Annotated in this window: 39 protein-coding genes, 2 pseudogenes and 1 riboswitch; of the genes and pseudogenes, 9 read left to right on the plus strand and 32 right to left on the minus strand. The window is 33.6% G+C overall.

The genetic code is table 11. The features are described 5' to 3' along the window. Positions 1-68: 68 nt before the first annotated feature. The 25 genes from Q3907_RS03520 to Q3907_RS03640 all read right to left on the minus strand — a co-directional run bounded on the left by Q3907_RS03520 (position 69) and on the right by Q3907_RS03640 (position 24,273). Positions 69-1,055 carry a PTS sugar transporter subunit IIB gene (locus tag Q3907_RS03520; protein ID WP_301897259.1) on the minus strand — a complete coding sequence of 329 codons (987 nt, stop codon included), beginning with the start codon at positions 1,053-1,055 and terminating at the stop codon, positions 69-71. 94 nt (positions 1,056-1,149) lie between these two features. Further along, complete coding sequence (locus tag Q3907_RS03525; RefSeq protein WP_003866160.1) at positions 1,150-1,536, minus strand: DUF956 family protein; 387 nt, start codon at positions 1,534-1,536, stop codon at positions 1,150-1,152. An 18-nt stretch (positions 1,537-1,554) separates the two neighbouring features. Beyond that, complete coding sequence (locus tag Q3907_RS03530; protein WP_281739990.1) at positions 1,555-2,472, minus strand: PTS system mannose/fructose/sorbose family transporter subunit IID; 918 nt, start codon at positions 2,470-2,472, stop codon at positions 1,555-1,557. Positions 2,473-2,495: 23 nt separating this feature from the next. Beyond that, positions 2,496-3,314 carry a PTS mannose/fructose/sorbose transporter subunit IIC gene (locus Q3907_RS03535; protein ID WP_301897264.1) on the minus strand — a complete coding sequence of 273 codons (819 nt, stop codon included), beginning with the start codon at positions 3,312-3,314 and terminating at the stop codon, positions 2,496-2,498. An 18-nt stretch (positions 3,315-3,332) separates the two neighbouring features. Then, the gene (locus Q3907_RS03540) at positions 3,333-4,313 is read right to left on the minus strand and encodes a PTS sugar transporter subunit IIB (RefSeq protein WP_301897265.1); all 981 of its coding nucleotides are present in this window, start codon (positions 4,311-4,313) and stop codon (positions 3,333-3,335) included. A gap of 200 nt (positions 4,314-4,513) precedes the next feature. Continuing rightward, positions 4,514-5,347 carry a PRD domain-containing protein gene (locus Q3907_RS03545; RefSeq protein WP_301897266.1) on the minus strand — a complete coding sequence of 278 codons (834 nt, stop codon included), beginning with the start codon at positions 5,345-5,347 and terminating at the stop codon, positions 4,514-4,516. Between the two features lie 5 nt (positions 5,348-5,352). Next, a complete protein-coding gene (locus Q3907_RS03550; RefSeq protein ID WP_301897267.1) occupies positions 5,353-7,443 on the minus strand; it encodes a PTS transporter subunit IIABC in 2,091 nt (696 codons plus the stop codon). Between the two features lie 495 nt (positions 7,444-7,938). Continuing rightward, positions 7,939-8,532 (minus strand): class I SAM-dependent methyltransferase, encoded by a 594-nt coding sequence (locus tag Q3907_RS03555; RefSeq protein ID WP_301897268.1) that lies wholly within the window; start codon positions 8,530-8,532, stop codon positions 7,939-7,941. Position 8,533: 1 nt separating this feature from the next. Then, on the minus strand, positions 8,534-9,448 hold the full coding sequence (locus Q3907_RS03560; RefSeq protein WP_295560480.1) for a transketolase family protein: 915 nt from the start codon (positions 9,446-9,448) through the stop codon (positions 8,534-8,536). Beyond that, positions 9,448-10,296 carry a transketolase gene (locus tag Q3907_RS03565; RefSeq protein ID WP_301897269.1) on the minus strand — a complete coding sequence of 283 codons (849 nt, stop codon included), beginning with the start codon at positions 10,294-10,296 and terminating at the stop codon, positions 9,448-9,450. The genes Q3907_RS03560 and Q3907_RS03565 overlap by 1 nt, the downstream gene beginning before the upstream one ends. 49 nt (positions 10,297-10,345) lie before the next feature. Then, the gene (locus Q3907_RS03570) at positions 10,346-10,717 is read right to left on the minus strand and encodes a hypothetical protein (RefSeq protein ID WP_301897271.1); all 372 of its coding nucleotides are present in this window, start codon (positions 10,715-10,717) and stop codon (positions 10,346-10,348) included. A 77-nt stretch (positions 10,718-10,794) separates the two neighbouring features. Further along, positions 10,795-12,621: a 1,4-alpha-glucan branching protein GlgB gene (gene glgB, locus Q3907_RS03575; protein ID WP_301897272.1), complete on the minus strand. Its 1,827-nt coding sequence runs from the start codon at positions 12,619-12,621 to the stop codon at positions 10,795-10,797. A gap of 102 nt (positions 12,622-12,723) precedes the next feature. After that, positions 12,724-13,689 (minus strand): tRNA dihydrouridine synthase DusB, encoded by a 966-nt coding sequence (gene dusB / locus Q3907_RS03580; RefSeq protein WP_295643111.1) that lies wholly within the window; start codon positions 13,687-13,689, stop codon positions 12,724-12,726. After that, positions 13,682-14,566, minus strand: a complete 885-nt coding sequence (gene hslO / locus Q3907_RS03585; protein ID WP_301897273.1) for an Hsp33 family molecular chaperone HslO — start codon at positions 14,564-14,566, stop codon at positions 13,682-13,684. Before hslO ends, dusB begins: the two co-directional genes overlap by 8 nt. A gap of 101 nt (positions 14,567-14,667) precedes the next feature. Beyond that, positions 14,668-16,623: an ATP-dependent zinc metalloprotease FtsH gene (ftsH, locus tag Q3907_RS03590; protein WP_301897274.1), complete on the minus strand. Its 1,956-nt coding sequence runs from the start codon at positions 16,621-16,623 to the stop codon at positions 14,668-14,670. A gap of 10 nt (positions 16,624-16,633) precedes the next feature. Further along, complete coding sequence (gene hpt / locus Q3907_RS03595) at positions 16,634-17,176, minus strand: hypoxanthine phosphoribosyltransferase (protein WP_295643103.1); 543 nt, start codon at positions 17,174-17,176, stop codon at positions 16,634-16,636. A 45-nt stretch (positions 17,177-17,221) separates the two neighbouring features. Beyond that, positions 17,222-18,406 carry a tRNA lysidine(34) synthetase TilS gene (gene tilS / locus Q3907_RS03600; protein ID WP_301897275.1) on the minus strand — a complete coding sequence of 395 codons (1,185 nt, stop codon included), beginning with the start codon at positions 18,404-18,406 and terminating at the stop codon, positions 17,222-17,224. Between the two features lie 7 nt (positions 18,407-18,413). Further along, entirely contained in the window at positions 18,414-18,962 is a 549-nt protein-coding gene (locus tag Q3907_RS03605) for a hypothetical protein (RefSeq protein ID WP_295561081.1), read from the minus strand. Positions 18,963-19,012: 50 nt separating this feature from the next. Then, entirely contained in the window at positions 19,013-20,080 is a 1,068-nt protein-coding gene (locus tag Q3907_RS03610; protein WP_301897276.1) for an MraY family glycosyltransferase, read from the minus strand. Next, positions 20,077-21,015 carry a rod shape-determining protein gene (locus Q3907_RS03615; protein WP_295643092.1) on the minus strand — a complete coding sequence of 313 codons (939 nt, stop codon included), beginning with the start codon at positions 21,013-21,015 and terminating at the stop codon, positions 20,077-20,079. The genes Q3907_RS03610 and Q3907_RS03615 overlap by 4 nt, the downstream gene beginning before the upstream one ends. Continuing rightward, a complete protein-coding gene (locus Q3907_RS03620; RefSeq protein WP_295561076.1) occupies positions 21,002-21,208 on the minus strand; it encodes a DUF1146 domain-containing protein in 207 nt (68 codons plus the stop codon). The genes Q3907_RS03615 and Q3907_RS03620 overlap by 14 nt, the downstream gene beginning before the upstream one ends. 1 nt (position 21,209) lies before the next feature. Beyond that, entirely contained in the window at positions 21,210-22,043 is an 834-nt protein-coding gene (gene ispE / locus Q3907_RS03625) for a 4-(cytidine 5'-diphospho)-2-C-methyl-D-erythritol kinase (RefSeq protein WP_295643089.1), read from the minus strand. Next, a complete protein-coding gene (gene rsmA, locus Q3907_RS03630; protein ID WP_301897277.1) occupies positions 22,015-22,884 on the minus strand; it encodes a 16S rRNA (adenine(1518)-N(6)/adenine(1519)-N(6))-dimethyltransferase RsmA in 870 nt (289 codons plus the stop codon). The genes ispE and rsmA overlap by 29 nt, the downstream gene beginning before the upstream one ends. Further along, positions 22,881-23,405: a ribonuclease M5 gene (gene rnmV, locus Q3907_RS03635; RefSeq protein WP_295643083.1), complete on the minus strand. Its 525-nt coding sequence runs from the start codon at positions 23,403-23,405 to the stop codon at positions 22,881-22,883. Before rnmV ends, rsmA begins: the two co-directional genes overlap by 4 nt. Next, complete coding sequence (locus Q3907_RS03640) at positions 23,389-24,273, minus strand: YitT family protein (protein WP_301897278.1); 885 nt, start codon at positions 24,271-24,273, stop codon at positions 23,389-23,391. The genes rnmV and Q3907_RS03640 overlap by 17 nt, the downstream gene beginning before the upstream one ends. An 83-nt stretch (positions 24,274-24,356) precedes the next feature. Continuing rightward, positions 24,357-24,454: riboswitch (purine riboswitch) on the plus strand. Positions 24,455-24,460: 6 nt separating this feature from the next. Between Q3907_RS03640 and Q3907_RS03645 the strand changes: the two genes are divergently transcribed. Further along, entirely contained in the window at positions 24,461-25,831 is a 1,371-nt protein-coding gene (locus Q3907_RS03645) for an NAD(P)/FAD-dependent oxidoreductase (RefSeq protein WP_301897279.1), read from the plus strand. A 147-nt stretch (positions 25,832-25,978) separates the two neighbouring features. Then, on the plus strand, positions 25,979-27,583 hold the full coding sequence (locus tag Q3907_RS03650) for a transposase (RefSeq protein ID WP_301897280.1): 1,605 nt from the start codon (positions 25,979-25,981) through the stop codon (positions 27,581-27,583). A 38-nt stretch (positions 27,584-27,621) separates the two neighbouring features. On the opposite strand, the gene Q3907_RS03655 is transcribed toward Q3907_RS03650, so the two are convergent. Further along, positions 27,622-28,983, minus strand: a complete 1,362-nt coding sequence (locus Q3907_RS03655; protein ID WP_295758515.1) for an ATP-binding protein — start codon at positions 28,981-28,983, stop codon at positions 27,622-27,624. 102 nt (positions 28,984-29,085) lie between these two features. Here Q3907_RS03655 and Q3907_RS03660 point away from each other — a divergent pair, with 102 nt between their 5' ends. From Q3907_RS03660 to Q3907_RS03670, 3 genes are read left to right on the plus strand one after another with little or no spacing between them, the layout of a single operon-like run. Continuing rightward, the gene (locus Q3907_RS03660) at positions 29,086-31,635 is read left to right on the plus strand and encodes a PD-(D/E)XK nuclease family protein (RefSeq protein WP_301897284.1); all 2,550 of its coding nucleotides are present in this window, start codon (positions 29,086-29,088) and stop codon (positions 31,633-31,635) included. Position 31,636: 1 nt separating this feature from the next. Next, positions 31,637-34,747, plus strand: a complete 3,111-nt coding sequence (locus tag Q3907_RS03665) for an exodeoxyribonuclease V subunit beta (protein WP_301897285.1) — start codon at positions 31,637-31,639, stop codon at positions 34,745-34,747. A gap of 49 nt (positions 34,748-34,796) precedes the next feature. Further along, a complete protein-coding gene (locus tag Q3907_RS03670; protein ID WP_301897293.1) occupies positions 34,797-36,128 on the plus strand; it encodes an NCS2 family permease in 1,332 nt (443 codons plus the stop codon). 26 nt (positions 36,129-36,154) lie between these two features. Here the strand turns inward: Q3907_RS03670 and Q3907_RS03675 are convergent, their stop codons facing one another. After that, entirely contained in the window at positions 36,155-36,817 is a 663-nt protein-coding gene (locus Q3907_RS03675; RefSeq protein WP_295643071.1) for an AAA family ATPase, read from the minus strand. 64 nt (positions 36,818-36,881) lie between these two features. Between Q3907_RS03675 and Q3907_RS03680 the strand changes: the two genes are divergently transcribed. Beyond that, the gene (locus Q3907_RS03680; protein WP_301897286.1) at positions 36,882-37,664 is read left to right on the plus strand and encodes a Cof-type HAD-IIB family hydrolase; all 783 of its coding nucleotides are present in this window, start codon (positions 36,882-36,884) and stop codon (positions 37,662-37,664) included. Positions 37,665-37,686: 22 nt separating this feature from the next. On the opposite strand, the gene Q3907_RS03685 is transcribed toward Q3907_RS03680, so the two are convergent. From Q3907_RS03685 to Q3907_RS03695, 3 genes and pseudogenes are all read right to left on the minus strand, one after another. Next, positions 37,687-37,992, minus strand: coding sequence for a hypothetical protein (locus Q3907_RS03685; protein WP_295561928.1), 306 nt, complete (start codon positions 37,990-37,992; stop codon positions 37,687-37,689). 96 nt (positions 37,993-38,088) lie between these two features. Further along, positions 38,089-38,991 carry an AEC family transporter gene (locus tag Q3907_RS03690; protein WP_301897288.1) on the minus strand — a complete coding sequence of 301 codons (903 nt, stop codon included), beginning with the start codon at positions 38,989-38,991 and terminating at the stop codon, positions 38,089-38,091. A 123-nt stretch (positions 38,992-39,114) separates the two neighbouring features. After that, positions 39,115-41,261 (minus strand): annotated as a pseudogene (locus tag Q3907_RS03695) (Tex family protein). A 175-nt stretch (positions 41,262-41,436) separates the two neighbouring features. On the opposite strand from Q3907_RS03695, the pseudogene Q3907_RS03700 reads away from it, so the two are divergent. The 3 genes and pseudogenes from Q3907_RS03700 to Q3907_RS03710 form a co-directional block, all read left to right on the plus strand. Beyond that, a pseudogene (locus Q3907_RS03700) lies at positions 41,437-41,505 on the plus strand (Txe/YoeB family addiction module toxin); the annotation flags it as partial. Positions 41,506-41,632: 127 nt separating this feature from the next. Then, on the plus strand, positions 41,633-42,067 hold the full coding sequence (locus Q3907_RS03705) for a LytTR family DNA-binding domain-containing protein (protein WP_301897289.1): 435 nt from the start codon (positions 41,633-41,635) through the stop codon (positions 42,065-42,067). Then, positions 42,064-42,771: a hypothetical protein gene (locus Q3907_RS03710; protein ID WP_301897290.1), complete on the plus strand. Its 708-nt coding sequence runs from the start codon at positions 42,064-42,066 to the stop codon at positions 42,769-42,771. The genes Q3907_RS03705 and Q3907_RS03710 overlap by 4 nt, the downstream gene beginning before the upstream one ends. Before the next feature lie 9 nt (positions 42,772-42,780). Here Q3907_RS03710 and Q3907_RS03715 read toward each other — a convergent pair whose 3' ends face one another. Together Q3907_RS03715 and Q3907_RS03720 are read right to left on the minus strand one after the other, a co-directional pair. After that, positions 42,781-43,155, minus strand: coding sequence for a type II toxin-antitoxin system HicB family antitoxin (locus tag Q3907_RS03715; protein ID WP_301897291.1), 375 nt, complete (start codon positions 43,153-43,155; stop codon positions 42,781-42,783). Positions 43,156-43,194: 39 nt separating this feature from the next. Then, positions 43,195-43,392: a type II toxin-antitoxin system HicA family toxin gene (locus Q3907_RS03720; RefSeq protein ID WP_301897292.1), complete on the minus strand. Its 198-nt coding sequence runs from the start codon at positions 43,390-43,392 to the stop codon at positions 43,195-43,197. Positions 43,393-43,517 lie beyond the last annotated feature (125 nt).

A 43,517-nucleotide genomic window follows, 5' to 3' on the forward strand; every position in this document is an offset into this window, starting at 1 on the left:
CATTATAATGACTTTTCAATATACTTTAACCGCTATTTTTATGACTTTTCAATATTTTAAAAGATGGCCTAAACCATCTTTAATTCTGTTTTTGCTTTTTTAAGAATTTCATCGAAGTTTTCAGGTGAATCTGTTGGTACCTTACGAACATCAATCTTAATTCCCATTGCTAATAATTCATCAAATGTTTTTACATCATCACTTCCCATAGAAACGGCCTTTGTACATACAACCTTTCCTTGTGAGTGTGCCATTGAACCTAAGTTCAATTCTTTAATATCCACTCCACCTTTGATAGCTCTTAATGCATCTTGTGGTGTTTCAAACAACAATAACGCTTTTGTGGCTCCAAAACGAGGATCTTTCGCGACTTGGATCATCTTATCAACTGGAACGACATTTGCTTTTACTCCTGGAGGAGCTGCCTGTTCGATCATGCTCTTTCTTAAATCGTCATGAGCTACATTGTCACTAACAACAATGATACGGTTTGGCCCAACTGTCTTTGTCCAAGCTGTTGCTACCTGACCATGAAGCAAACGTGTATCAATACGTGCTAAGCCATATTTGATATGTCCATCTCCTAAAACTGTTCCTTCAGGAATTGCTCCTTGAGGCGTTGCACTTACTTCTTCTTTCTTTTCTTCTTTTGGTTCTAATTCTTTTGGATTGATCTGTACACCCTCTTGTGCAGTCTGCATTACGTGTGCTGCAATTTCATGTGCTTTCTCCATAGAGAATCTAGAAGCATACGTTTCAATCAACATAGGCAAATTCAATCCTGTGACAATTGCCCATTTGTCTTCGTGACCATCTAACAAGGCACTTGCCTGATTGAATGGAGTACCTCCCCATAGGTCAACTAAGAATAATACTTCTTCTTGATTTTCAAAAGAAGCGATCGCATCTTCCATCTTCTTTCGAATGTCTTCAGGTCCTTCACTAGGCATCAAAGTACAAGGCTTTACATTGGCTTGTTCACCAAAAATCATAGCTCCTGACTGGAAGATACCATTCGCAAATTCACCATGACTCGCAATAATTATTCCTACCATATATTATCTTTTCTCCTGTATTCTTTAAAATTAGTGTACACCAATTTTAAAGAAAGAAAACCCAATCAGCATAATACTGATTGGGCTAATATTCTTAGTTATTTGAATGTAATAATTTATTTGGAATATACATTAAACCTCGTTTAAACACATCCCAAAAACTTAGTGATCTTAGCATTCGATCTGCAGGTACATATTCTCTTATAGCACGAAGTGTTTTTTTGTTGTCTTTTGTAGAGAAAGTAAAGTATGTTTTCTCATTTATGAAAATCACAAATCGAGAAATACTTTTGTTAAATAAGACACTCGCTTCTACTCGATCAATTGTATCCCATGGAATTTGAATACAATCTTCAACATTTCTTTCATTGTAGAATTCAAATGCTTTATTTCCAACCATGACATTTCCATTGGAACTCAATCCCGCAAAAGATGTTGCCTTGATTGTTAAATCAACTTTTGAATTTAATGATTGTGCCATATGTACCTCCTTAAGCTATTACATAATTCCGATTACACGACCAATAATACCAACTACGAATAATGCGATGATAATTGTGATTGGAGAAACTTTCTTCTTCAATAATTTACAGCATAATAAAGTTAATAATAAAGCAGCAAGACCAGGAATCAATGAATCTAAGTTTTGTTGTAAAGTTGTAACTTTGATTTGATTTAAACCAGTAGCTCCTAATGAAGAATATTGTTCTAATGCACTCTTAATTCCGTCAGCATTTCCTTTAATTTGTGACCAATCAATGTATGCACCTTCAGATTGAGCAACACTTGATACAACTGGAGTAAATGAAATACTTACCCAACGTTGAACCAATGCACCAATGATAAACATACCTAGAATACTTGCTCCTTGAGTAATTTTACCTAGAAGTCCACCTGACATATCTTTAGCAATTTTAGTACCTACATTGTAACCAAATTCTTGTGTATACCACATGAATGCTAAACGAATTACGTTCCATAATACGAAGAATAAGATAGGTCCTAAAAGGTTTCCACTTAATGCTAAAGAAGCTCCTAAAGCACCTAAAATTGGACGCATTGTAAACCAGAATACTGGGTCACCAACACCAGCTAAAGGACCCATCATACCAACTTTAACACCTTGGATTGCAGTATCATCTACATTTTCACCGTTTGCTTTTTCTTCTTCCAAAGCAAGTGTAACACCCATTACTGGACTTGACACATAAGGGTGAGTGTTATAGAACTCCATGTGACGTTTTAAAGCAGCAATTTGATCTTCCTTGTTAGAATATAATTTTTTGATTGCAGGAATAATTGAATAGCACCATCCACCATTTTGCATACGTTCATAGTTCCAAGAACCCTGAAGGAATTGATGACGCCACCAAACTTTTTTACGATCTTGTTTAGTTAATGTAATTTTTTCAGCCATTTTCATTTACCTCCTTCAAAATCCTAGTAATCATTCAAGATGTCGCCTAATGGATCACCAGAACCAGTATTTGATCCTCCACCACTATTTTTAGCAGCATCTTTCAAACCTAAATAAACGATTGCGATAACAACACCAATTACACCTAAAGCAATTAGTGTAAATTCATTTACACAAGCAAATACGAAACCTAAAGCGAAGAATGGCCAAGTTTCTTTTGTAGCCATCATGTTGATAACCATTGCATAACCAACGGCAGCAACCATTCCTCCACCAACTGTCATACCACCAGATAACCAAGCTGGCATTGCATTTAATACGCCAGTTACAACTGAACTAGGTACGAAACATAATGCAGCAGCAGGAATCGCAATACGAACACCTTGTAAACAAATACCTACAATTTGCCAACGTTCAATTGCTCCAAAATCACCTTTTTCAGCAGCAGCATCCATGAAGTGAACAATTGGAATTGCAATTGTACGGCAAATCATAGTTAAGAATAAACCAGCTACTGATAATGGAATAGCTACGGCAATTGCTGTAGAAATAGCTGCTGTAGTATCTGTTGTTCCACCATTTAAACCTAAAACCATGATAATTGCAGAAGCAACTGAAGCTAATGCAGCATCGGGTGCAACAGCTGCACCAATGTTTGCCCAACCTAAAGCCATCAACTGCAAAGAACCACCTAACATAACACCTTCTTTTAAGTGACCAGTAACCAAACCAATTAATGTACATGCTACTAATGGTTGGTGGAATTCAAATTGGTCAAGAATTCCTTCCATACCGGCTAAGAAGGCAACAATTATAACTAAAATAATGCTAATCGCTGACATAATAATCTCCCTCTAAATTTACTTTAATTCTGTTTTTGCTTTTTTAAGAATTTCATCGAAGTTTTCAGGTGAATCTGTTGGTACCTTACGAACATCAATCTTAATTCCCATTGCTAATAATTCATCAAATGTTTTTACATCATCACTTCCCATAGAAACGGCCTTTGTACATACAACCTTTCCTTGTGAGTGTGCCATTGAACCTAAGTTCAATTCTTTAATATCCACTCCACCTTTGATAGCTCTTAATGCATCTTGTGGTGTTTCAAACAACAATAACGCTTTTGTGGCTCCAAAACGAGGATCTTTCGCGACTTGGATCATCTTATCAACTGGAACGACATTTGCTTTTACTCCTGGAGGAGCTGCCTGTTCGATCATGCTCTTTCTTAAATCGTCATGAGCTACATTGTCACTAACAACAATGATACGGTTTGGCCCAACTGTCTTTGTCCAAGCTGTTGCTACCTGACCATGAAGCAAACGTGTATCAATACGTGCTAAGCCATATTTGATATGTCCATCTCCTAAAACTGTTCCTTCAGGAATTGCTCCTTGAGGCGTTGCACTTACTTCTTCTTTCTTTTCTTCTTTTGGTTCTAATTCTTTTGGATTGATCTGTACACCCTCTTGTGCAGTCTGCATTACGTGTGCTGCAATTTCATGTGCTTTCTCCATAGAGAATCTAGAAGCATACGTTTCAATCAACATAGGCAAATTCAATCCTGTGACAATTGCCCATTTGTCTTCGTGACCATCTAACAAGGCACTTGCCTGATTGAATGGAGTACCTCCCCATAGGTCAACTAAGAATAATACTTCTTCTTGATTTTCAAAAGAAGCGATCGCATCTTCCATCTTCTTTCGAATGTCTTCAGGTCCTTCACTAGGCATCAAAGTACAAGGCTTTACATTGGCTTGTTCACCAAAAATCATAGCTCCTGACTGGAAGATACCATTCGCAAATTCACCATGACTTGCAAGAATAATTCCTACCATATATTTTCATCCTTTCTTTGAAATTCAATACGCAAAAAAAGACAGACATATACATTTAAACTGAAGATATACAATAAACCAATAAAGATTATATCTTCAATCAAAATAGTAAATGCCTGCCTAACCAGTTACACGCTATTGAATATTCACTTTTTACACCAAAAATGTACCACCATCTGAAAGCGTTGTCAACAATAAAATCAAGAAGTTATCGTACTCGATAAGATTCTCTCCAAGTGCAAAGCTAAATAACCTAACTCCGAATCCGGCAATTCTTTATGCAAAACATGACTCAATTGTTCACATAAAACACGAGCCTGTTCATAAGCGAATGGAAACTTTTCTTTTGTGAATTCCGTAATGTCCATTTGTAATTCCTCATTATTATTTAGTCTCAACAACAAAAACTTAATATGATTCATTAAACGAATATATGACAATGAATTCGCATCAATACGAATATTTAAATCAGCCTGTAATTTTTTGAAGAATTCACGAATCACACGCATAACTTCCATAGACTGCCCTACTTTATTTACCGATATAGCCGAGTGAATATGTAAGGTGATAAACGCAATTTCATCTGCATTTATTTCCTCATGCGTATATTTTTCAATAATATCCTTTGCCTTTAATGCCACTGAATACTCATCCGGAAACATAAGTTGAATATCCATATTAAATGGATTTGATGGAAAATCCTTCTCTTTAATTCTTTTTACCGCAAAATAAATATGATCCGCTAAAGATAATAAAATATCATGTTCTACTTTACCAAATCTTTTTTTTGTTAAAGTAATAATTTCAGATGAAATTTCAATATACATTGGATCAATGTAATCAAAAATATTATTCGACTTCTGTTTCGCCTGATATGACTTTTGCATCTTATATTGCTTCGCATTACGAGGAACATCCACATTTTCCCCTTGTTTTTTACCAAAACCAATTCCTTTAGACATCACAATTATTTCTTCATTTTCTTTTAAAACCAAGATTGTATTATGATTCAAAACCTTTAAAATTTCATACATATCCATTATCCCTTTACCCTTAACATCATATCATGACATTGCATTTTTCCATATTTCTTTTCTAACTCAGCACCATCTTTTATTTTTGTGAATACAACTATGATATTTTCATCCAACGCATTTTCTTTGATATACTTTAGATCTGCATTCCATAAAATATCTCCAGCATTAACTTTCTGATTTGGTTTTACCAACAATTCAAATCCCTTGCCATTAAGTTTTGCCGAATCCGTACCAAAATGAATTAAAATCTGCGTATTATCATCAATTGTGATACCAATCGCATGTTTTGTAGGATAAATCATTGAAATAATACCATCACAAGGTGAAACAACCACACCATCACTTGGACGAATCATAATTCCATCACCCATTAGTTTATGGGCAAACATAGAATCCGATGCTTCCTCTATAGGCATTACCTCACCATTTACAGGACATTCAAGTTCAAATTGTGTTTTAGTTTCTAAAACAACTTCTTTTTCCTCAAAATCATAACTTTCTGGCACATTCAACATATACTCATCCAGTTTTGTTTTTATATTTGAAGCTTGCGGACCATAAATAATTTGAATCGCATTTGGCTGACACATAATAGCAGCAGCCCCTGATTTTTTTAATAATCCCTCATTAATTAAAGAATCATCGTGAATTGTAGCCCTTAATCTTGTGATACAACAATCTAAATCGGTAAAGTTACTTCGCCCTCCTAAGCCTTGAATAATCATTTGACTTCTTGGATCAATCAAAGATTTATCAAAACTAAAATCATATTTTTTCTTATCAAACACCTTAATACTTTCGTCGCGTCCAGGAGTTTTTAAATCGAATTTCACAATCAAGAATTTAAATACACCATAATACACAAAGAAATATACAAAACCAAGTAAAACCACAATGATCCAATTTGTCTTCGCATTTCCTTGTAATATTCCAAACAACGTAAAATCTAGCAATCCGGCTGAAAAAGTAAAGCCAATCGCAACCTTTAAAGCTTGTGCAACCACAAAACATGTGGCAGCTAAAAATACATGAACAACATATAATAATGGCGCCACAAACAAGAAAGAAAACTCAATCGGTTCTGTAATTCCCGTTAACGCACTTGTCAAAGCGGCCGAAAGCAATAAACTCGCCGTCTTTTTTTTAGCATCTGGATTTGCGCACTGACACATGGCTAAGGCTGCTCCAGGCAAACCAAAAATCATAAATATAAATTCTCCCGAGAAAAATTTAGTTGCACTCACACTAAAATGAGTCACACTTGGATTGGATAATTGCGCAAAGAAAATATTTTGCGCTCCAGATACCATTGAACCATTCACCATTTGTACACCACCTAAAGCACTCTGATAAAATGGCATATACCAAACGTGATGCAAGCCAAAAGGAACTAAACTACGCTTAATAACTCCATAAATAAAAGTTCCAAAATAGCCAGAATCCGATATCAATCGGCCTAAATTATAAACGCCATGTTGTAATGGTGGCCAAACAAAATACATAAGCACACCTACAAATACATATGTAACAGCACAAACAATCGGAACAAAGCGTTCTCCTTCATAAAAAGAAATCACATTTGGTAGTTGAATCTGATAAAACCGATTATGCAAATAACTAACACCAAGTCCAACGACAATTCCGCCAAATACACCCATTTCAAGTGACAACATACCGCATACCGAAGTAATGGATCCATCTAAAGCCTGGCCTGAAACTACACCATTCACTATACTTCCATCTAAACAAAGTAATGCATTAATTGTGGCATGCATCACAAAAAAAGCAATAATAGCTGCAAGTGCCGCGACTTCCTTTCTTCGCTTAGACATTCCTAAGGCAATAGAAACCGCAAAAATTAATGGTAGATTATCAAATAAAATTTTGCCCACTTGTTTTAATAAAATTAAAACACTATATAAAAAAGTCCCATTCCCTAACGCAGACTCTAAATGCAATGATGCGATTGTTGTTTCATTGGTCAAAGAACTTCCTACACCCAAAAAAATACCTGCTACAGGAAGTACTGCAATAGGTAACATAAAGGATTTTCCCATTCTTTGCAAAAAGCTAAATACATGATGTTGTTTCATTTATTAACACCTCTACTGTATTTATGATGATAAATGACATTTGTCAAAAAGTCCATAAGAAAAGGTTATGAAGAAGAAATACCTTGATGGTTGATCGATGAATTATTTACAAATGAACCTGAAGAAAACTATATGATGCACTGTCCTGAATGTAATCATAAAATGATTGTAAAAAAATAATTCAACAACTAAAGACAAATACAAAATGTTGGCTATTACGATCGTCCTTTTTGTCGTTGTGGATAACCCACAAATTATGACAATTTGATAGTTTTTCACATACTGCATTTCCCTATTTCCAAACCAAAATCTTAATATACAAGAAAAACGTCTTTACTTATGCAAAGACGCTATATCCTATCATACAAATTTAACAGAAATCTGTATATTATATGGTTTTAAAGACTATACAAGTTTTAAGTGCCTTTAAAAAAGAATTTGGTAGTCGCCAAAGGAATTTAAGGAATTATCTGTAAAAGCACAAGAAAAGCAAGATTAATTTCTTGCTTTTGATATTTTCATGACCCAATAGCCTTTATCACGAGCCATTTTTTCTACTTCATAGCCTTTTTCTTGTAAATAATGAATTGCACTTTGAGCACCATGCTGCTTGCGCATTACGATCCAGAAATGACCATCTGTAGCTAAATGTTCCATACATTGATCAAACAATGAATAAATCATAGCCTTTCCCGTCCGTATAGGTGGATTTAAAAGAATGCAAGCATACTGGCCTTCATTTATACCAGACTGACATACTATTTTTGCCTTACGACGATATTTTTTCATGTTTGAATCAGCAAGTTGACAAGCTCTTTGATTCACATCAATCATTGTCATTTCGGTATGCTTCCAATATTCCATTAAAATCAATGCGATTGGGCCAATTCCACAACCTAGATCTAATGTGCTTTCCGGTTCAGATTCGTTGTCGAGTACTGTTTCTAAAAGAATACGCGTACCTTCATCCAATTTATCTTTACTGAAAACTCCCGCATTGGAATTTAACTTATATGTGAAATCACGAAAATGTATCGTTATTTCTTCTGGTGCATCTTTTACAACATCATTTGTGAAATAGTGTGCCATACTACTTTGTAGCAGCTTCTACAATTGCATCCGCATCAATCTTGTATTTTGCGAATAAAGCAGCTGGTTTTCCACTTTCCCCAAATACGTCTTGAACACCGACACGAACAAGCTTGCATGCTGTTCCAGCTTCAGCCAATACTTCTGCCACAGCACTTCCTAAGCCACCGATAATTGAGTGTTCTTCGCAAGTTACGATTTTATCGTGAGTTTTTGCAAGTTCAACAATCAATTCTTTATCGATTGGTTTAATTGTATGAATATTTACTACAGTTGGAGCTGTTTCCATTTTCTTAGCAGCCTCTAATGCTTCTTGAACCATTAATCCAGTCGCTACTAAAGCAACTTTTTCACCTTTTTGAAGGACAACACCTTTTCCTAGTTCAAATTTATAGTCATCTCCATTTACGCTTTCAACGCCACTACGACCTAAGCGAACGTAGCAAGGACCATCAATTTCAGCTACAGCCTTGCATGCTTGTTTAGCTTCATTGTAGTCACATGGAACGATAACTTTCATACCTGGAATACCACGCATCAAGCTAATATCTTCAATACATTGGTGACTTGCACCATCTTCTCCAACACTAATACCAGCGTGAGAAGCACATACTTTTACATTTAAGTGTGGATAGCCAATACTGTTACGGATTTGTTCAAATCCACGTCCAGTCGCAAACATTGCAAAAGTTGACGCATATGCAATTTTTCCACTAGCTGCAAGACCTGCCGCAACACTCATCATATTTCCTTCAGCAATTCCCATGTCAAAGTGACGAGAAGGATCTACTTTTTTAGCTTCTCCACTCTTTGTACTACCAGCTAAGTCAGCATCTAATACAACGACATTTTCGTTTTCAACCATTAATTCTTTTAAAGCATCACCATAAGCGACACGTGTAGCTACTTTTGCCATTATTCTGCCTCCAATTCTTTCATTGCAGCATGGTATTGTTCTTCATTTGGTGCTACTCCATGCCATCCTTGTTGATCTTCCATAAATGAAACACCTTTACCCTTAATTGTTTTGGCAACAATTACAGTTGGCATTCCTTTCGTTTCGCGAGCCTCTTTTAGTGCAGCACGCAATTGATCAAAATCATGACCATCTACATTGATTACGTGACAGTTGAAAGCTTCGAATTTTTTATCCAAAGGATAAACACTCATAACTTCATCTACATGACCATCAATTTGAAGGTTGTTGTTGTCAACAATAATACATAAGTTATCTAACTTATAGTGAGCTGCTGACATTGTCGCTTCCCATACTTGTCCTTCTTGGCATTCACCATCTCCAAGTATAGTATAAATACGGTGATTATTTTTATCCAATTTATTTGCCAACGCCATACCTACAGCACAAGAAATACCTTGTCCTAAAGAACCTGTAGACATATCTACGCCTTCTACATAATTCATATTAGGATGTCCTTGTAAACGTGAATTGATAGCTCTAAAAGTTGTCAATTCCTCTTCTGGAAGGAATCCTTTTTCAGCAAGTACTGCATATAAAGCTGGACTTGCATGTCCCTTACTCAATACAAAACGATCACGATTTAATGTATTTAAGTTTTCCTCATTAATATCCATTTCTTCAAAGTATAACTCTGTCAAAATGTCAGTTGCACCTAAACTTCCACCCGGGTGTCCACTTTGGGCACTATACACTTCTTTCACAATATTTCTACGAATATTTTTTGCGTGCAATGCAAGTTCCTTGTTTTCCATAATATTTACGCTATCTCCTTTTTGCGCATACATTATAACAAACTTTTTCCCACAATACACCCCCTACAAAAAGTCAATTATTTCACAAATGCATATCTTGCCAAACATAAGCAGCATCATTGATCAATTCCACGTCTTTTTGAGAAATTCCAATCAATTCTAATACTTCAAAAATGTCTAACCCTTTACCAAATAACTTTTTAAAACAATCCCTTCTCGCATTTGCCTTCTCTTGTTTGATTACTCTTTCTAACACTTCTTGAATCACATCTGAATGCGCATGATAAAACATCCCATCCAATTTTAAGGAAAGTTTTTCATCTACATCCAAAAATAATTTCCTTAGTGTATCAATATCACATCCTCGATTCATCAAAAGTAAATAAAAACTGCGAATTTCCAAGTTATACACTCGTTTACGAAACAATTCAAATTCTACATCTAATTTTTCCATTTTTTGTTCTCCTTTTTTCTACACTCTCTTATACGTAAAAAAAAGAAGTTTCACCAAAAAAAAGTGAGAAATCAATCTCACTTTTCAACTTCATAAATCATGGCACCAAAACTAGGAACATTTACTTCGATCATATATGGCTGATTATGTCTTGTAAGACGCATTGCCTGCATCTCTTGAGGTGCATGACCTTTTAAGTTTCCGTTGTATTTATCCCACTCTGTATTCAAAATTTCTTTATATTTACCTTTGCAAGGAACACCAAACTGTTGGTGATCATATGGATTTGTTGAGAAATTCATAATAATAACGAAATCTTTCTTTGAACCTCTACGAATAAATGAGAACGTATTTTGTCCTACATTATCTGCATCAATCCAACAGAAACGACTCGGATCATAATCCTGATTGAAGAATGCATCATTTTCTGTGTAGATCTTACCTAAATCTTCACATAGATGTTTAAACGCATCATGCATTGGATAATCCAACAAGAACCAGTCACAACTCTTTTGTTCGTCCCATTCACGCAATTGTCCAATTTCATTCCCCATGAAATTCAATTTTTTACCAGGGTGCGCAAACATATATACATATAAAGCTCTTGCCTGGGCAAACTTATCTTCATAACTTCCCCACATCTTATCTACAATTGTTGCCTTACCATGTACAACTTCATCATGACTAAATGGCAAGATGAATCTTTCAGAATAGAAATAAGCCATTGAAAATGTAATATCGTGGTGATGCCACTTGCGATAAATCGGATCTCTTTTCAAATAAGACAATGTATCGTTCATCCAACCAAGATCCCACTTATAGTCAAATCCTAAGCCACCTGCATAACTAGGTTTAGTGACATTAGGGAAATCACTAGAGTCTTCTGCAATCAACATGATTTTTCCTTGATATTCTTCATTCAACAAGTAATTCATACGCTTCATGAAATCACATGCACCTTCATTTACTCCGTTATTTTTATTTCCATGCCAGAAAATCGCATTACTAATGGCATCCATTCTCAATCCATCCACATGATAAACGTCTATCCAGAAATTAGCTGCAGACATTAAGAATGAACGAACTTCTTCTTTCCATAAGTCAAAGTTAGCTGTTCCCCATTCACTGTTGGCATCTTCTGGTTTTGAATATTCATATAAAGGAGTGCCATCAAACATTCCTAATGCATAATTATCCTTCACGAAGTGCACAGGCACAAAATCCATAATAACACCGATACCCGCTTCATGAAGTGCATTCACAAAGTGCATCAATTCATGATTTGTTCCATAACGAGATGTACTTGAAAAATAACCCGTACATTGATATCCCCAAGAACCATCAAATGGATATTCACATAATGGCATAACTTCTACATGTGTAAAGTGATGTTTCTTACAGTGTTCAATTAGATCCTTTTCAATTTCATGATATTGTACAAATTCTTCGTTCTCATCCTCTTTTTTCCATGAACCAACATGCATTTCATAAATATTCACAGGTGAATCAAAACCCTTATTTCTTTGATTTAACCATTCTTTGTCGGTCCATCCATCATAACTTAAATCCGATATAATACTTGCCGTATTCGGTCTTAATTCACTATAAAAAGCATATGGATCCATTTTATCTACCAATTCACCATTTGCCTGCCATACACGATATTTATAAGAATCCTGATTCTTTGCACCTTGCACAAAACATTCCCAAATACCACGTTTATCTTTTTTCATTTTACTAGCTTGGTCGTCCCAATTATTGAACGTCCCAATTACTGATATATTTTTTGCGTTTGGAGCATATACTCGAAAGCGAACGCCATCCCCTTCTAAATGTGCACCAAAAATATTATATGCATGTATATCACGCCCTTCAAAAAAGGCTTTTGTCTTTCTTTGATCCATAATGATATAACCTCCGTACATATATTTTATACCGGAATGGAAGAAACTTAAAGCAGATTTTTTAGATTTTGAAAACGCTTACCAATATGCAAAAAGATGCAACTATCGTTGCACCTCCATGAATTGATGTAATATATTCTCTAAATCTTCCAATGTATTCATTTGTGACATCTCATTCTTAAAGATTCTTGAACTTGGAAGCCCCTTTAAATACCAGCTAGCCAAACCTCGCATTTCACGAATAGCTACCTTTTCACCTTTTGTATCCGCTAAGCCTCTGGCATGATCCATACAAATCTCAATGCGATCTTCCATTGAAAATTCATGTTTCTGACCTGTAATCGAATCCACGCATTCTTGAATCAAAAATGGATTTCCAACAATCCCACGACCTAGCATAACGGCATCACACCCTGTTTCATTCATCATACGATGAAAATCTTCTACACTACGAACATCCCCATTTCCGATAACAGGAATCGACACAGCGTCCTTCACTTGTTTAATATAAGACCAGTCTGCTTTTCCTTCATACATCTGATTACGTGTACGTCCATGTACAGCTACAGCACTAACGCCTACACTCTCCATAGCCTTTGCCATTTCAACACAATTGATATGATATGTATCAAAACCTAAACGCATCTTAACTGTCACTGGTTTATTTACATTTTGGACTATATTTGACACCAATTCTTTGGCATAATCAATATCTTTCATCAAGAAACTTCCAGCCTGTGCTTTAATCACCTTATTTACAGGACACCCCATATTAAAGTCAATAATATCACAATTTGTTTGTGTATCTAAATATTTAGCGGCATATACAACTGTATCAATATCATGTCCAAACAACTGAAAAGATACTGGATGCTCATTTTCATCGATTGCACACATCTGTTTTGTCTTTAAAGAATCATAGTACAATGCCTTGTCACTTACCATTTCGTTACAAACTAAACCAGCACCAAAACGTTTCGCAATTCTACGAAATGCGATATTACTAATACCTGCCATTGGCGCAATGACTACAGGATTATCGATTTCTACATTTCCAATCTTAATCATGCATCTTACTCGCAATCGCTCTTAATTCTTCTTCTGTAAAATGATACGATTCATTACAGAAATTACATGTGATATCACAACCATGTTCTTTATCCGCCATATCTAACACATCTGATTTTTTTATTGTTCCCAAAGCTCTAGCCATACGTACTTTTGAACATGGACAATCATAAGCCACTGGTTGTGTCGTTAAAATCTTGGCATCTTCAAACATGTCATTTGCCAAATCTTCTAAACTTGAATCATCATATTCCTGAATTAAAGTACTCATTGGTTTTAATCCTTCAAGTACATGCTCGCAAATCGAAATATCAGTTTCCGTTGCATCCGGAAGCATTTGTAGAATCATAGCTCCAGCACTGGCAACACGACCATCTGTTCCAATTAAAACTCCACATGATACCGCTGTTGGTGTTTGTTCAGACAAAGTAAAGTAATAGGCAAAATCATCCCCAATTTCACCACTTTGAAGTTCTACAGAACCAGAAAAGTTTTCTTCCATGCTTAAATCTTTTGTAACTGTTAAAGTTCCATCTGTACCTACGACGGTGCCAACATTTAGTTTACCCGGACGAATCAAAACATCCTCTACATGTGGATTTGAAACAAAACCACGAACATTTCCATTCGCATACGCATCTACCACAATTGAACCAATTGGACCATGCCCATTAATTGTGATTGATAACATTTCTTCTTCTGATTTCAACATAGCACCCATCATACTTGCTACAGACAATGTTCTTCCTAAAGCTGCACAAGCACATGGATGTAAATCAAAACGATCTTGCGCTTCCTGTACTAAGTCAGTCGTACGCACAATATATAAACGAACATGCTCATTTAAAACAAGAGCTTTTAATAGCTGATCTTTCATAATATCCTCCGCATATAAAATTCACTAGCACCATTCTACTGAATTCTTGTATCCATTTCAAGCCAAACTAAAAGCCATCAATCGATGGCTTAAGTATGCAATTAATCTTTTTTCTTAGTTAATTCATTGAACGCATCATCCAAATCCTTTTGATCAACGCCAGTTGGAGTTTCTGGAATCTCTGGAACTTGAACTACTTCTTGTTCTGCTTTTTCCTCTTCTTCATTTGTTTCGACATTAGGATCTGTTAATTGTCCATAATTCATTAAATTAGTGATTTCTTCATTTGTTAATGTTTCATGTTCATATAAATTATTCGCAATCAAATCCAACAAATCTTTGTTTTCTGTTAAAATCTTACGACAATTTTCATGACACTCATCCACAATTGCGCGAACTTCTTTATCAATTTCAGCCGCTACACCTGCAGAATAATCACTACCCTTTGTATAATCTCTTCCTAAGAAGACATTTCCTTGAGGATCTGCATATTGGATAGGCCCTAAACTAGACATACCATATACACGAACCATATTCTTGGCAATTTCAGTCAATTTTTCAATATCATTTACAGCACCTGCACTGATTTCTCCAAATTGGATTTCTTCAGCCGTACGACCACCAAGTAAACCTGTGATCTGCGCAATAAATTCAGATTTTCTATGGAAATACTTCTCTTCACGAGGTGTCATCAAGTTATATCCACCTGCATCTCCACGAGGAATAATAGTAACTTTTTGAACCATATCAGCATCTTCAAGCTTCAAACCAATAACGGCATGCCCTGCCTCATGATAAGCCACAAGAATTTTATCCTTTTCTGTATATTTCTTACTCTTTTTCGCAGGTCCCATCATAACACGGTCAATAGCTTCATCTAAATCTGTCATAGTGACCTTAGCTTCATTTTTACGAACCGCTAAAATAGCACCTTCATTCAATACATTTGCCAAATCAGCTCCAGAGAATCCAGGGGTACGTTTTGCCAAATTTGCTAGTGAAACATCACTCGCCAATTTTTTATTACGAGCATGTACATGTAAAATAGCTTCACGGCCCTTAATATCCGGTAAACTAACAGTAACGCGACGATCGAAACGACCACTACGAAGTAATGCAGGGTCTAAAACATCTGGACGGTTTGTAGCTGCAACCACTACAATTCCAGCATTGTCTGTCATACCATCCATTTCAACCAACAATTGGTTCAATGTCTGTTCACGCTCATCGTTTCCACCGCCCATACCAGCTCCACGCTGACGTCCTACGGCATCAATTTCATCAATAAAAATAATACATGGTGCGCTCTTTTGTGCAGTTTTAAACATATCACGTACACGACTTGCACCTGTTCCGACAAACATTTCAACAAAGTCAGAACCAGAAATTGAGAAGAAAGGAACATTGGCTTCTCCAGCTACGGCTTTGGCAAGTAAAGTTTTACCAGTTCCTGGAGGCCCAACCATCAAGATTCCCTTAGGAATGTGTGCTCCCATATCCGTAAATTTCTTTGGTGAACGCAAATAATCAATAATTTCTTTTACTTCTTCTTTTTCTTCTTCACAACCTGCAACATCTTTAAAACGAACTTTTACATTTGATTCAACACGAGCTTTTGATTTCGCAAATTCGAAGGCTTTATTGTTGCCTCCACCACCCATTTTTGCGAACATGAAATAGAAGAATACCGCAATAATTAAGAATGGAATAATTTGAGATAGAATCGAAATCCATACACTACCTTGATTAGGATCTTCTACAGTTAATTTTCCACCATTTCTCTGCAAAGACTTTTCTAATTTTTCAATATTCTTTTCTGTTCTTGGAACAATAACCTTGTATCCAACTGTCTTTGAATTCTGCTCATAAGTTCCTTCCAAATGGATTACAGTGGAACTAATTGTCATGGAACTCTTTTTAAAATCAACTTCATCTACAATTTTCTCAAATTGTGTATAATTCATTTGTACAGTACTGCCCTGTGAACTATAAAAAACTAATGATAATACAATTGATAAAATGAAGATGGTTGGTAAATAATTTAACCACTTCTTCATAATCTTCCTCCTACTGATAAATTTCCGGCTTTAAAACACCAATAAATGGTAAGTTACGATACTTTTGATTGTAATCCAATCCGTATCCAACCACAAATTCATTTGGTACTTCAAAACCAACATAATCCGCTTCGATTTCACAAACACGACGACTTGGTTTGTCTAATAATGTTACACAACGAACATCAAGACACCCTTTATTTTTAAACATTTTCTTAACTTCAACTAAAGTTCTACCCGTATCAATAATATCTTCTACAACCAAAATAGAACGGTTTTTACAAGATAAGTCCATATCCTTTAAAATACGAACATCTCCAATAGATTCTGTTCCATCGTATGAACTAACTGACATAAAATCAATTTCACATGGAAATTCAAAACGCTTGATCAATTCAGCCATAAAAGGAACACTTCCCTTTAATAATCCAACTATAATTGGAGTTTCTCCAGATTCTTTATAATCTTTTTCTATCTGATGTGCTAGTTCTACACAACGATTTTCAATTTCTTCTTCACTTAATAAAACTTTTTCAATATCTTGAGCTATCATATGGTGTTTTCTCCTTAAAGTACTTACACATTGTAACATAAACATTTAATCTAGACCATTTATTTTAAAGTAGAACTGTTGATTTTGTGAATAATGTTTTACATCACATCCAAGTCCTGGCACAAAAATTACATTTCCCACTTTATTTTCCACTACAAGCCAATATTTTCGATGTATCTTACTGATTTTTCGATCCACAAAAAATCGATGTACATTCTTATTTCCAAACCGCATTTGAATTGTATCGTTAACTCTAACACGACGTATCACTAAAGGAAAGTCAGATGCATCTACACTAAACATTTCAATTGTTTTCCCCTCGTTTTTAATTATAAAATCCGGATAATCTTTAACTTCTAATTCATCCAATTTATAATACACATCTTTAGGACTAGGCATAAAATACAACTTACCCCCATGTCTTTCCAATAACCAGTTCTCTATTTCAATTAACACATCTCTTCTTAATTGAACACATAATTCTTCCATATATTTTTTTGAGAAATGATGCTGCAACGTTTGGAATAAAAAAGTATCTAGATATAGCCACGCATCTTTTTGATTTAGTAAGGCATCTACATCGTTATTCCAACCTTTATAAAAATCTTCTATACCCTCTCTTTTGATTTGCCATAGTTCATTCTCATTTTGAATCTTTAAGATCCACGCTTCCTTTTCTTTGCGACTCATCTTCTCGATTTGTGTATGGCGAATCACATTACGCGTATAATGATTCGTCAAATTAGATTCATCAATACCAAAAGACACACCATTCTCATTACAATACTGTTGCAATTCATTCTTTGTAAAACTAAGTAGAGGACGAATGATTTGATATCCATGTCTTATACTTTCTTCTTTTAATCCGTACCAGTCACAAACCATATTTCTTTTCTTCTGAAATAAATATGTTTCAATCACATCATCCATTTGATGAGCAACATATAATATTTTTGTATCGAACTCATCTGCTACTTTTTCAAAAAAAGCATAACGAACATCTCTTGCCCATGCCTGAAAATTTCCTTTCTCATGTACCGGATAACAAACCCGAACAGGAATATCATACTTTCTACAATATTCTTTTACGATATTTTCATCCCTGTCAGCCGTATCTCGATGTTTATAATTTACATGCGCAACAACAATGTCTTTGCCTTGCTTATTCAATTGATCTAATAAAGCCATACTGTCAGGTCCACCTGAACAGGCTACTACACATTTTGACATACGACTATTATAACATCATTTGTAAAACACACTTCTTAATTTTCTCAAACAAATAAGAATCCGGAGCAATATGAGCCTTTACATCAATAACTCTTGCTGAATTGATCCATTTTGCATCATTTAAGAATAATACACTCGATTTATTCAACCCCTCAATCTCTGGTAAACGCATCAAATGACGTTTTCCTGTATGTGATACAGGATCATATGCTTTATGGTACGCACTACTATTTCCACTCATGGGTACCACAAAAATTTTCCCATGTTTCATCGCCAAAACCAAACCAAAATGTTGATAACCTACCTCACTTAAATAAGCTAAGCCAAAATCTGTAAAGCATATGTCACCTACCTTAATATATACCTTGGCTTCTAAACTTGAATACATCTGTTTTCTTTGACAGAAGTTTAATTTCGAAAGCATGTAATCATACACTTCATTTTCATTTAAACCTGATAAAAGTTTTTCTTCAGCAACTCTAGCCTGCGATGTGATTTTTTGTGTGTATTCTGTTGTTTTATTATTTTTCTTTTTTTGCCATTCATTCGGTTCCATAAGTCTCATTTTAACAGTCCAATGTGAAAACAATATTAAAAGTAGGCATTTCAGCCTACTTTTTTAAAAATTTTTCTATATTTTCTTTGAATACGATGCCACAACCCAATCAAAGGATGGAATTTTTCACTGATCATAGCCGATTTTTCAATAAATATTTCCACCGCCAACAAAATAACCACCATAACAAAGAAACCAATATTTCGATTGATCATATACGCAAAGGCACTCAAACCAAATAGCGCCGTTAAACCACACATTATAATAACTGTATTTCGATGTCCAAATTGGCGCATCAACAAATGATGAATATGACTTTTATCAGCTTCCATAAATTTCATACCTTTTAAGGTACGTCTTAAAATTGCAGAAAGTGTATCAATAATAGGTAGCATCAACAATAAAATAGGTAATGCCAAAGTAAGAATCGTACTTGATTTAAAGCCCAGTAACGAGATAGCTGAAATCATAAATCCCAAAAATAAAGATCCACAATCTCCCATAAAAATACTAGCAGGATGGGCATTATAGGCTAAAAAGCCAAATGTTCCTGAAGCCAGAATAAATGCGATACTTAATAAATCTAAACGTCTTTCAATGATTGCGATAGAACCAATGACCACAAGAACAATAACACTCATACCACCAGCCAAGCCATCCAAGCCATCAATCAAGTTTACCGCATTGGTGATACCAGCCACCCAAACAATCGTAAAAACAAATGAAATAATACCCGTATCAATTTGTATACCTAAAGGTAAACGAATAATATCTACAGAAATCCCAAAATAAATCAATACTAAAGCTGCAATGACTTCTAAAGTCAATTTCACCAATGGTTTTATATCAATCAAGTCATCGATCAATCCGGTAAAAAACATAATACTGCTTCCAATTACCAATCCCTTGATTTGTAAATCTGCCTTCACAAATATAGCCATTGTGATAATAAAAGATAAATAAATAGCAACGCCACCAATACGCGAAATTTTTCCATGATGAATTGTTCGCTTATTTTCTTTGGCATAGGCACCACAATATATCGAATATTGCTTCACAATAGGTGTTAAAATCAATGAAATCAAAAATGGCAATAAAATCATTTTATAATCAATCACGCTGACTTTACCCCCTTTAATGCTTCTATCATATCGTATTGTCCACGTTTTGTACAAAGAACTGGACAAGAAATACTTTGAGCAATATATTGTGAAGTACCGTAACAATCGGCTAAACCTCCACTCATTTCTATTCCATGCACTAAAAAATACTCTTGTAAAGAAGCCGGAAGACTATCAAAACAATGTTTTACCCATAAAGAAATCTGCGATGAAACCATTTCAAATGCAGGCCATAATAAACTTGATTCAATTTGAACTTGATGTAGATTTTGTCTTTCATCAAAACCATAACACATCAACAAACTATTTTTTTTATATTTAAAAGCATGGCTTGCCATTTCCTTTAAATGTGCCGCATCCATTTTAGTAATAAAACATCCCGTTTCCATATACACTATCTTTTGAATCTGCTCATCTATTTGAATTCCGGCATAAAAAATTGTTTTAGATACGATAGCTTTATCATATGTACATATATGAATTTCCGTATAAGAATGTCCACTATGCACTAAAAAGCAAGGATTTTCTTCTTGCAAAACCTCTAAATTCGAAATAAGTTCAACCTTACGTACTCCACAATTTAAACACGTCTGCTGCCATTGTTCACGCTGTCTTTGTGTCGCTTCACTTGGTATAATGACCAGTACGCTAGGTCTTAGTAAACTATCATAAGCATGAAGCTGGTCCAATCCCTCATGAATCAAAGGTTCAATCGAATGAAGAATTTGACCATGTGATATTGGATACTGAATTTGAACTGTATCTAAATCCTTGTATAAATAAGCAAGTGCTTGATTTGATACTCCTAAAACTTCAGATCCTTTTTCTGCGATTATTGTCTTCAAAACAACTTGTTTCTGTGTAGAAAAATCATAAAACCGTGCTGAATACGCCCCAATATCAAGGGCAATCCATTTATCAAGCAAAGCCATTATAGATTGTTAATTGTAGAATCGCCTGACTTGATACATACGCAAGACAAAGCGATAAAAGAAACATTAAAATCTGCACTTTCTTAGGATTTTTTACACTACAAATCTTTTCAAACTGAATACTTGAAATCGCATAAAAACTTAAACCAAAACATGCAAAGAAAACTAAATAAGAAATTACAGAAGCTGCCATACTAGCCTCCTACATGTACAATTTCTACAAAATCGTACTTTTCTTTTAGCTGCTCATATGCACTTGAAATCACATCTTCATCTACACTGAACCCTAACATACTAGAACCAGAACCCGACATCAAAATTCGCACCAAACCTGCATCTTCCATATCCATTTTCACTTGATTTAATTCCGGTTCAATCTCAAATGCGATAGGTTCTAATGCATTAGCCATAGTTTGATATAAAAGATCCATATTTTTTTCACGAATACTTGATTCTACTAAATCCACATCCGGATGAAACGGACGAGATTCTTTCCACTTTGAAAAAGCATTGGCCGTAGAAATTCCAAACTTTGGCTTTACAACCACAACATCAAATTTCCAATCACTATCAATTGGCATAATTTTCTCACCAATTCCTTTTACTCTAGCCCATTTATCATGAATACAAAAAGGAACATCTGCTCCCACTTGTTTTGTGATTTCATATAAATTTTCTTCTGTTTCTTCAATACCTTCCATTTTTAAAATAGCTTTACATACTGCTGCTGCATCAGCACTTCCACCACCAAGTCCAGCCTGCGCAGGAATATGTTTTTTAATAGATACTTTAAAACAAGAATACAAATGATATGTATCTTTTAAAACCTGAATCATTTTAGAAACTGTATTATTCTCTGGTAATTTCATACCTTCACAGATAACTTCATCAACTTCATTTTTCTCAACATCAATTTCATCAGAAATTGAAATAGGTGCCATAATCATATCTAAAGAATGATATCCATTATCCATTCTTTCTACGACATCCAATGCTAAATTAATTTTTGCCCTTGCCTCTACTTGCATAAGTCACCTCATATAATCGAATAAAATCTTCTAGTGTACACTGTTGTGCACGTGTACTTGGCTCTATATTTACTTGTTCTAACAACTCTTTTGCGAGAGCTTTATCACTCACAAAATTCTGAAAATTATTATATATCGTCTTTCTTCTTTGCGTAAAACAAGCTTTCACTAAATCAAAGAAATAATTCTCATCTTCTAAATGATATTTATGATGAAAAGAAAACTGAATAACCATAGAATCTACATTCGGACTTGGCCAGAACACTCTACGTGATACATCCATTACTTTTTTTACATCACAACGATATTGTGTAATCACACTCAGCGCATTATATTCTTTATCATTTTCATGTGCCAAGAAACGTTCTCCCACTTCTTTTTGCATCATAACTGTAATTCTTTCAATCTCTTCATTTGCCTCAAACAACTTAAATAAAATTGGCGTTGTGATGTAGTAAGGAAGATTTGATGCGAACACAACCTTTTGTCCAGGTTTTCTGAATTCACGAATCTTTTCATCAATATCCACCTTTAAAATGTCTTCCAATACAATCTGAAGATGATCAAAACCAATTTCATTCTCTAATACAACTGGTAATCTTTCATCAATTTCAAAAGCTACAACCCGATCACTTTTTTCACATAAAAACTGCGTTAAAGCTCCAATTCCTGGACCAATCTCAAAAACCAATTCGTCCCTGGATTGAATAGCAGCATTCGCAATTTTTTCGACAACACCAGGTTCAATAATAAAATTTTGTCCAAAGCTTTTCTTTGTGAAAACATTATACTTTTCTTGAATCTCTTTTGTTTTCTTTACTGTTGCGATTGCCTGTTTCATGAAAGACTCCTCTCAATTATCTCTTCTTTTTTCACATTCATCTGATTTAAACGCTTAAAACACGTTTTCGCATTACAAGGCCCTACATGGAAATCCTCACATACTTTAAAACGCAAATCTTTATTTCCTACTAAACCTAAGTCAATAAAATCTTGCCAGCTCAATACTTCTTCTTTATTTTCAAACGTTACATAATTACATAAAGCATGCCACAAATCTTCTTTACTTGCATGCTCTACACCTACTTTTTTTGGTGTCTTTGCCTTTTCCTTATTAATAAACGCATGTTTACATCCGCTAACACTACCACTAATTAGTCTACGAATATGTTCTCCTGGTGTGTCTGGATCCGTAAAGATAATGACACCTCTAGTCTTTTGAGCTTGTCTTACACGCTCAATCGTTTTTTCATTGACCTGATCTCCACCTGTCTCTATCGTGTCACAATCAAAAAAAGACTGCAACGTATTTGTGTCATTTTTTCCTTCAACGACAATAATTTCCTTAATATGTTGTTTCATTTGTCCCCACCACATGTTTCGATGTAAAACCAGCTCCATGTACCTGATGCACATCATTCACTATAATAAAAGCTTTTGGATCAATCTCTAAGACACTTGATTCTAATAATGGATATTGTTTCTGCTTAATAACACACATCAACACAGGTTTAGGTGCTTGTGTATATCCTCCACTTCCATCTAGAATCGTTACACCACGATCCACTGTCTCTAATAAAATACGACGAATTTGTTTCCATTCCGTTGATATAATCATAACATTTTTTGCGGACTGCATACCAAGCATTACCGTTTTATCAATAGCCACACCACAAACAAATACAGACATAATACCAATCAAAGCTGGAGTTAAACCGTGTGTTACAACACCTAATAAAACCGTTAAGCCATCCACGATCATTACACTTGTTCCTTCAGGAATTTTCAAATACTTATGTAAGACCAAAGCTAAAATGTCCATACCACCCGTACTTGAATTCACTCTAAATACCAATCCTAAACCAATACCTACAATGACACCGGCATAGATTGTAGCCACATAAGGAGGCATCACAAATGTATCTTTAGGAAACATCGCAGCAACCTGGGATAAACTTGTCACAAAGATTGGATATACAATTGTAGAAATTACGGATTTCATCGCAAATTGTTTCCCTAATAAAAGTGCACCCAATATAAATAATCCAATTGTCAAAGCATCAATCATTAAGACGGTATCAACTGGAAGGATTGGATGTAATGCGACAGCCACACCAGCAACACCACCCGTTAATATATTATTAGGAAGTATAAAAAAGGAAACCGAACATGCAACTACAAAGTTTCCAAGTATAATCATTATAAAGTCATGTATTTTATTCTTACTCATATGTATACCTCTTCTAGCCTACATGATTATAGCATTTTTTTCTTATTTCGTTTTTAAAAATATTACTTGCATAAAAGAAACTTTATCCGTATAATAGTCCGGGTTATATAAGTTCATGATATGGTTGAACGTTCATACCTACTACCGAAAACAGTAGACTATAGCCTTCAAATAGGAGGAAAATAAAATGCAATACGATATCATTATTATTGGTGCTGGGCCTGGAGGAATCTTCTCTGCCTACGAATTACTTAAAAACAAACCTGAATTAAAAATTGGTGTATTTGAAGCGGGTGCTCCATTAGAAAAAAGAAAATGTCCAATCGATGGAAAGAAAATCAAATCATGTATTCACTGTAAATCATGTGCTATCATGAATGGTTTTGGTGGAGCCGGAGCATTCAGTGATGGAAAATATAATATCACAAATGAATTTGGTGGAAACCTATATGAATATGTAGGTGAACAAGAAGCTATCGATTTAATGGAGTATGTTGATGAAATCAACTGCAAGATGGGTGGAGCAAAAACGCGTTTATACGCAAATTCAGATGCAGCTATCGCTAAAAAATGTCTTCAAAATGATCTTCACTTATTGAAGGCAAAAGTACGTCACTTAGGAACAGATATTAACTATGTTGTACTTGAAAATCTATACAATGATTTAAAAGACAAAGCCGAATTCCATTTCTTTAAACACATCGATATGGTAAATAAAATTGAAGATGGATATGAAGTAGTTTGTGGTGATGAAACATATACATCTGCACAATGTATCATCTCTACAGGTCGTTCAGGAAGTAAATGGATGGAATCTGTATGTTCAAATCTAGGTATTGAAACAAAAAGTGATCGTGTAGACATTGGTGTTCGTGTTGAATTAAATGCCGATACATTCTCAGAATTAACAGACTCATTATATGAATCAAAAATCGTATATCGTTCAAAAAAATATCAAGACCGTGTTCGTACATTCTGTATGAATCCTAGAGGTGTTGTCGTAAACGAAAACACAAACGGAATCATAACTGTAAATGGTCACAGTTATGAAGATCCTGCTCGTTTCACAAGCAACACAAACTTTGCCCTATTAGTATCAAATCATTTCACAGAACCATTCTCACAAAGTAACCAATATGGTGAAAGTATTGCCCGTCTATCAAACATGTTAGGTGGTGGCGTTATCGTTCAACGTTTTGGTGATTTGATTCGTGGACAACGCTCAACTCCAAGCCGTATTGCACAAGGATTCGTAACTCCTACATTGAAGGCTACGCCAGGAGACTTATCTCTAGTTATTCCAAAACGTCAATTAGATGACATTATAGAAATGATTTATGCCCTTGATAAAGTATGTCCATCAACAGCTAGTGATGATACATTACTATATGGTGTCGAAGTTAAGTTCTACAATATGCAAGTCAAAGTAGACAAGAACTTAGAAACAAAACACAAAGGACTATTCGTTATCGGAGACTGTTCAGGTGTAACACACTCATTAAGTCATGCCAGTGCATCAGGTGTATATGTCGCAAGACACATTACAGAAAATCTATAATAAGACACAAAGGGGCTGTAACGAAATGAATTAATTTCGTTACAGCTTTTTCTTATGTAAAATTCGTAAAAATAAAAGAACGCTCCGGGAATCGAACCCTCAGCGTTCAGTGATATACTCTTTTTGTTCAGGAAAGAGGTATATCATATGAATCATTTTACGACTCATCAGTCGTTTTTTCTAGTTCCTCTAAGTACATATGATGAGGAATTTAAGAAAATCGATCAATTTCTAAAAATATTGGATAAATCCAATATAGATTCTATAATAGAATCTAGTTATTCAAAATGTTCTGAAAGCGGAAGAAAAAGCTATAATCCCTATCATCTTTTTTCTATGATTAGTTATTGCTTTGCCAAAAGTAGATCTTCATTAAGAGAAATGGAAGATATGTGCAGATACGACATACGTGTCATGTATCTTATGGATAATCAAACACCGAGCCATAAAACTATCGGTGAATTCATTAATGAAGTCATTGTTCCAAATCATCATCTATTATTTGCACGTATTACAGACACCATAATTGAAGAGTATAATCTTGATATATCTGATCAGTATTTAGATGGCACTAAATTAGAAGCTAATGCGAACAAATATAAATTTGTCTGGAAACCTGTAAAATATCACAAATCTCTAGATAAAAAAATCAGACTATATTTGGATAAAATAGGAATCTATATCAATCAAAAAGAGTATATTAAATCTTATCAATTCTATAATTATATAAATGATTACGCCAACTTAAAAAATATAAATATTGAAACTATACCATCAGGACGCGGAAAAAAATTATCGTTAGAACAAAGACTGTGTAAGGAAGGCTATAAGTATTTATTGAAACTTATAGAATACGAAGAAAAGGAATCTATTTGCGGAGATAACAGAAATTCATATTATAAAACAGATCATGATGCTACGGCTATGGCCTTGAAAACAGATTATTACTCTGGACATGGCACAAACATGCATGCAGCTTATAATGTGCAGATTCTGGTGTCTAGTGGAATAATCACATATTACGATATCTTTCAAGACAGAACAGATTATTACACTTTAATCCCAATGTTAGATGGATATTATAAGTATTATGGAAAATATCCTAAAAATCTATGCGCAGATTCCGGATATGGTATATATAGTAATTATCAATATCTTGATAAGCATAACATTGGAAACTACGTAAAATTTCTTACTTGGAATGGTGAATCAAGTGGAAAGAATCCACAAAAATTTTTCTCTGACGGAAATACATTTTTGTGTCTGAACAAATGTGCGGGAATAAAAATTCCATTTGATAAGAATCATCATCAAAGATATAAAGATGGCATATTATATCAGTTTGAAGGTTGTGAAGAATGTGGATATGCATACAAATGTAAAGAACATCTAAAAAATAAATCTGGAAATTCCCGTACAATGGAACTGATTCCAAAATATGAATTTTATAAAAATGAAGCAAGAATTAATCTACTTAGTCGTAAAGGAATAGAAATTCGAGTTAATCGTAGCATTCAGGTTGAAGGTACATTTGGTCAAATAAAAGAAAATATGGATTATATCAGAATACGACGAAGAGGAATAAACAAAGTTGTAACAGAAATAATGCTTGTATGCCTAGGAAGAAACATACGTAAAATATTTGCAATGATAAAATCCAAAAAGACTTCTGATAAATATTGGATAGCAAGTCCAAATTTAGAAGCTGAAACATTTAAAACCGTTAAACTTAAAAAAACAAAAAAGCTGTAACGAAATTAATTCATTTCGTTACAGCCCCTTTTTTTCAATTATTCAAACATTTTTTTCAAGTCAAACAAATGTATATTTTTATCTTCAATCATATTTTCATTGAATCCTTCTTTCGAAAAGATATAATATACTCTTTTTAATTTGTCTGGAAAAATAGAGGCGCTCTCTTTTAGATGTTCATACATATCCTTTGTATATTTTTTATTTCGATATTTACAATCCATCACCAACAAATATTCTTTAGTACTTGTGATACCATCTATTTCAATCGATCTGCTTAATTTTGAATTATCAACCTTATAATTCTGTATATGTGGAAAAATGTCTTCTAATTCACCTTTTTCATTTAACATATCCATATATAAAATCGATAAATTCTCAAATTCAAACGAAAGAAATGAATCTAATTTTTCTTTATTTCGTTCAAACACAAGATTACCATTTATTTTTATCTTCTCCTGATTTTCAAAAATTAAGGTATACCACAATTTCAACATCGAATCCGATATATCATAATATATCGTTCGCTTATTTCCATTATACATATTCTTTTTCTCTACAATTTCACTCTTTATCAATGTTGAAATATATTTAGAGACTTTAGCCTCTGCCTCATGAATATCTTCACTAATCGTTTTTATTGTACGATTTCGCTTTGAGATTGATACTAATATTGAATTATATACATCTTGTACATTCGTTGAATTTGATAGAAGTTGATCTGGCAAATTAAAAAATGTTCCAAACTCATTAAACAATAAGTATTGAATATTTTCATAAAATGTTTTTGTATGATCAATTGTCGATAAATAATATGGATATCCCGACATTAAACACAAATAATTAGCTTGACTTTCAACATCCTCCATCATCACAAATTCCTTTGCGTCCATAAAATTCATTTTTTTGATTTCCATCTCAAAAGTACGTCTTTTATATAGTGGACTCGCATGATTCTGTATTTCTCTTTGCAAAAATCCTATATCACTTCCCGATAAGATGACCATCATATTATCACTCGCATGATCAATAAACTCTTGTAAAACGGAAGAGAAACTAGAATCTTGACTTACTATATACGGATACTCATCTATAACCAACACAAAACGCTCATTCTTTGTGTATTCTTGAATCGATTTAAAGGCATGTTGCCAACTCGCAAAAACAAATGTATCTGGTAGATTCAACAAATGATCCACTTCATAAGAAAAAGATTTTAAATTTCCATAACTATTATCTTGCTTAGCCTGAAACAATATACCCTTTTTACCCTTTAAAAATTCATTCAATATGGACGATTTCCCTATTCGTCTTCTTCCATACAATACACCAAATTCTTTTCTGTTACTTTTATATCGGCTATTTAATGCATCTAATTCCTTTTTTCTACCAACAAACATAGATCCTCCGCTTTATTAACTCTACAGTTATTAACTTTCGAGTTAATAATATCATTGAATGAAAATATAAGCAACATGGTATAATAATCTAGGTGATAATTTATGATACAAATTCCAGACAACAGTACAATATTAGCTCCGGCTACCCTACATTTATCTTTATACAAAGAAATTTTAAAACAAAAAAGAGATTGCCTTGGCATACAAGTTTTAACCTTGTCTAGCTGGCTATCTTCTTTTTATCATGGACAAACAAAATCCGACATTGAAATTCTTTATTTATACAAAGAAGCCTTACAAAAAGTGTCTGTTCAAAACGCCTTCTATTCCAGTAAAGAAGACTATGATTTTTTAAATGCCTGCCTAGACTTTATTAAAATGGCTAAAACTTATCAAATCCAAGATTTTCCTTCTTCAACTCAAAAAGAAAAAGATTTAAATGAAATTTTAAATCTTCTATATCCCATTCAACTTAAAGAAGACCAAACTAAAGATGTTCTTTCAAGTTTACCTGATTTAGAAAATATCTATATTCTAAAAAAAGAATATTCCCAATTAGACAACTATTGGATTCAAGTATTAATGGATCATGGGGCAAAATGGCTTGGTGAAAACCAATTATGTCAAACTCATTATTATAGTGTTGCGAATACACGTAAACAAATGGAAGTCCTTGCCCATCTAATTATCGAAAATGATTATTTGGCAGATGATATTTTCATTGCCCTAAATAACGCGAGTGATGAAAGTGTTCTAACCCAAATTCTTACAGCTCATAAGATTCCATTCACAACTATACAAGAAACACATATTACATCGATCTATAATGAATGGATCAGTTACTTAACATGGATAAAAGACATGGATCTTAAAAGTTTTATAAACCTCATTCAAACTTTATATCCAAATGAAAATTATCTAATACAATACTACACATTGTTTCCGGAAAAATTTCTTAAGTTTGAACCATGTTTAAGCATCCTTTCTTATGAAGACAATGAGATCATTAATCTTTATCAATTTGAATCCTACCAAAAATTAGAACAACAAACATTGGAATGGATACAAAATCATGCTTTCTTATTTAGCACATTAGATTTTCTTGAAATCGCAAAACACATTCAAAATCTACATGAACATGTTTCAAAAGAAGATTTTAATGCCTTTAACGACGTCATGTCACTCATTCAAGATGTACATACACACATTCATAATGCAAGTGATTTAAATATTTTGATTCATCAGATTCAAAATCTTTCTGCCAATCAAAAAGCCAATACAATTGAAGGTGTATTAATTGGATCAAGACAAGACATCACATCATTAAGGCCTATTGTCTTTTTGACAGGAACAAATGCCAATGCATTTCCTGCTTTAAAACTACATTCAGGCATCTTTGATGAAGCTTATGTAAAAAACACAGACCTTCCTAATCTTGAAACACGTATTCAAAATCAACAAACACAAATCTTTGATTGTTTATCCTTATGTGAAACACTTTATATTCTATACCCACAAAGCGACTATCAAGGAAAGAATTATGAATCAAGTTCAGAAATTGAAAATTGGCTACAAACAAAGCCAAAATTTATAACAACTCCAGATTCTTTTCATTGGACCACTCCAAGCATTGATTTAGACAAGAAAATAGCTCAATCCATCTTTTTTAAAGACAATCACTTTAAAGGTTCTATTTCAAGACTTGAATCCTATGCTCGATGTCCATTTTCTCATGCCTTAAAATACGGCTTATACTTAACGGAAAAGGAAAATATTACAGATATTCGTATTCGTGGAAGTATTTTACATCATGTCTTAGAAGTGATTTCTAAAGATAAACAAGATTATACTTCTTTATCCAAAGCAGAGATCCATCAATATGTTGAAAAAGAATTTACTTTCGCTAAACAAGTACTTTTACAGCAAGCCACATGGTTTGATTCACAAATTGAAGAAATCACAGAAAAACTTGTTTTGATTTTTGAACAACTTCATAGTTTTGAAACAAACTGGCACATGAATGTTGATAAACAAGAACATAAGTTTTCTTATTCATATCCATGGAATGAATATACTATCGATTTATATGGATATATTGATCGTATCGATAGTTCAAGCACATCCTTTTGTATCTTTGACTATAAATCAAGTGACAAAGATATTAGCCTGAATGAATTTGAATCCGGCCTTGCCTTACAACTAGCTACATATACGTTAGCTTATGAAAAAGAATCCAATTTAATTCCTGTAGGATGTTTTTATATTGCCTTAAGAACTACACCAGAAGCACTTGCTTATGGAAAATTAAATTATCGTAAGAAAGTGCCTGAATTAAGTATCACAAATGAATCTGACATGCTAGAGACATTCACAAGAAATCGCAAGCTCAAAGGATGGCATTTTAGTGATGCGAGTATTTATTGTGATGATATAAAACAATATATGCCTGTAAAAAGAGCAAACCCGGCTTTAGAAACCATCAAATCTGAATGGAGCCAAGTTATTGATAGTCTTTTAGACGATATTTCTAGTGGCCAAGCCCTTCCAAATCATGTAAAAGATGCATGTAAATATTGTGCATATAGATCCATTTGTAGAAATTCAGCGAATGAAGTTGAACCAAAACTTCGTGTAGAAAAGGAGGAAGAATAATATGGATTTTTCAATTCCCCAAAAAAAAGCTATAGACATTCGAAACACGAATGTTGTTGTTTCCGCAAGTGCAGGAAGTGGTAAAACTGCCGTTTTAGTTGAACGATTATGTCAATTAGTATTAAAAGACCATATTTCGATTGATTCCATTCTAGCTATGACCTTCACAAAGGATGCAGCAGCTGAAATGAAAGCTCGTTTACTTTCGAAATTAAAAGAACAACCAAAAACTGACTATATTCTACAACAAATGGCACTGCTTGAAACGGCCAGTATTTCAACAATTGATAGTTTCTGTTTATCCATTGTGCAAAACTATTACTATAAAATTCCCATCTCTTACACGATGTCTAAACAAACGGCATCAACCGCTCAAACACGTCTTGCCTTTGAGAATGCCTATAAGCATGCGATTCAAGATTTAGACTTAAAGGCCTATACACAACTAAAAATGTATTTTCATTCTTTTGGCAAAACTGAAGAAGATATTCAAAAGTATATTGAAGATATTTTGGCAATCATTAACTCTAAATCTGAAGAAGATGCCAAGGCTTGGATAGAAAATATTCAAGAATCTTATACATATTTAAATCCTAAAATAATGGAATATACCTTAAAGTATTTCCATAATCATTGTCTAGCTATGACTGAAATTTTAGATGAAGTGATTGATCAAATATCAAAGCCTGAGGATTATGAAATTAAAAAGGATTATTTATCAAAATGTTTAGATGCGACATCTTATTCGGATTTTAAAGTTCAATTTGAATTGTATCTAAAGAATACTATTGGCTTTAAAAAGACCATTGATAAAGTGGATTATTCGAAATACCAAACTTCTTTTAAGGAACATGAAACAAGTATTGTCGAAAACTTATTTGACGAAGCGTTTTATCTAAAGGATATTCAAAATCATAAAGATTTAGTTGATACACTATTTGAACTCACAAATAAAGTAAAACTGTATTTTCAATTGGAAAAGAAAAAAATGGAAGTGATCGACTTTAATGATATGGAACACTTTGCGTATCAATTACTTCAAGATCCTATGATCAAAGAGGAGATGTACAATAAATACCAAATGATTCTAGTCGACGAATTTCAGGATACCAATGAGTTACAGGAAAAAATCATTGCGTCCTTCTGTCATGAAAATAATGTGTTTAGGGTAGGGGATATCAAACAATCTATCTATGGATTTAGACAAGCCAATCCTAAAATCATGCAAGATTGGATGGAAAAAGAAGACGCCAACAACACTCCTTTGTTGCTGCAAGAAAACTATCGTTCCAATGCGAGTGTTATTGAATTCAATAATGATTTCTATAGTAAGATCATGAATAATGAATTGTTAGGAGAACAATTTAAAGATATTGATATTGCGAATGTAGGCACAAAAGGACAAATGGAAAGTCCTCAATATCCGGTTCGTTTCTTATATACTGAGTATAAGAATGAAGATGGCAATAAAGCTACAATCAAGAAAAATCACAACGAAAATCGTTTTGATTTAATCGCAAATGACATTATCGAAAAACATGAAGCGGGAATGCCCTATAAATCGATGTGTGTATTAACCCGTAATCATGCTCCTCAAGAAAAATTAAAAGCTGTTTTTGAAGCTTACAACATTCCGGCGATGATTACCATTGATCATGGATTCTTTACAAATCCAGCCATTCAAATTGTCATTTCTACATTAAAAGCCTTAGAAGATCTAACTGACGATATTTCTTTATGTGCTTCTTTAATGTCTCCATTATTTAATATATCTTTTTCTCAAATAGCGAATTGTTGTATAGAAAAAGAAAAAGGAACATCTTTATATACAAGTATTAAAAATGAAGATTTTATGAAGTCATTCTTTGAGTTATACGCAAATAAAAATAAAACGATCACACAACTTCTACAATATATCTATGCGTTTAATAATTTCTATTATGCTTCTACGACAATTCAAGATAAGAATAACTTAGATTATTTATTAGAACTTGCAGGTCAATTTGAAAATCAAAATGATATTCATAGTTTTGTCTTACAATTATCTAAAGATGCAATGCAAGATCAGACACAAGAAGCAAGCTTGTATGGTAAAGAAGATGATGTAGTTCAAGTAAAGACAATGCATCAATCTAAAGGTTTACAATTTCCTATTGTGTATATTCTTTCGCAACACGAACAAAGAGATAAACATGGAAGCTCATGCATCTTGCTTGATTCAACATTAGGGCTATCTTTAAAAGGATTAAGTTTGGATTATAAATTAAAATACAATTCAATCTATCATTTGGCTCTACAAACCAAAAAAGAACTAGATGATCTTGCGGAGGAAATGCGTGTATTCTATGTAGCAACAACTCGTCCTCAAAAAGAACTTGTGATTGTGGACACGATTGAAAGTATTGAAGATTTTTATAGTCCATTAAACGCCTATACTTTATTAGAAGATGAAAGTTATACAGGATGGCTTTTACATACATATGCCAATATGAGTGATTCTTTAGTGGTTTTTGATAAAAAATTAGAATTATATGAAAGACCATTAAAAGTCCGTCAGAATAATACGCCTTATGCATTACCTACATATTCAAAAGGTTCTAAAGCTTTTTCAAGTCAAACGGCAAGTGGCGCAAAAATCAAATTGGATTGGAAAGAGGTTTCTCTTTCTAAAAATATAGGAACGATTCGGGGAACTTTATTTCATGAAATTGTGGCACAATGTGCATATCCTTATCAAGAAAAAGACATCATCGCTTATGCGGATTCTTATGGATATACTTTAAAGAATCATGACATTAAACAGATTCTAGCTTTAAATTTAGATGCACTATATGCTTCTTGGATGAAAGAAAAACATGTATTTGAACAAAGCTATATTATTGAAGAAAAAAATCAAGTTGTACATGGTTTTATGGACTTAGTGATCTATAAAGATAATGAAATCATTATTGTCGATTTTAAGACAGATGCGGTAGATAACGAACAAAAATTAATCGATTTGTATACGATTCAGCTTCAGATCTATAAGAAAGCCATGAAAAAACTAACAAATTTACCAATAAACACGTGTATTTACTCTTTTTCCTTATCAAAGTGCATCTATTTAGAATAACTTATGTTACAATGGTAAAGTCTTTTTAAAAAAGAGAGAAGGAGAGCAAATCGTGGAAAAATTTTTTAAATTGAACGAGAAAGGTTCAAACGTTAAGACAGAGCTTATCGCTGGTCTTACAACATTCTTGGCCATGGCCTACATTCTAGGGGTTAACCCTAATGTTCTAGCAGATGCTGGTATGGACAAAGCCTCTGTATTCCTTGCGACTGCCATTAGTGCAGGTGTGGCAAGTATTATTATGGGACTTGTTGCCAACTATCCAGTTGCATTAGCTTCTGGTATGGGTGTTAACGCATTGTTTGCCTACACAATCTGTGGTCAAATGGGCTTTAGCTGGGCAGCTGCATTAAGTGCTGTATTCATTTCAGGTGTTATCTTTATTCTTATTTCTGTTACTGGTGTTCGTAAAGCTATTATCAACGCAATTCCAGTACAATTAAAGTTGGCAATTGGAGCTGGTATCGGTTTCTTCATTGCGTTTGTTGGTTTAAAAAATGCAGGTATTATTGTAGCAAGCCCTTCAACATTTGTGACAATCGGAAACTTAACAGATCCAGCTGTATTATTAGCTATTGTTGGTTTATTAATTACGATCGCATTAGTTATCAAAAATGTTCCTGCAGCCGTTTTCGTAGGTATGGTTATCACAGCTGTTATGGGTATCATCCTTGGATTCATGGGAATGGCTGGAATGCCTACTTTACCTGAACACTTCATTTCGTTTGATTTTGAATTACAAGCCGCTGGAGCTTGCTTCTCAGGAATCTCTGAATTATTCGCAAATCCATTCCAGGCTTTCGTTGTGATTTTCTCATTCTTATTTGTTGATTTTTTCGATACAGCAGGTACACTTGTTGCGATTGGAAACCGCATTGGTTTGATCAATGATAAAGGTGAACTTGAAAATGCTGAACAAGCCTTGGTTGCAGATGCATTTGGTACAGTATTTGGTGCTGTTTTAGGTACTAGTACAGTTACAAGCTTTGTTGAATCTAGTTCTGGTGTTGGCGTTGGAGGACGTACAGGTTTAACTGCATGTACATCTGGTGTTTGTTTCTTACTAGCCGTATTCTTATCACCACTTATCTTAAGTACAGTTACAAATGCTGTTACAGCACCAGCATTGATCGTTGTTGGTATTATGATGGCTCAACAATTAAAAGGTATTGATTGGGATGATATGATTTTTTCGGCAGCTGGATTTGTCACTGTTATTATGATGATCTTAATGTATTCTATTTCAAATGGTATCGCATGTGGATTTATCGTTTATACAATTGCTATGATTGCTGCTGGTAAGGCCAAAGAAGTTCACCCAACGGTTTGGGCATTAATGATTATCTTCGTATTATATTTCGCAACACCTTATATCATGTAAAAGAAAAAGTCGGTTCTCCGACTTTTTTAATACGTATTATTCTTTTCATATTGATTTTCAAAGGCATTCTTAAAAGTAGGGATGCCTTTTTTAGTATCATAAATCGATGCCAACAATTGTACAGCTTCATCTGTACTCATCTTTGATGTGTTGATCATCAATGTATAGTTGCGTGGATTTCCCCATTTTTGATTGGTATAAAATTCATAAAATCTTGCTCTTTGTGCATCTTTTTCTTGTACAATTTTCTTAGCTTGTTTTGCCGGTACTTGATATTCCTCTATCGACCATTTTATTCTTTCTTCTATATCGCTATAAAAGAATACAGAAATAACATAAGGATCATTTTTTAAAATATAATCCGCACATCTTCCTACAATAACTGCATCTTCTCTTTGCGAGATTTTCCTAATAAAATCACTAGCCATATCGTAGATTTGTGAATTCACACTTAATTCTGTAATGTTTCTAAGACCTAATAGACCTCTTGATTCAATTGTAAATAATCCGTTCGCATCTTGCTTTTGATCTTTAAAAAAATCTGCACAAACACCCATATTCACTGCAATTCTTTCCAAGATTTCTTTATTATAATAACTTATGTCTAAATATTCTGCTAATTTACGGGCTATTTCTCTTCCGTTGGAACCAAACTGTCTAGATATTGTTATGACTACATTTTTTTCCATATTCAATCCCTCTTTTTCTTATATCATACAATAATATGTTAGAATATTGTAGTGGAGGTTGGCTATGAAAAAGATAATTTTTTTAGATTTAGACGGAACTCTTTGGACTTTTGAAAAAATTCCTGGTTCTGCATTAGAGGCTATTGAACTAGCAAGAAAAAACGGGCATAAAATATACACAAATACAGGAAGAACACGTTGTGAAGTTCCTCAATTCTTACTGGATTTAAATTTTGATGGATATTGTTTTGGATCTGGAAGCGAAATTATTATAAATAATAAACAAGTTCTTTTTAAACCATTAGAAAAAAGAGATACAAAATTTATTCAGCACATTGCTAAAGACACAGGCTATTCTTTAGAAGGAAGTCAAACAACATTCACTAGTGAAAAAAATAGAGAACGTATGCGTCAATTCAATATAGATAATCGTATGGGAAATCGTTTCTTGTCTTTTCCAGATATTTCAACAATTACAGATTCCGATTATAATCAAGTCATGAAGGTCAGTATCCATTTTGATTCCCTTTCACAACGAGAAGAAATTTTAAATCAAATTCCTGAACGTTTAACTTTCACTAATTTTTTACATCTAGGTGGAGAAATCACACATTCAGAATACAATAAAGCTACTGCCATTCAATTTGTCAAAGATTACTACGATGAAGAATATGAAACAGTTGCGATGGGTGACTCTGAAAATGATTTAACAATGTTAGAATATGCCGACATTTCTGTTGCGATGGGTAATGGTGTGAAAGAAGTAAAAGAAAAAGCCGACTATGTCACAGATAAAATTGACAATGACGGCTTATATAAAGCTTTCAAATATTTAAAGCTTATTTAGAATCAGAAATGATTCTATTTTTTTATTGTTGTTCCTTCATTACATCTGCGTATTTTCTACGACCTGGATGTAAGTTATCAACATAATAACGAATTGTTAAAGTTCCAGCAACTTTAGTACGAATCTTAGGCTCTACAATAAAGCCATCTCCTTCTAACATTGCATCTAACATAGCTTTACAGCAACTAGCTAGATTCTTTGCCCCTGGTTCACATTCATTCATAAACTCTTTGGCATTCACTTCGATGTATAACCACATTTTATCATGAGCTTCTTGTTTCATTTCCTGTAAACGAGTAGCATACTGTTCTTGAGTCCATTTTTCCATAATCCACGACATCCTTTCTTATATGCTAATCATACATCATTCTAACAAATAACTCAAACTTTGGCCTTTTTTTACAGTTACATTTAACATGTTTTTTTACAAATTATGTAAAATAAACACAATTGGAATCGTTATCACACAGGCAACACTTGTCATAAAGATAGCCTTACTTGCAAGCGTTGCATCTTCACCATACATAAGTGCATATACACTTGAATTGCTAGCAACTGGCATACACATAATAAGTATAATTGTATTTTCGATCAATGGATCAATTTGAAATATTGATAGTGAAAACATATAAATCAATGGCAACACAATCATTTTAAATATTGTAAATACCCACAACTTTATATCCAATAACTCTTTAACATCCATTTTGACTAATCCAGCACCAATTACCATCATAGATAATGGTGTAGTCACATTACCTATATATGTACATGTCTGAGCTAAAACATATGGAAGTTTAATATTAAAAATACAAAGTATTAGAGCAACAATGGATGCGATCATAGGTCCATTCATAAATTTCTTAAAAGAAAAACCTCCCTTACGAAATAAACTTTCTCCATATCCATACATCAAACAGTTAAGCGGTAATAAAAACAAAGCTCCATAAAGCATGGCTTGATCCCCTAATATGGCTTGAATCGCTGGCAATCCCATAAAACCAGCATTGGTAAATAGAATCATAAATTGCCATAGAGCTTTATTTTTTTGAATATGTAGAACTTCTACACTTATTTTAGATACAATACCAGTAAATATCGTAAACAAGGAAAAAATAATCAATACATTTAATAATTCACTTCCAGTAAATGGAGATCCATTTTTAACTGAACTTATAATCAAGCCTGGAATACCAATTCTTAATAAAATATTTGATGCATATACATTTACTTCATCATTAAAAACATTCTTCTTTGCTCCCGCAAAACCAACAATCATGATCAATAATAAAATGATCATTTGTGTAACAATCGTAGTAATATTCATAATAATTCCTTCCTTAAAACAAAAGGACAACACTTAAAGCACATCAAAAGTACTATAAGTATTGCCCCACTAAATCCCTTGGGTAGCAAACCATTTAGATAATAAACCTAAGCCGTCTTATTGTCAATTTGGATTGATCATTGTTAGTTGTACTTTTTGTTTCTCCTGATCAATATTGTATACCCATACCGTAACAATATCTCCTACAGAAACAACATCACTTGGATGTTTTACTCGATTTGTACTCATTTTTGAAATGTGAACCAAACCATCTTCGTGTAATCCAATATCGACAAAGGCACCAAAGTCAACGACATTACGTACTGTACCTTCTAGCTTATCATTAATATGTAAGTCTTCAATTTCCAATACATCTTTTCTTAATAAAGGAGCATCATATTTATCACGATAGTCTCTTAACGGCATGCAGATCGCATCTAAAATATCTTTCAATGTATAACTATCTAATCCTGTGTCTTGCATCAATTGTTTTGTATCACAATCTGAAATTACATCTTTAGCTTTTTGTGTTCCCAAATCCGAAGTATCCAAACCTAATTCCTTCAACAATATTTTCGTTGCCTTATACGATTCAGGGTGAATGCTTGTACGATCCAATGGTTCTTTTCCATCTTCAATACGCAAGAATCCAGCTGCTTGTTCAAATGCTTTTGGACCAATCTTAGGAATCTTTTTAATTTGTGTACGTGATTCAATTTTTCCATTCTCTTCACGATATGACACAATACTTGTAGCACTCGCATTATTCAATCCTGCAACATTTTTAAGTAAAGAAACGCTAGCCGTATTAATATTTACACCTACACGGTTAACTGCTTTTTCTACCACAAAGTCTAAACGTTCTTTTAATCTTGCGGTTGGTAAATCATGTTGATATTGTCCAACACCAATCGATTGAGGGTCAATCTTGATTAATTCTGAAAGTGGATCCATCAATCTTCGCGCAATCGAAATAGCACTTCTTTGTTCAACATGTAAGTCTGGAAATTCTTCAATAGCTAATTTAGATGCACTATACACACTGGCTCCTGCTTCAGAAACAATGGTATAAGAGACTGGTAAATTAAATTTCTTAATTGTATTAGCTACAAAAGCTTCACTTTCTCACTTGCCGTACCATTGCCAATCGCAATTAAATTTACATGATATTCTTTACATAATTGAACTAATTTTTGTTCAGACTCTCTTACTTTCGCATTTGGCTGATGTGGATAAATCACATCAACTGTTAATTTTTTACCAGATGCATCAATAACAGCCAACTTACATCCGGTTCTAAAGGCTGGGTCAAATCCTAAGATTACTTTATCTTTCATAGGTGGTTGAAGTAACAACTTCTCTAAGTTCATAGAGAATACGTCAATACTTGATTCATGTGCTTTTTCGCTTAGAGCCGAACGAACCATTCTTTCAATAGATGGATATGCTAATCTTTTTAAACCGTCTAAAATAGCAGCACGGACATATTCACTTGTACCACTGTTATTAAAACGAATAAATCTACGGCATACCCAATTTTCAATATATTCTTCATTAAAAGAAATTGAAACATTTAATACTTTTTCTTTTTCTCCACGATCAATGGCCATAACTCGATGCGGTGCTAAAGTATTGACTCTTTCTGAATAATCATAATACATCTTATAAACTTTATGATCATCTTCATGATCTTTCTTTTCTGTTGTGACAATACGCCCATAGTTTGTCATTGAATCCAATATTTTATTACGTACATCTACATCATCACTCACTTTTTCAGCAATAATATCACATGCACCTTGAATGGCAGCTTCATGATCTTTTACATTTTCATTGATATAAACATCCAATTCAGTTTCCTTAAAATAACGTGGAAACGACATGAATGTATCAGCTAATGGCTGTAGACCATTGGCAATCGCAACACTTGCACGTGTCTTTTTCTTTTGTTTGTAAGGACGATAGATGTCTTCTACCTGTGACAACTTTGTACATGCATTAACATTCTTAATGATTTCATCATCCAATTTACCTAATGTTTCAATACGAGCCAAAACCTCTTCCTTACGCTTAGCTAAATTTACTTGATACGCATAATTTTCTTGAATGACACGAATTTGTTCTTCATCCAAACCTTTTGTGCGTTCCTTACGATAACGCGCAATAAAAGGAACGGTAGCACCTTCTTCTAATAGTTCCAATGTATTCTTAACTTGCGAAATTGAAATATTCAATTCTTTCGCAATTAAGGAAATTATATTTTCATCCATAAGTTTATTTACCTCATTTCAACTCTATTATTATACCAAAGAATTAAAAACTTCGTCTTACTTCATGTGAATATTTCTTACATAATTCGGTTATGACGTTATTTCAGTGTTTTATTTCGCATAAAACGTCATTATTTCAATATTTTAGAAATTAATGTAGTAATGATGTTGGAGTCGTAGAATTAATGATAAAGATCGTTTAATATATAAAATTGATGAAGGAACTATATATATAATTAGTTGAAGGCAATATTATACAGACCACTAAAGAAGTGAATTTTCGCTTCTTGTTCTTAACCACTTAGCCTTCTATTTTAACCACTTACTTTTCAAGACTATACTTTTAAATATTCATATGAAATAATAAGGCCATGAAAGTAAAACTAGAAATTGATGATTCACTAAAAGAAGATGAAATTGTCATACGTACTAAAGAATATACTGAGGAATTGAAACAATTGATATCTAATTTTAAATCAAAGCCGAGTATACAATTCTTTAAACAAGATACAGAATATTATCTGGATTTAGATGCGATTCTATTCTTTGAAAGTGATAATGGAACGGTCTATGCACACACAACCAATGATATGTTTTCTACAACACAGAAGTTGTATGAATTAGAAAATATATTGACGAACTCCTTTTTAAGAATCTCTAAATCCACAATAGTGAATATTCAAAAAATTTATTCTCTATCGCATTCTGTATCGAGTCATCTCATTACTTTTCAAAATAGTCATAAACAAGTCTATGTATCGAGAATGTACTACAAAGTATTAAAAGAAAGAAGGAATCATTTATGAAAAGAAATTGGTTTTGGGGCATTATTTGTATTCTAGGTGCCATTTTAATTTTTGGAAATCTATTTGGTTTTCTGCCATTTACATTCAGTCTATGGAAAATTATTGGAACTCTAATCTGTCTTTCCGTTATTATCGATGGAATCAAAGAAAGAAGTTTCTACAGTCCCTTATTTGGGATTGTGATTATTTTCTATTTATTCAGAAAAGATTTAGGTTTTGAAGATATTTCATTCTGGTTATTAATGGTTGGAACTTGGCTTTTAGCTTGGGGATTAACTAGTATTTTCCATCCTGAAAAAAACCATATTAAAGTCAACAAACAAATTGAAATCAATTTTGGTGATGACGATACAGAAAATGTAGAATACTCAACAAATTCTATCATCAATATTACTTCTAGTTTTGGTGGAAAAGTTCAATATATTCAAACCAATGATTTACAATATGTGACCATTGACTCTAAATTTTCTGGATTGAAACTCTATTTTGATCAGGCTACCATTCAAAATCAAGCTACGATTGAAATTGATGGAAACTTTACAGGCATTGAACTCTATGTACCTAAAGAATGGAATGTACAAAGTCATATTCGTGCCTTCTTTGGTGGAGTTGATGAAAAAGGACAACCATCATCAAGTGGCTATCCTACATTAAATATCACAGGGCGTATTCATTTTGGTGGAGTTGAAATCCATTATATCTAAGAAAGACAATTAACGTCTTTCTTTTTTATATTCTGTATCATTTTTTGCGAGAAGATATAAACAATATTGATTCATACTAATGCCTTCCTCTTTAGCATGTATTGATAAGGATCTATGAAGGCTTTTGGGAATTCTCAATTTAAATTGTCCGGAATACGATTGTAGATCACTAGGAAGTGGAATCTCTTTTCCATCTTCTAACATACCTAAAATCCATGTTTCTTTTGCGTCTTTGGCAAATTCTAACAAGTCATCTAATGAATCTGAACATGTCATACACCCAGGAAGATCTGGATAAGATAATACATATCCGCCTTCATCTTTATCTTCAACAATCTCCATACGATACGATAGATTCATGTAGTAGTTGAGTTCTTGATTCATATTCCTTCATCTCCTCTTCTATCACTTTTTTAATCATTTTTACACCTTTTTTATAGGTTTATGTCTTGGAATCACAATACGACTACATCCAGATTTGACAAATGAATAATGACTCGATCCACCTTTAGGTTGTTTGATCTCATATCCATATTCTTTCATCACTTTAACTATCTCTTCAAAACGAATATCATGATCCAATTCTAAAAATCTTTTTAACAGCTTATCCCAAGAAGACATCTTTTCACCTCCATTATATTTGGTGTCACATTTGGTGTCAATCATATTTTTAATGATCTCTACCTTAATTAACGTCAACTTCTCGTAATTTTTATACATCTATACAAAAAAAACATCCCGTTGTG

The organism is uncultured Holdemanella sp. (assembly GCF_958348295.1).
Taxonomy (GTDB): domain Bacteria; phylum Bacillota_I; class Bacilli_A; order Erysipelotrichales; family Erysipelotrichaceae; genus Holdemanella.

What these genes read in the sequence shown, in the direction of transcription:
- ftsH (WP_301897274.1), bottom strand. Translation starts at nt 16,623, where the DNA reads ATGAAGAAGTGGTTAAATTATTTACCAACCATCTTCATTTTATCAATT.
- Q3907_RS03665 (WP_301897285.1), top strand. Translation starts at nt 31,637, where the DNA reads ATGGATTTTTCAATTCCCCAAAAAAAAGCTATAGACATTCGAAACACG.
- rsmA (WP_301897277.1), bottom strand. Translation starts at nt 22,884, where the DNA reads ATGAAACAGGCAATCGCAACAGTAAAGAAAACAAAAGAGATTCAAGAA.
- Q3907_RS03525 (WP_003866160.1), bottom strand. Translation starts at nt 1,536, where the DNA reads ATGGCACAATCATTAAATTCAAAAGTTGATTTAACAATCAAGGCAACA.
- Q3907_RS03715 (WP_301897291.1), bottom strand. Translation starts at nt 43,155, where the DNA reads ATGAATCAAGAACTCAACTACTACATGAATCTATCGTATCGTATGGAG.
- hpt (WP_295643103.1), bottom strand. Translation starts at nt 17,176, where the DNA reads ATGATAGCTCAAGATATTGAAAAAGTTTTATTAAGTGAAGAAGAAATT.
- Q3907_RS03720 (WP_301897292.1), bottom strand. Translation starts at nt 43,392, where the DNA reads ATGTCTTCTTGGGATAAGCTGTTAAAAAGATTTTTAGAATTGGATCAT.
- Q3907_RS03520 (WP_301897259.1), bottom strand. Translation starts at nt 1,055, where the DNA reads ATGGTAGGAATAATTATTGCGAGTCATGGTGAATTTGCGAATGGTATC.
- Q3907_RS03680 (WP_301897286.1), top strand. Translation starts at nt 36,882, where the DNA reads ATGAAAAAGATAATTTTTTTAGATTTAGACGGAACTCTTTGGACTTTT.
- Q3907_RS03565 (WP_301897269.1), bottom strand. Translation starts at nt 10,296, where the DNA reads ATGTATGCGCAAAAAGGAGATAGCGTAAATATTATGGAAAACAAGGAA.
- dusB (WP_295643111.1), bottom strand. Translation starts at nt 13,689, where the DNA reads ATGATTAAGATTGGAAATGTAGAAATCGATAATCCTGTAGTCATTGCG.
- Q3907_RS03705 (WP_301897289.1), top strand. Translation starts at nt 41,633, where the DNA reads ATGAAAGTAAAACTAGAAATTGATGATTCACTAAAAGAAGATGAAATT.
- Q3907_RS03675 (WP_295643071.1), bottom strand. Translation starts at nt 36,817, where the DNA reads ATGGAAAAAAATGTAGTCATAACAATATCTAGACAGTTTGGTTCCAAC.
- Q3907_RS03620 (WP_295561076.1), bottom strand. Translation starts at nt 21,208, where the DNA reads ATGGCAGCTTCTGTAATTTCTTATTTAGTTTTCTTTGCATGTTTTGGT.
- Q3907_RS03560 (WP_295560480.1), bottom strand. Translation starts at nt 9,448, where the DNA reads ATGGCAAAAGTAGCTACACGTGTCGCTTATGGTGATGCTTTAAAAGAA.
- Q3907_RS03545 (WP_301897266.1), bottom strand. Translation starts at nt 5,347, where the DNA reads ATGTATGAAATTTTAAAGGTTTTGAATCATAATACAATCTTGGTTTTA.
- ispE (WP_295643089.1), bottom strand. Translation starts at nt 22,043, where the DNA reads ATGCAAGTAGAGGCAAGGGCAAAAATTAATTTAGCATTGGATGTCGTA.
- Q3907_RS03650 (WP_301897280.1), top strand. Translation starts at nt 25,979, where the DNA reads ATGAATCATTTTACGACTCATCAGTCGTTTTTTCTAGTTCCTCTAAGT.
- Q3907_RS03645 (WP_301897279.1), top strand. Translation starts at nt 24,461, where the DNA reads ATGCAATACGATATCATTATTATTGGTGCTGGGCCTGGAGGAATCTTC.
- Q3907_RS03640 (WP_301897278.1), bottom strand. Translation starts at nt 24,273, where the DNA reads ATGAGTAAGAATAAAATACATGACTTTATAATGATTATACTTGGAAAC.
- Q3907_RS03555 (WP_301897268.1), bottom strand. Translation starts at nt 8,532, where the DNA reads ATGGCACACTATTTCACAAATGATGTTGTAAAAGATGCACCAGAAGAA.
- Q3907_RS03615 (WP_295643092.1), bottom strand. Translation starts at nt 21,015, where the DNA reads ATGGCTTTGCTTGATAAATGGATTGCCCTTGATATTGGGGCGTATTCA.
- Q3907_RS03530 (WP_281739990.1), bottom strand. Translation starts at nt 2,472, where the DNA reads ATGGCTGAAAAAATTACATTAACTAAACAAGATCGTAAAAAAGTTTGG.
- rnmV (WP_295643083.1), bottom strand. Translation starts at nt 23,405, where the DNA reads ATGAAACAACATATTAAGGAAATTATTGTCGTTGAAGGAAAAAATGAC.
- Q3907_RS03710 (WP_301897290.1), top strand. Translation starts at nt 42,064, where the DNA reads ATGAAAAGAAATTGGTTTTGGGGCATTATTTGTATTCTAGGTGCCATT.
- Q3907_RS03550 (WP_301897267.1), bottom strand. Translation starts at nt 7,443, where the DNA reads ATGAAACAACATCATGTATTTAGCTTTTTGCAAAGAATGGGAAAATCC.
- Q3907_RS03655 (WP_295758515.1), bottom strand. Translation starts at nt 28,983, where the DNA reads ATGTTTGTTGGTAGAAAAAAGGAATTAGATGCATTAAATAGCCGATAT.
- Q3907_RS03685 (WP_295561928.1), bottom strand. Translation starts at nt 37,992, where the DNA reads ATGGAAAAATGGACTCAAGAACAGTATGCTACTCGTTTACAGGAAATG.
- Q3907_RS03605 (WP_295561081.1), bottom strand. Translation starts at nt 18,962, where the DNA reads ATGGAACCGAATGAATGGCAAAAAAAGAAAAATAATAAAACAACAGAA.
- Q3907_RS03570 (WP_301897271.1), bottom strand. Translation starts at nt 10,717, where the DNA reads ATGGAAAAATTAGATGTAGAATTTGAATTGTTTCGTAAACGAGTGTAT.
- Q3907_RS03660 (WP_301897284.1), top strand. Translation starts at nt 29,086, where the DNA reads ATGATACAAATTCCAGACAACAGTACAATATTAGCTCCGGCTACCCTA.
- hslO (WP_301897273.1), bottom strand. Translation starts at nt 14,566, where the DNA reads ATGAAAGATCAGCTATTAAAAGCTCTTGTTTTAAATGAGCATGTTCGT.
- Q3907_RS03690 (WP_301897288.1), bottom strand. Translation starts at nt 38,991, where the DNA reads ATGAATATTACTACGATTGTTACACAAATGATCATTTTATTATTGATC.
- tilS (WP_301897275.1), bottom strand. Translation starts at nt 18,406, where the DNA reads ATGTCAAAATGTGTAGTAGCCTGTTCAGGTGGACCTGACAGTATGGCT.
- Q3907_RS03535 (WP_301897264.1), bottom strand. Translation starts at nt 3,314, where the DNA reads ATGTCAGCGATTAGCATTATTTTAGTTATAATTGTTGCCTTCTTAGCC.
- glgB (WP_301897272.1), bottom strand. Translation starts at nt 12,621, where the DNA reads ATGGATCAAAGAAAGACAAAAGCCTTTTTTGAAGGGCGTGATATACAT.
- Q3907_RS03540 (WP_301897265.1), bottom strand. Translation starts at nt 4,313, where the DNA reads ATGGTAGGAATTATTCTTGCAAGTCATGGTGAATTTGCGAATGGTATC.